At 60.7% G+C, this 57,671-nt stretch carries 57 protein-coding genes and 1 pseudogene (2 of these 58 cut by a window edge); 18 read left to right on the top strand and 40 right to left on the bottom strand.

From position 1 onward, the window contains the following. Together G463_RS17840 and G463_RS0100565 are read right to left on the bottom strand one after the other, a co-directional pair. On the bottom strand, positions 1 to 1,267 hold the 5' portion of the coding sequence (locus G463_RS17840; RefSeq protein ID WP_051321728.1) for a Lon protease family protein. The gene continues 1,169 nt to the left of window position 1, outside the view; the window shows 1,267 of its 2,436 coding nt (coding positions 1–1,267); its start codon is at positions 1,265 to 1,267; the stop codon falls past the left edge of the window. Between the two features lie 286 nt (positions 1,268 to 1,553). Next, the gene (locus G463_RS0100565) at positions 1,554 to 2,540 is read right to left on the bottom strand and encodes an aldo/keto reductase (RefSeq protein WP_026973655.1); all 987 of its coding nucleotides are present in this window, start codon (positions 2,538 to 2,540) and stop codon (positions 1,554 to 1,556) included. Between the two features lie 222 nt (positions 2,541 to 2,762). Between G463_RS0100565 and G463_RS0100560 the strand changes: the two genes are divergently transcribed. Beyond that, on the top strand, positions 2,763 to 3,425 hold the full coding sequence (locus tag G463_RS0100560; protein WP_026973654.1) for a PilZ domain-containing protein: 663 nt from the start codon (positions 2,763 to 2,765) through the stop codon (positions 3,423 to 3,425). Between the two features lie 79 nt (positions 3,426 to 3,504). On the opposite strand, the gene G463_RS0100555 is transcribed toward G463_RS0100560, so the two are convergent. From G463_RS0100555 to acpS, 12 genes and pseudogenes are all read right to left on the bottom strand, one after another. Further along, positions 3,505 to 4,311 (bottom strand): ABC-2 transporter permease, encoded by an 807-nt coding sequence (locus G463_RS0100555; protein ID WP_026973653.1) that lies wholly within the window; start codon positions 4,309 to 4,311, stop codon positions 3,505 to 3,507. A gap of 211 nt (positions 4,312 to 4,522) precedes the next feature. After that, positions 4,523 to 4,784 (bottom strand): annotated as a pseudogene (locus tag G463_RS23395) (AAA family ATPase); the annotation flags it as partial. A 131-nt stretch (positions 4,785 to 4,915) separates the two neighbouring features. Next, the gene (locus G463_RS0100545) at positions 4,916 to 5,134 is read right to left on the bottom strand and encodes a DUF2922 domain-containing protein (RefSeq protein ID WP_026973652.1); all 219 of its coding nucleotides are present in this window, start codon (positions 5,132 to 5,134) and stop codon (positions 4,916 to 4,918) included. Positions 5,135 to 5,206: 72 nt separating this feature from the next. Continuing rightward, positions 5,207 to 5,425 carry a DUF1659 domain-containing protein gene (locus G463_RS0100540; protein ID WP_026973651.1) on the bottom strand — a complete coding sequence of 73 codons (219 nt, stop codon included), beginning with the start codon at positions 5,423 to 5,425 and terminating at the stop codon, positions 5,207 to 5,209. Between the two features lie 110 nt (positions 5,426 to 5,535). After that, positions 5,536 to 6,306: a gamma-glutamyl-gamma-aminobutyrate hydrolase family protein gene (locus G463_RS0100535; protein WP_026973650.1), complete on the bottom strand. Its 771-nt coding sequence runs from the start codon at positions 6,304 to 6,306 to the stop codon at positions 5,536 to 5,538. A gap of 151 nt (positions 6,307 to 6,457) precedes the next feature. After that, positions 6,458 to 7,711, bottom strand: coding sequence for an adenosylhomocysteinase (locus G463_RS0100530; RefSeq protein WP_026973649.1), 1,254 nt, complete (start codon positions 7,709 to 7,711; stop codon positions 6,458 to 6,460). Positions 7,712 to 7,855: 144 nt separating this feature from the next. Beyond that, entirely contained in the window at positions 7,856 to 8,206 is a 351-nt protein-coding gene (locus tag G463_RS0100525; protein WP_026973648.1) for a type II toxin-antitoxin system PemK/MazF family toxin, read from the bottom strand. 4 nt (positions 8,207 to 8,210) lie between these two features. Next, the gene (locus G463_RS0100520; protein ID WP_026973647.1) at positions 8,211 to 8,483 is read right to left on the bottom strand and encodes a CopG family ribbon-helix-helix protein; all 273 of its coding nucleotides are present in this window, start codon (positions 8,481 to 8,483) and stop codon (positions 8,211 to 8,213) included. Between the two features lie 94 nt (positions 8,484 to 8,577). Beyond that, complete coding sequence (gene alr / locus G463_RS0100515; RefSeq protein WP_051321726.1) at positions 8,578 to 9,828, bottom strand: alanine racemase; 1,251 nt, start codon at positions 9,826 to 9,828, stop codon at positions 8,578 to 8,580. A 163-nt stretch (positions 9,829 to 9,991) separates the two neighbouring features. Then, on the bottom strand, positions 9,992 to 10,987 hold the full coding sequence (locus tag G463_RS0100510) for a LolA family protein (protein ID WP_026973645.1): 996 nt from the start codon (positions 10,985 to 10,987) through the stop codon (positions 9,992 to 9,994). A 30-nt stretch (positions 10,988 to 11,017) separates the two neighbouring features. Then, a complete protein-coding gene (locus G463_RS0100505) occupies positions 11,018 to 12,475 on the bottom strand; it encodes an NAD(P)H-hydrate dehydratase (RefSeq protein WP_026973644.1) in 1,458 nt (485 codons plus the stop codon). Between the two features lie 72 nt (positions 12,476 to 12,547). Next, a complete protein-coding gene (gene acpS, locus G463_RS0100500) occupies positions 12,548 to 12,928 on the bottom strand; it encodes a holo-ACP synthase (protein WP_026973643.1) in 381 nt (126 codons plus the stop codon). 120 nt (positions 12,929 to 13,048) lie between these two features. Here acpS and G463_RS0100490 point away from each other — a divergent pair, with 120 nt between their 5' ends. After that, the gene (locus tag G463_RS0100490; RefSeq protein ID WP_156900031.1) at positions 13,049 to 13,804 is read left to right on the top strand and encodes a hypothetical protein; all 756 of its coding nucleotides are present in this window, start codon (positions 13,049 to 13,051) and stop codon (positions 13,802 to 13,804) included. A gap of 72 nt (positions 13,805 to 13,876) precedes the next feature. Here the strand turns inward: G463_RS0100490 and G463_RS0100485 are convergent, their stop codons facing one another. Next, on the bottom strand, positions 13,877 to 14,584 hold the full coding sequence (locus G463_RS0100485) for a DUF190 domain-containing protein (RefSeq protein WP_026973641.1): 708 nt from the start codon (positions 14,582 to 14,584) through the stop codon (positions 13,877 to 13,879). An 81-nt stretch (positions 14,585 to 14,665) separates the two neighbouring features. On the opposite strand from G463_RS0100485, the gene G463_RS0100480 reads away from it, so the two are divergent. The 6 genes from G463_RS0100480 (at position 14,666) to map (ending at position 24,112) form a co-directional block, all read left to right on the top strand. After that, positions 14,666 to 14,860 carry a hypothetical protein gene (locus G463_RS0100480; RefSeq protein WP_026973640.1) on the top strand — a complete coding sequence of 65 codons (195 nt, stop codon included), beginning with the start codon at positions 14,666 to 14,668 and terminating at the stop codon, positions 14,858 to 14,860. A 553-nt stretch (positions 14,861 to 15,413) separates the two neighbouring features. Beyond that, entirely contained in the window at positions 15,414 to 18,461 is a 3,048-nt protein-coding gene (locus tag G463_RS17830; protein WP_169725393.1) for a glycoside hydrolase family 15 protein, read from the top strand. 194 nt (positions 18,462 to 18,655) lie between these two features. After that, on the top strand, positions 18,656 to 19,207 hold the full coding sequence (locus G463_RS23090) for a DUF4912 domain-containing protein (protein ID WP_051321724.1): 552 nt from the start codon (positions 18,656 to 18,658) through the stop codon (positions 19,205 to 19,207). After that, positions 19,207 to 22,029 carry a 1,4-alpha-glucan branching protein domain-containing protein gene (locus G463_RS17820; RefSeq protein ID WP_084171086.1) on the top strand — a complete coding sequence of 941 codons (2,823 nt, stop codon included), beginning with the start codon at positions 19,207 to 19,209 and terminating at the stop codon, positions 22,027 to 22,029. The genes G463_RS23090 and G463_RS17820 overlap by 1 nt, the downstream gene beginning before the upstream one ends. 70 nt (positions 22,030 to 22,099) lie before the next feature. Next, positions 22,100 to 23,182 (top strand): nucleotidyltransferase family protein, encoded by a 1,083-nt coding sequence (locus G463_RS17815; RefSeq protein WP_169725392.1) that lies wholly within the window; start codon positions 22,100 to 22,102, stop codon positions 23,180 to 23,182. A gap of 183 nt (positions 23,183 to 23,365) precedes the next feature. Beyond that, positions 23,366 to 24,112, top strand: coding sequence for a type I methionyl aminopeptidase (gene map / locus G463_RS0100450; RefSeq protein WP_026973638.1), 747 nt, complete (start codon positions 23,366 to 23,368; stop codon positions 24,110 to 24,112). Positions 24,113 to 24,171: 59 nt separating this feature from the next. On the opposite strand, the gene G463_RS23390 is transcribed toward map, so the two are convergent. Beyond that, positions 24,172 to 25,326, bottom strand: coding sequence for a VIT1/CCC1 transporter family protein (locus G463_RS23390; protein WP_245575641.1), 1,155 nt, complete (start codon positions 25,324 to 25,326; stop codon positions 24,172 to 24,174). A 146-nt stretch (positions 25,327 to 25,472) separates the two neighbouring features. Between G463_RS23390 and G463_RS0100440 the strand changes: the two genes are divergently transcribed. Next, positions 25,473 to 25,850, top strand: a complete 378-nt coding sequence (locus tag G463_RS0100440; RefSeq protein ID WP_026973636.1) for a DUF488 domain-containing protein — start codon at positions 25,473 to 25,475, stop codon at positions 25,848 to 25,850. A 36-nt stretch (positions 25,851 to 25,886) separates the two neighbouring features. On the opposite strand, the gene G463_RS17810 is transcribed toward G463_RS0100440, so the two are convergent. The 8 genes from G463_RS17810 to G463_RS23760 all read right to left on the bottom strand — a co-directional run bounded on the left by G463_RS17810 (position 25,887) and on the right by G463_RS23760 (position 33,383). Further along, complete coding sequence (locus G463_RS17810; protein WP_245575640.1) at positions 25,887 to 26,258, bottom strand: toprim domain-containing protein; 372 nt, start codon at positions 26,256 to 26,258, stop codon at positions 25,887 to 25,889. 52 nt (positions 26,259 to 26,310) lie between these two features. Continuing rightward, positions 26,311 to 26,982 carry a GntR family transcriptional regulator gene (locus G463_RS21440; protein WP_051321721.1) on the bottom strand — a complete coding sequence of 224 codons (672 nt, stop codon included), beginning with the start codon at positions 26,980 to 26,982 and terminating at the stop codon, positions 26,311 to 26,313. 118 nt (positions 26,983 to 27,100) lie between these two features. Next, on the bottom strand, positions 27,101 to 28,774 hold the full coding sequence (locus G463_RS0100425) for an ABC transporter substrate-binding protein (protein ID WP_026973635.1): 1,674 nt from the start codon (positions 28,772 to 28,774) through the stop codon (positions 27,101 to 27,103). Positions 28,775 to 28,931: 157 nt separating this feature from the next. Then, on the bottom strand, positions 28,932 to 29,852 hold the full coding sequence (locus G463_RS0100420) for an ABC transporter permease (protein WP_026973634.1): 921 nt from the start codon (positions 29,850 to 29,852) through the stop codon (positions 28,932 to 28,934). A gap of 15 nt (positions 29,853 to 29,867) precedes the next feature. After that, entirely contained in the window at positions 29,868 to 30,773 is a 906-nt protein-coding gene (locus G463_RS0100415) for an ABC transporter permease (protein WP_026973633.1), read from the bottom strand. 26 nt (positions 30,774 to 30,799) lie between these two features. Then, positions 30,800 to 31,768 (bottom strand): ABC transporter ATP-binding protein, encoded by a 969-nt coding sequence (locus G463_RS0100410; protein ID WP_026973632.1) that lies wholly within the window; start codon positions 31,766 to 31,768, stop codon positions 30,800 to 30,802. Then, positions 31,765 to 32,742 carry an ABC transporter ATP-binding protein gene (locus tag G463_RS0100405; RefSeq protein ID WP_026973631.1) on the bottom strand — a complete coding sequence of 326 codons (978 nt, stop codon included), beginning with the start codon at positions 32,740 to 32,742 and terminating at the stop codon, positions 31,765 to 31,767. The genes G463_RS0100410 and G463_RS0100405 overlap by 4 nt, the downstream gene beginning before the upstream one ends. A 509-nt stretch (positions 32,743 to 33,251) precedes the next feature. Further along, positions 33,252 to 33,383, bottom strand: a complete 132-nt coding sequence (locus G463_RS23760) for a hypothetical protein (protein ID WP_281171039.1) — start codon at positions 33,381 to 33,383, stop codon at positions 33,252 to 33,254. A gap of 160 nt (positions 33,384 to 33,543) precedes the next feature. Here G463_RS23760 and G463_RS0100395 point away from each other — a divergent pair, with 160 nt between their 5' ends. The 6 genes from G463_RS0100395 to G463_RS0100370 all read left to right on the top strand — a co-directional run bounded on the left by G463_RS0100395 (position 33,544) and on the right by G463_RS0100370 (position 38,595). Continuing rightward, positions 33,544 to 34,215, top strand: a complete 672-nt coding sequence (locus G463_RS0100395) for an SGNH/GDSL hydrolase family protein (protein WP_035484818.1) — start codon at positions 33,544 to 33,546, stop codon at positions 34,213 to 34,215. Between the two features lie 175 nt (positions 34,216 to 34,390). After that, complete coding sequence (locus G463_RS0100390; protein WP_051321720.1) at positions 34,391 to 35,263, top strand: Rossmann-like and DUF2520 domain-containing protein; 873 nt, start codon at positions 34,391 to 34,393, stop codon at positions 35,261 to 35,263. A 1-nt stretch (position 35,264) separates the two neighbouring features. Beyond that, positions 35,265 to 36,119: a 3-methyl-2-oxobutanoate hydroxymethyltransferase gene (gene panB, locus G463_RS0100385; RefSeq protein ID WP_026973628.1), complete on the top strand. Its 855-nt coding sequence runs from the start codon at positions 35,265 to 35,267 to the stop codon at positions 36,117 to 36,119. An 87-nt stretch (positions 36,120 to 36,206) separates the two neighbouring features. Next, positions 36,207 to 37,076, top strand: a complete 870-nt coding sequence (gene panC / locus G463_RS0100380) for a pantoate--beta-alanine ligase (RefSeq protein WP_026973627.1) — start codon at positions 36,207 to 36,209, stop codon at positions 37,074 to 37,076. A gap of 306 nt (positions 37,077 to 37,382) precedes the next feature. Further along, positions 37,383 to 38,021: a coiled-coil domain-containing protein gene (locus tag G463_RS0100375; protein WP_026973626.1), complete on the top strand. Its 639-nt coding sequence runs from the start codon at positions 37,383 to 37,385 to the stop codon at positions 38,019 to 38,021. A gap of 22 nt (positions 38,022 to 38,043) precedes the next feature. Further along, entirely contained in the window at positions 38,044 to 38,595 is a 552-nt protein-coding gene (locus G463_RS0100370) for a GNAT family N-acetyltransferase (RefSeq protein ID WP_026973625.1), read from the top strand. Here the strand turns inward: G463_RS0100370 and G463_RS0100365 are convergent. The 11 genes from G463_RS0100365 to G463_RS17790 form a co-directional block, all read right to left on the bottom strand. Then, positions 38,580 to 39,689, bottom strand: a complete 1,110-nt coding sequence (locus tag G463_RS0100365; RefSeq protein ID WP_026973624.1) for a sensor histidine kinase — start codon at positions 39,687 to 39,689, stop codon at positions 38,580 to 38,582. The two genes, G463_RS0100370 and G463_RS0100365, sit on opposite strands and share 16 nt — an antisense overlap. Then, positions 39,686 to 40,360 carry a response regulator transcription factor gene (locus G463_RS0100360; protein ID WP_026973623.1) on the bottom strand — a complete coding sequence of 225 codons (675 nt, stop codon included), beginning with the start codon at positions 40,358 to 40,360 and terminating at the stop codon, positions 39,686 to 39,688. Before G463_RS0100360 ends, G463_RS0100365 begins: the two co-directional genes overlap by 4 nt. Before the next feature lie 164 nt (positions 40,361 to 40,524). Next, entirely contained in the window at positions 40,525 to 42,144 is a 1,620-nt protein-coding gene (locus tag G463_RS21435; RefSeq protein ID WP_051321719.1) for a methyl-accepting chemotaxis protein, read from the bottom strand. 97 nt (positions 42,145 to 42,241) lie between these two features. Next, positions 42,242 to 42,820: an acetate uptake transporter gene (locus G463_RS0100350; RefSeq protein ID WP_026973622.1), complete on the bottom strand. Its 579-nt coding sequence runs from the start codon at positions 42,818 to 42,820 to the stop codon at positions 42,242 to 42,244. A 115-nt stretch (positions 42,821 to 42,935) separates the two neighbouring features. Next, positions 42,936 to 44,882, bottom strand: a complete 1,947-nt coding sequence (gene acs / locus G463_RS0100345) for an acetate--CoA ligase (protein ID WP_026973621.1) — start codon at positions 44,880 to 44,882, stop codon at positions 42,936 to 42,938. Positions 44,883 to 44,981: 99 nt separating this feature from the next. After that, positions 44,982 to 45,305, bottom strand: coding sequence for a DUF485 domain-containing protein (locus G463_RS0100340; protein ID WP_026973620.1), 324 nt, complete (start codon positions 45,303 to 45,305; stop codon positions 44,982 to 44,984). A 205-nt stretch (positions 45,306 to 45,510) separates the two neighbouring features. Next, on the bottom strand, positions 45,511 to 46,281 hold the full coding sequence (locus G463_RS0100330; protein ID WP_026973619.1) for a LytR/AlgR family response regulator transcription factor: 771 nt from the start codon (positions 46,279 to 46,281) through the stop codon (positions 45,511 to 45,513). Then, positions 46,278 to 48,044: a histidine kinase gene (locus G463_RS0100325; protein ID WP_245575639.1), complete on the bottom strand. Its 1,767-nt coding sequence runs from the start codon at positions 48,042 to 48,044 to the stop codon at positions 46,278 to 46,280. The genes G463_RS0100330 and G463_RS0100325 overlap by 4 nt, the downstream gene beginning before the upstream one ends. A 5-nt stretch (positions 48,045 to 48,049) precedes the next feature. Beyond that, entirely contained in the window at positions 48,050 to 48,868 is an 819-nt protein-coding gene (locus tag G463_RS23900; RefSeq protein ID WP_342663804.1) for a solute symporter family protein, read from the bottom strand. Beyond that, entirely contained in the window at positions 48,865 to 49,584 is a 720-nt protein-coding gene (locus G463_RS23895) for a solute symporter family protein (RefSeq protein WP_342663803.1), read from the bottom strand. The genes G463_RS23900 and G463_RS23895 overlap by 4 nt, the downstream gene beginning before the upstream one ends. Before the next feature lie 33 nt (positions 49,585 to 49,617). Next, a complete protein-coding gene (locus tag G463_RS17790; protein WP_245575638.1) occupies positions 49,618 to 50,403 on the bottom strand; it encodes a YdcF family protein in 786 nt (261 codons plus the stop codon). 89 nt (positions 50,404 to 50,492) lie between these two features. Here G463_RS17790 and G463_RS21430 point away from each other — a divergent pair, with 89 nt between their 5' ends. Both G463_RS21430 and G463_RS0100305 read left to right on the top strand, forming a co-directional pair. Further along, positions 50,493 to 50,879 carry a thioredoxin family protein gene (locus tag G463_RS21430; protein ID WP_051321718.1) on the top strand — a complete coding sequence of 129 codons (387 nt, stop codon included), beginning with the start codon at positions 50,493 to 50,495 and terminating at the stop codon, positions 50,877 to 50,879. Then, complete coding sequence (locus G463_RS0100305) at positions 50,854 to 51,891, top strand: LacI family DNA-binding transcriptional regulator (RefSeq protein WP_026973617.1); 1,038 nt, start codon at positions 50,854 to 50,856, stop codon at positions 51,889 to 51,891. Before G463_RS21430 ends, G463_RS0100305 begins: the two co-directional genes overlap by 26 nt. On the opposite strand, the gene G463_RS17780 is transcribed toward G463_RS0100305, so the two are convergent. Then, on the bottom strand, positions 51,878 to 53,377 hold the full coding sequence (locus G463_RS17780; RefSeq protein ID WP_051321717.1) for a gluconokinase: 1,500 nt from the start codon (positions 53,375 to 53,377) through the stop codon (positions 51,878 to 51,880). The genes G463_RS0100305 and G463_RS17780 overlap by 14 nt on opposite strands. Before the next feature lie 133 nt (positions 53,378 to 53,510). Next, positions 53,511 to 54,800, bottom strand: a complete 1,290-nt coding sequence (locus G463_RS0100295; protein ID WP_026973616.1) for an MFS transporter — start codon at positions 54,798 to 54,800, stop codon at positions 53,511 to 53,513. A gap of 272 nt (positions 54,801 to 55,072) precedes the next feature. Between G463_RS0100295 and udk the strand changes: the two genes are divergently transcribed. Then, positions 55,073 to 55,690, top strand: coding sequence for a uridine kinase (gene udk, locus G463_RS0100290; protein WP_026973615.1), 618 nt, complete (start codon positions 55,073 to 55,075; stop codon positions 55,688 to 55,690). Here udk and G463_RS21425 read toward each other — a convergent pair. The 3 genes in view from G463_RS21425 to G463_RS17770 are tightly spaced (at most 28 nt apart) and all read right to left on the bottom strand, a layout consistent with a single transcriptional unit that may run on beyond the window. Further along, positions 55,663 to 56,484 (bottom strand): VOC family protein, encoded by an 822-nt coding sequence (locus tag G463_RS21425; protein ID WP_051321716.1) that lies wholly within the window; start codon positions 56,482 to 56,484, stop codon positions 55,663 to 55,665. The genes udk and G463_RS21425 overlap by 28 nt on opposite strands. 28 nt (positions 56,485 to 56,512) lie before the next feature. After that, on the bottom strand, positions 56,513 to 57,397 hold the full coding sequence (locus tag G463_RS0100280) for a phosphotransferase (RefSeq protein ID WP_026973614.1): 885 nt from the start codon (positions 57,395 to 57,397) through the stop codon (positions 56,513 to 56,515). After that, positions 57,394 to 57,671, bottom strand: the final stretch of a protein-coding gene (locus tag G463_RS17770; RefSeq protein ID WP_051321715.1) for an NUDIX hydrolase. The gene runs 403 nt beyond the window's last position; 278 of the gene's 681 nt are visible here — the last part of the coding sequence; its start codon lies beyond the right edge, outside the window — the gene reads right to left on this strand; the stop codon is at positions 57,394 to 57,396. The genes G463_RS0100280 and G463_RS17770 overlap by 4 nt, the downstream gene beginning before the upstream one ends.

Below are 57,671 nucleotides of genomic sequence, written 5' to 3'. Positions count from 1 at the left end.
GCATTGGGATGGGCTCCGGCCTGAGGCCGGTGGGGGTCAGCCCCGCGCCATCGCTCGGTGGTGCATCCACACGAATTTCGGCGGTTTTCAACGCGTTTTTGAGCGCGTACCAGGACGCGGGGTGACTCAGGAGATCCTGCACCTGCAACACCAGGTAACCGCCGTTCGCCTGATGCAGCGCTCCGGGCTTGATAAGGGTGTAGTCGGACACCATCACGCCGTGGCTGCTGCGATACTCCACTTTACCGACCAGGTTGGCGTACGTGGGATTGGTCTCCACGACCACAGGGGCCCCCGTTTGTCCCTGGCGGTCGACGATCACGTTCACCTGGTATCTGCGCCTCGGATCCATACCGTCGTCCGTCGTCCGCAAACCGGCATCGCCATCCGGGTCCCGCCGAAAATACGCGTGGTGCTGGATGACATCCTGCTTCACCTCGTTGAGATACGCCTGCACGCGTTCATCGGGGAACTGCGCCAGGAGGTCTTCAAAGAGATGGTCGACAGCGGAGGATGCTGTTTGTTCATCGAGCTTCCGCTGAGCCTGACGCGCCTCCTTTTGCAGTGTGCGGATCTGTCGCAAAGTATCCTCCAGCATGTCCTGCACCTGCTGCTGTGCAAGGGTGAACTGCGCCTTCTCGGCCTGCGGCAGACCGTCGAACATTTCCGGGCTCATCGGCTGTCCGGTCCGGGTCAGCGGAACCGCCGTAATGCCTGCCGTCGTCCGCTGCAGCCCAATTCCCAACTGCCGGGCGGCAATCTCCAAAAGCTCCCACGTCTTTTGCGCGTTTTCATTGAATTGCTTGACCTGCTGAGCCCTTTGATGGACATATTCGTCGCTTTCAAATTGACGCGTCATTTCTTCTTCCAAATCGCCGACCAACTGTTCCATCGCACGCCGAAGGCGGTGCACCTGCCCCGGAGGAAACCGCAGTGCCATCGGCTGATCCGGGTTTTGAAAATTGTAGACGTAACACCAATCGTCCGGCACGGCATGCGTTTGCGCCACAGCCGTGAGCTTTTCAACGGTGTACGTGGTCTTGCCGGTGCCCGCGGGGCCAACGACAAACACGTTGTACCCTTCCGCGTCGATGCTCAGACCGAAGTCCAGCGCCGCCACCGCCCGCTCCTGCCCGACCATGCGGTGATTCAGCCCGGGAAGTTCAGAGGTGTCATTGAACGAAAACAGATTGTCATTGAAACTGCAGGTAAGCTTGTCCACAGACAGTGCCCGTCTCTGATATTCCTGTTCATCCAACCGCTTCACGGTCCATCTCCCCCATCCCAAATATGGTCATCTACCAAGGGTGGTACTGCGGGATGCCGAGTCACTCCGGTTAAAAAATACAGATAAAAAATTGATGATTCGAATTCATTTCACTATACACGGTGACCGGCTGAGTTGCCACAGTCTGTACATACAGCCCACGCGTCCAATCCGCTGCGCCGGCGACAGTCCAGCAATCCGCGCGGCCACGCAAAATAGGGCGGGGACTTCCCCGCCCTCCGCTGTACGGATGACCTCATGCAAAGCCCGACGCCCGTTGCCCGGTTCAACGATGGACCGTCTGCATCGCGTGCGCAGGGTACCGCTCCCCAGCGGCCACGCCCTTTGGCGCAATCCGTTCAATGCGCGCGATGTCGTCGGCACTGAGCGAGACCTCAAGCGCCTTCAGGTTTTCCTCCAGATAGCCCCTCTGCTTCGTGCCGGGAATCGGCACGATGTCCTCGCCGCGATGAAGCAGCCAGGCCAGAGCCAGCTGCGCCGGCGTGCAGCCTTTTTCCCGCGCCATCGTTTCAATCAACTTGACCAGCTCGAGGTTTTTGATGAAGTTCTCCCCCTGGAAGCGGGGCGAATGGCGGCGGTAGTCGTCCTCGGGCAGATCTTCAAACCGCCTGAAGCGCCCGGTCAGGAATCCCCGTCCGAGGGGACTGTAGGCGACAAAGCCAATGCCGAGTTCCCGCACCGTGGGCAGTACCTCGTCCTCCACGTCGCGGCTCCACAGAGAATATTCGGTCTGCAGGGCAGTGATGGGGTGAACCCGATGCGCTCGGCGAATGGTTTCCGGCGCCGCTTCCGACAAACCGAGATAGCGCACTTTCCCGGCTTTCACCAGATCCGCCATGGCGCCGACCGTTTCTTCGATGGGGGTGTCCGGATCGACCCGATGTTGATAGTACAGGTCAATGTAATCCACACCCAACCGTTTCAGACTCGCGTCACATGCCTGTTTCACGTATTCAGGCCGGCCGTTGACGCCGAGGAACGTGCCGTCCGCCGCGCGCACGTTGCCGAACTTCGTCGCCAAGATCACCTCGTCGCGGCGGCCCTTGAGCGCGCGACCGACCAATTCCTCATTGTGTCCCACGCCGTACATATCGGCGGTATCGAAGAAGGTGATGCCCAGCTCCAGGGCCCGATGAATGGTGCGAATGGACTCTTCCTCGTCGCGGCCGCTGTAAAAATCGGACATGCCCATGCAGCCCAGCCCCAAAGCGCTGACCACAAGCCCCTGTCTACCCAACGCACGTTGCTCCACACTGCTCACCTCGTCAAATCAGAATGTGTTTCATGTCTAACGTGCCTCAATTTGAGCGGACAATCAAGTCAAACACGCCGCATCGAGCATCTGGAATATAGAACACTTTTCTACATTCGAACCTTCTGAGATATTGGATGACTTGCTATAATGGATATATGTTCCTGACAGAGAGGTTGTTTGTCTGTACATGCCCACGACACTCGCAGGGAGGGTCGAATTGTGAACACCACCGTGTATTTGGTTCTTCCTTCCAACGATTATGGAATCGCGGCCAAGGTCCACGCTCAGGTGGCTCATGACACGCTGCTTTTGGAGGTTCCGAAAGACCTCAACGGAGAACCGCTGTATTTGCCGAGAGGCTATGAAATCCTGATTGAAAGCTCCCAGGATGGCTGCGCCTGCCGTCCGGGGTGGTACGTCGTGGAAGAGTACACGCAGAATTATAGCCATCTGGTCATGAAGCAGCAGCCCCAGCGGCCATTCAACAACAAGCGTCGGTTTCATCGCGTGCACGTTCCCATTCAATTGGTGATCTCGGATGGAAGTGTCACAACGCACGAGATGGTGCATGACCTGAGCCCGGGCGGCCTGTCGTTCCAGAGTAAACTTTCATTTCCTGTGGACACCCGTGTCCACGGAAAGATCTCCCTCGTGAATAAATCCAATGCGTTTGACACCGTTTCCTTCGAAGCCGTGGTGAAAAACGTGCGCATCCTGGACCCCATCACGTATCAGTACGGGTGCGCGTTTGTGGACATGCCCGGATGGAAGGACGCCATCATCTCCAGCTTCTTATTCATGTGCCAGATCAAGCAGAGGCACAAGATGTGCCGCGACTGCCTAATGCAACAGCAGGGCGTGTGCCGTGGGCGCGTTCATTGATCTTTGGTTTGACTACGCCCGGGCCGGACGCGGCGTGACTGCGCGCATCACACAAGTTCAGCCACGTCGGCGTCAGGTCCTACAGCGCCATCTCCTTACGGCGAAACCCCGCCACCGCCGCTGCGAAAATCCCCACAGCGGCAACACCAAGGCCGAGCGCCAGGGAAGGCACGTTGGCTGTGCCATGCATCAGCGCCTGCGGATCGAACGCGGTGAAGATGGAGACGTTCCTAAGCCACCCGACCGTATCACTGAGCGATCCCGCCGTATGCAGAGCATAGAAGACGACGGTCAAGAGAGCGGACGCCGACAGCGCCGTGCGTTCATCCCGCGCTGTGCACGAGAAGAAAAAGGAGTAGGCGCCCACCAGAAGAAACAACAGGACACCTATCGCGTTCATTTCGACAAACTTGGCCGTATTCAGAGGACTGTCCGAGATGAACCAATGGACGCCGAGCAACCCGCTCACCGTGCACAACAGTCCAATCCCGACAATCCCCGAAACCAAAACGGCCAACTGCGACACGGCGATTCGTACCCGCGAGACCGGTGTGGCCAAGAGATACGCCAGAAATCCGGAATCCTGCAGGCGGGCCATCAGTTGCGTGGCGGTCATCACGGCGTAGATGGCCATGATGATCACATAAATGAGGCCGTAAAATTCTCCGGCGAGGTAATCCCCCACCTGGGAAACTCCTGCCTCATACCCGATAACCTTCAGGAAACCGGCGGGCATGGTCTTCAGCAGCGCATTGAGCGCGGACGATTTCGCGATGGACGGGTACGTCCAGATGAACAGCCACTGGTACAACATAATGCCGCAGCCGTAACTGAGCATCGCTTTCATCTGCCATTTGAACATGGAACGGTAGAGCGCCGAACTCATTCGCCATCCCCTCCCTACGCCTCGTAGTAGTGCATGAAGAGCTCTTCCAGACCGAGTTCATGCACGCGCAGCTCGTGCACCCGGCATTGCGCCAACCGCCCAATGAACTCGTTGCAATCGCCCCGAACCTCAACCTCCACTTCGGTCCCCCGCCGTTGCAGCAGGCCGCCCAACGCGATGAACCGATTCGCCTCCGATTCGGCCGCGAACAGAACGGTGAACACCTGGCGCCGATTTGCCCGCAGATTGCGGATGTCTTCCACCGCAACGAGCGTTCCGTCTCTCAAGATCCCGACGCGGTCACACACCCGTTCTATCTCCGGAAAGATATGTGACGACATCAGAATGGTCGCGCCCCGCTGCTTCTCTTCCTGAACCAAGTCAAGGAAGCGGTGCTGCATCAGCGGATCGAGCCCGGAGGTGGGTTCGTCCAGAATCAGTACCTGCGGCTCATGCATGCACGCGGCCACAATCCGACGCATTCGGCCATCACAAATACATCCCCATCATACACGATTTCGGCTCGATGAATGACCGCCCATGCCATTCGTCCACAGACAAAACCCCCGGTTCAGACCGGGGGTTTTGTCTGCGACGCTCCCGCTTACAGCAGCGTGGTGCTGTCCGTGGACACCTGCACGGCATCCACCTTCTTCACGATTTTCCCCTGCGGGAACGCGAAGATGCCTTTGCTGACAATGAGGTCCATCACCTGTCCGACCGCGTTCGCGTCGAGTCCGGCCTTCGGGCCCGGTATGTTAATCCGCACCTTCTTATCCTGGTCGGTCATGAACGTCATCTGCAGCGTGGTCTTGGTAGCCATGCACATCACCTCCATTCGTCTGCATTCGGTGTATCCATTCCCGCATTACGCGGGAATGGACAGCCTGCTCAGTTACGGTTCGATGCTGCTCTGGTCCACCTTCGCAATCCCGTACAGGGGTTCCGCGAACAGGCCCGCCAGGGCTTGTCCCACCGCCAGGACATCCGCGTCCGCCGCGGAGGGAGAGACGTTGGGGAAGTTGCGGTTCTGCAGCTTGGGTTGCCCGCTGGTGGTCGTCCCAATCTGGAACTGCAGCTGCAGATGCCGCGATACCGGCGTCACTGTGGCCATGGTTGCCGCCTCCTTTCCTGCGCTGAATCGGTGCGCACGGATATAAATGCAACAAGTCCCCCATTGCGGGGGACACATTCGCACCAGATTCATATGCACGGTTGACGGATTCAGAGAGACTCGCTGGGTTGGCTCACCGTACCCGAACTGTGGATTGCGGCCGCCTCCACCAAGCCGCGAAACAGCGCCAGATGCTCAGGGTGCTTGCGCCACAGGTTTTCCGGATGCCACTGCACGCCCACCACAAACGGCAACGTCTCGTGTTCCACAGCCTCCACCAAGCCCTCGTCATCCCATCCGACGGCAACCAGATGTTCACCCAATTCCCGGACCGCCTGGTGATGAAACGTATTGCACCGGATGGCCGTGCCACCCACCAGGCGAGCGAGCCGGCTGTGTTCGGCCAACTGCACGCCGTGACTCAGGAAATCCCGTCGAGCTCGCTGCCGATGCTGGATTTTACCGCGCCACTCCCGAGGCAGGTCCTGATACAAGGAACCGCCAAGGGCGACGTTCAGGATTTGGATGCCGCGGCAGATGCCGAGGATGGGTTTTTGCAGTGCCAGCATGCGCCGAATCAGGGCCATCTCCAAGTCGTCCCGCTCGGGTACCACCGAGCCGAGGCCGTGGCGCGGCTGGTCCCCCCAGAGGCCGGGATGAACATCCTCGCCACCGGCCAAAATCAAGCCGTCCATCAAATTGGCGAGGGTCTGCACCGTGGCGTCGTCGGTGAGGTACGGAACAATCACCGGGCAGCCGCCGGCCGCCTCCACGCCCTGCGCGTAATCGTCGCTCGACACCACCGCCAACAGCGAGGGGGCGGCGGCGTGAGTCTCCATCACGTGTCTGGAACCTGTGATGCCAATCAACGGTTTGTTCACAACACACGCCTCCCAGTCCTCACACCTGCTGCATGCGTGTGTGAGACGATTTTTCAACCTCGTTGACTCCTGAACCGTCCTCTCAATCCTCACAACTGCTCTGCATACATATGTGAGGACAGAGAGACGCGTGCGCCCAACCGACAGCCGCTCAGTCCGTCCAGCTGTTTAAATACCGCTGCTGCGCCTCGGTGAGCGTGTCAATGGAAAGGTTCCACGCCTCCAGGCGCATGCGCGCAATCTGCTCATCCAACGCCTCCGGTACGCGGTGCACGCCGGGACGGTACTGTCCCGTCACGACCTCGCGCAGTCCGAGCGCCTGCAGGGCGAACGTCATGTCCATCACTTCCGCCGGATGGCCGTCGCCGGCCACCAGGTTGACCAGCCTGCCTTCCGCCAACAGGTACATCTTTCGACCGTCGTGAAAATGGTACTCTTCAATGTTGCTGCGAACCATTCGAACCGACTTGGACATCGCGCGCAGGTCGGGCTTGGAGATCTCCACGTCAAAGTGGCCCGCGTTCGCCAGCACCGCGCCATCCTTCATCACCTCAAACGCAGGACGGGCGATGCAATCCCGGTTACCCGTGGCGGTGACGAAGAAGTCGCCGTACCTGGCCGCTTCCACAATGGGCATGACCTCAAACCCATCCATGACCGCCTCCAGGGCGCGAATGGGATTGACCTCTGTGACAATGACGCGCGCGCCCAGTCCTTTGGCACGCATGGCCAGACCGCGGCCCACCCATCCGTATCCGACAATCACCGCCGTGCGGCCCGCCACCAGCAGGTTGGTGGTCCGCATAATGCCGTCCCACGCGGACTGGCCGGTTCCATAGCGGTTGTCGAACAGGTGCTTGCAGTACGCGTCGTTCACCGCCATCATGGGAAATTGCAGAATCCCCTCGGCGTCCATCGCCTGAAGCCGAATGATGCCGGTGGTCGTTTCCTCGCACCCGCCGATGATCTCCTTGGCTTGCTCCGGCCTCTCCCGATAAATGGTGGAAACCAAATCGGCGCCGTCGTCAATCAGGGCATCCGGGTGGAAATCCAACAGCTTGTTCAGAAACGTGCGATACTCGTCCGCCGTGGCCCCGTGCCAAGCGTACGTGATAATCCCTCTGTCCACCAACGCCGCCGCGACGTCGTCCTGCGTGGACAGCGGGTTGCTGGCACAGATGGCCACCTCTGCTCCGCCGGCCTGCACCGCCAGCGCCAGGTATGCGGTTTTGGCCTCGAGATGCAGGCAGATGCCGATTTTTTTGCCCGCGAACGGCCGCTCGGTCTGGAACTGCTCTCGGATCCGCCGCAGCAGCGGCATATGTGCCTCCACCCAGTCAATTTTCAGGTTCCCGGCGGAAGCCAGTCCAATGTCTCGAATGAGGGATTGTTCCAATACGGTCATATCTGATGTACGCTCCTTTGGGCGACGTGGCCTGCGAGGCGCGGCACATTCAGCCGCACCCCAACCGCTGTCGTCGTAATCCGGGTGGGCTTTGAAGACGAGCGGATCAAAATCGGGGCGGGAATCCGCCGCTATTTCGATGATTCAGAACTCCACGAGACCGAGGCTGATCTGCAGAGCGTCGTTGACGCGCCGCATGGTGGTCTCGTCAAGATGCGTGATTTTATCCGTTAGTCGCTGTTTATCGATGGTTCGGATTTGTTCCAACAAAATGACAGAATCCCGCTCCAACCCGTTTGGGTTGGCGGGAATTTCGACATGGGTCGGCAATTTTGCCTTCTGGATTTGTGCGGTAATGGCAGCAACAATCACGGTGGGGCTAAAACGGTTGCCGATATCGTTCTGAATGATGAGCACCGGTCGAAATCCGCCCTGTTCTGATCCAACGACCGGCGAAAGATCGGCAAAAAAAATGTCCCCACGCTTGACGTTCAAATTGTCACACCCCGCTTACCAGACGTTCAACCGTGCCGCCCGCCTCCTGCTCCAATGGGAAGGCCTCCGATGCAATCCGCAGGTTGATCCGTGCCATTTCCTGGTAACCCTGCTGCATCGCTTCGCGGATGTCAAGCCTCCGCCGCTCCGTCACATACTGCCTCATCGCTTCGCGGATCACTTCGCTGCGATTCGTGTGTTGCTGATGCGCAATGCCATCCACCTGGTGTAACAAGGCTTCCGGGATGTTCACTACAATGCGCCTTTGATTGGACACACGCGGCACCTCCACTGCACACTACCTACCTCTCGACTCCATGGTTATTATATCGGTGCCGCAAAAGGGATGTCAAAAGCTTTCGGGCGCAGTTCTACTCCACATAGATACGCGGTACGCGTTCAGCCAGCGCGCACATCAGTTCGTACGAAATGGTGCCCGCCAGATCGCCGAGCTCATCCAGGGAGATCACCGGCTGCATAGGTGTACCCCCCGTCATCCGGACGGCCCGTTCGTATCCGTTGCGCAGCCAGGTTTGCACGCCCTCCTCCGTTCCGCCGCCCTCCGTCCACGCGGCTCCACTTCGCCATTCCGACGGCGCCTCATACCCGTACAGCGTGACACAGTCGCCCACCGCCACATCCAGGATGTCGGTGACATCCACCATCAGCTGATCCATGCAGACGTTGCCCACCACCGGCGCCCGACGTCCGTGCAACCAAACCCAACTGCGGTTGGACAGGATCCGCGGATATCCGTCCGCATATCCCACCGGCACGGTGGCAATTCGACACGGCCTGTCTGCCTGAAACGTCGCACCGTACCCCACTGTTTCTCCCGGAGCCAGTGCCTCCACCCGCGTCACGAAGCTGTACAGGCTGAGCGCTGGCCGCAGCGCCACAGGCAAAGCAAACGCGCGGCTCGGCGCGTATCCGTAGGCGCTGATGCCAATCCGCACCATATCCTCATGCCAATCCGGCCGGCGCAGGGCCGCAGCGCTGTTCGCCGCGTGGGCCCGCAACGGCCGAACCCCTGCTTCCGCCAACGCATTCCGCAAGCTGCGGAATTGCTCCATCTGGCGTTCGGCGTGCGTGAGGTCCGCCGCGTCCGCGCACGCCAGATGCGTGAATACCCCGACGCACTTGACGTCCGGCCGCGTCTTCAACCACTGGGCAAACGCGCGGCAACCGTCCACGGTTTTCAGGCCGAGTCGAGACATGCCGGTGTCCAGTTTCAGATGGCCGCGGATGATCATATCCGCCGACACCTGCGGCCACGCCAGACAGGATTCGGTCAGCGCCACCTCCACGTCGTGCCGGGCGGCCACGACAGCTCCCTCGTAGTTCGTGGCGCCAAGCACCAATATCGGCGTCTGAATTCCGGCGGCTCTCAGTTTAAGTGCCTCTTCGACGCTCGCCACGCCGAGGTACGATGCGCCGGCGGCAGCCGCCGCGCGCGCCACCTGCGGCGCGCCGTGCCCATATCCGTTCGCCTTCACCGCGACCAAGGTGTCCGTGCCCGGCGACAGTCGAGACATGATATTTTGAAGATTCCATCGAATCGCCCGCAAGTCTACAACGGCAAACGTTCCCCGGTACACGTCCTCACCCCAGCACTGGTCCATTGTTTGCCTCTCAGTGTACCCCTTTGTTTTGGACGTGACAAACCTCCCTTCACCCCATTCTCGGATGTGGCACGGCCACGAATGGCGTCCTGCCCGTGAAAATGGCGTGCGCACCTCGGGAGAGGCGCGCACGCCGGAATGCATCCGATGATACCGCGGAATCTCACTTGCCGACTTGATTGAAGGTTGAAATCGCCAGCGACTTCATCTGCTCCAGCGTAAGATTGCCGCTGGCCAGCGAAAACTCGTACCCGTTGTTGAGCCAAACCAGTTGGTGAACACTGTCCGTTCCCGCGTACAGGGCGGGCACGCCGTAGAGGTCCACCAATTGTCCCTCGGGCAGACCCGCCACCCCCGGACTGGGGATGGATTCCGCGAGCGTGAACGTGTGGTCTCCTGTGTACCGCAGCAACGCGGACGTCGCCGAGTCCATCTGCGTCACATCCAGTTGGTCGCCCAGCGATTCCACGTCAGGCTCAATGTAGACAAATTTGTCGCTCACCGGCGCCATCGTCGCCTTGGTGGAGCTGGAGGCTATCTTATGCGGATCGAAATCGGCGTCCTGGTACTTGACGTTGGTCGTGAACGACGTGAACTGCAGGGTCACCACCGCAGTGTCGTCCTTGTCGTACAGCACCACCTTCTTCGGGGTGAACGTTTTGGCGTCCATCGTCACCTCCTGGCGGGAGACGATGTCACCGTCCTGACTGGACGGCAATGCAAACAAGTAGTCGGAACCCTGCTTCGTCAATTTCACGTTCTTGTCGGTGGCGAGCTGCTGCAGCAACTGGTCGTACAGATAGAGATGCCCTTGGTTCTGCGCCCAGTTTCCGTTGAACCGGAACACCTTTTGCAGAGACGGACTGACGACAAACATGCCGTTGGCGTTGCGGACAATCACCTGGTTGATGTTTTTGTTCGCGTCCCCCAACTCAATCTTATAGACGTCCGGCGATTCGTAGCTGGTGTGGACGTAGTAGGTCTGTGCGCCGTTGTCCATCTGCACAGTCATTTTCGCTTCACTCTGGTAATTTACAGACTCCAGCTTTTCCGCCTGCGTCTGGAGGCTGGAGGCAACCTCCGACTTCGAGGGTGAACCGCATCCAGCGACCATCCCGACCACGAGCCCCATCGCCAAAACCCAGCCGAATTTTCGCATACTCCACCTCGCCTTTCGTCGACAAACGACTCAATCACGGCGTTGCTCGGAAACGCTGTCGATCCGGCACTTTATTGCGCGGGAAATGTTGTCGACAACATCCGAGGCCATCACGCTGGCTTGCCCCAGTCGCTCACCGGCCAATTCACCGGCAACGCCGTGCACATACGCACCTGCGCAAGCCGCGTCAAAGGGCGTGGCGCCTTGGGCGAGCAGTCCTCCAATCATGCCCGCCAACACATCGCCGGTGCCTGCCGTGGCGAGCGATGCGTCGCCGGTGGGAATGACGCGCAGACGGCCGTCGGCAGCGGCCACAATCGACCGATACCCTTTCAGCACCACCACCGCCCCCGTGACCTGTGCGCACTGACGCGCTGCCTGCAGGCGGTTTTCCTGGACCTGCGCGGTGTCCCAGCCGAGCAGCCGGGCACATTCCTTGGGATGGGGCGTCAACACCCATTGCGACCAAGTGCGCAGTCCCGTCACACTCCACGGCAGGGCGTCGGCGTCCAGCACCCCAGGTCCAGCGTGATGTTCCACCACCGTCATCCAGGCAGGAGCATCCGCGCCGAGTCCGGGGCCGACCACCAGACTGGTGCAGTCCTCGAACATCGCGGGCGTTGGCGGCTGTTCGCGGCGGACAAAGTCGATAGGCACATGGCCTGGCAACCTGGCTGCGCCGAGCGCCACCCATCCTGCTCCAACGCGCGCGGCACCGAGCCCCGCCAAGACCGCCGCTCCGGGCATCGCGCCCACCGCCACACCCACGCGGCCAAAGCTGCCCTTGTGGGTTGCGGGATGGCGAGGACGTATGACCCGGCGCACATCCTCGGCGGTGACGAACGCCGCGCAGTCGCCCGGGATGTCGCGCACAATCCCGATGTCCGCAACCACCACATCCCCGGCGTACAGACAGCCCGGCGTCACGGCGGTGCCCAGTTTCTGATACGCCATCGCCACGGTTTCGTGCGCCCGTATGGCACTCCCCTGCACGCGCCCCGTGCTGGCATCCACACCGGTCGGAACGTCGACGGCAATCGTCCAAGGCGACGCCTGATTCACCGCGTCGACCAGTTCGGCCAACGGACCGGCCAGCGGCCGGGAGACGCCCGTGCCGAGCAGCGCGTCGACATACACGTCCGCTGTCGGCAGGTCCATGCCTTCCCGGTACGCGTGCCACGGCACCCCCGCCGCCTCCGCCATTTCCGCCGCCCGGCGGGCGTCGCCGCCGAGGTCCGAAGGTGAGACGAGACTGAGCACCGTGACGTCCGCCACACCAAAGTGATGCAGCCAGCGAGCGGCGGTCCAGCCATCGCCGCCATTGTTGCCCTTGCCGCAGAGCACCACCACGCGCTGCGGCCGCCGCAGAAGCACCCGTTCCGCCACATGCCTTCCCGCGTGATCCATCAACAGCAGTCCCGGTACGCGTCCCCGCGCCATGGTGCGTTTGTCGAGCGTTTGCATCTGCTCACTCGTTACAAGATACACTCGGTACCCTCCCCGAGGATTGGTAATAGATATATTCGGCCCGTCCGACGAATAGTACAATCCTGGCTCGTCTCACACGCCTTCGTCCAGTTCCCGGACCGCGGTGGCGAACGCCAGCTGCGCCGTGTGAGTGATGGAAACCCACCACCGACCGCGAAGCACGTCGGGCACGCGCGGGTGGTGGAATTGCACCAGGAGGCCCGACGTCCCAGTTCGCAATTCCACATATCGCATCCCCAGCCGCGCAATGCCGCATCCCGCCGCCTTGGCCATGGCCTCTTTGGCCGCGAAGCGCCCGGCCACGAATTCCACCTGTCTCTCTTTCCCCATCTCCGCGCACAGCGCTCGCTCGGCCGGCGCCAGCACGCGCTCCAAGAAGGCCTCCCGCCGCCGTTCGAGCGCTGCGGCCACGCGGGAAAGCTCCACCACGTCCGTTCCCAGCCCCGCAATCATGAAAATCCCCCGCTTTCGATGTCCGCAATCGCGCAACCTTGCATTACAATGAAATTGAACGAAGATTCTAACCGAATCGCCTGCATCGGTCCATTTTCCATATGGAAGGGAGCGAAGCCCTTGGTTCGCCGCTTCTGGCGCACAATGTTCGCGCTCACAGTGTTGTCCATCGCGTTCACCACCGCTTCCTGGGCGTATCTGTTCGCCAGCGGTGTGGCCATCCACCCACCGGCGCTGCGCAGTCAGCTGCTGTCTCTCCCCACCGGCATTCCGTCCCTGTGGTCGGTAGTTCAACCGGATACCGACACGGTTTGGTGGGCACCTATCATTGTACTGCTTGTCCAATCGTTTCTCACCGGCGGCTTCTACGGATCGCTGGTGCGTGCCAACACCGGCCGACCCGGATCACCGGCGGCGTTTGTGATGGACGGCATGCGCAGCTTCTGGCGATTGTTGTTGTGGAATCTGCTCTGGGTGGGAATGAACCTGCTGTTGGCCGGCGTGGTCCAGGTGTTCCCACAGGCCAACGCGCCACTGGCCGCCATCGTTCTGGCGGCGCGATATCTGTGCCTGTTCGTGGACGTCGCCCTGGTGGCGGAGCGTCACGTCCACGCCGCCTTCAAGTCCGCTTTTGTCTCGTTGCTGCGCGGTCTCGTCAGCCTCATCCCCCTGTCCGTCACCATCGTGTTTCTCACCGGCCTGGCTCTCTCCCTTGCCGCGGAGGTGAGCTGGATTGATCTGCTGGCGATAGGCTGGCTGTACAGCGCCGCGATGACCTGGCTCCTCCATATGGTCACGGCCCGCTATCTGTGGTTGGCCAATTGGCACACGGGGCCGAGCGCCGCTTCATCGCCGCCGCTGCCAACCCATCGCTGACCTTCCCTGGGCGGAGACGACTCATCGCGCCACGGCCCGGTGAATCTGCCGGCCCCCGGGAGGGAAGCTCTGTCAGGGGGGCGGCGGATGATGCCAGATGACCGGCTTGCAGACAATCAGCGCATCGTCTCCCGCCAGGTGGGTCAGCTGCGGCAAACAGGATTCGAAGCACTCGGCACGGTCCAGCGCCGTAATGACCACGGGCACGTCGCGACGCTTCAACCAAGTGCGGTGTGCGGGCCGCCAATCCCGCCCGCCGCCGTCCATCCCCCGCGCGGTGGACACCCAGAGGATGCCCGCTGCACGCAATTGCTCGGCCACCGCTTGGTACAAGGGCTTGCCGTCACGCTGCGTTTGTTCCATGGTGAACACCTGCACCTGCAATCCATCCGCACCAGAAGTCATCAAGCGCTCTACTTCCATCCGCGCCTTCACGTCCGTTCCCCTTTCTGGCGAACTGGCCAGGATAGCCGCTTCCACCACCACAATGCCGCGTTTGCTCGCGCGGTGACAACAGGCTGCCACGAGGTGCTCCAGTTTATCCCATTCCACGATAAACTCCAACATCACCGGCAGCGCATTGGAAGCCACCTCGCTCTCGACCGTTCGAAAGGACCGGCGGGACCGGCTGCCTTCCACGTGTCCCCACACGCAGCTGCTGCGCGTGCCCAAACGATATGCCTCTTCCAACAGCGCCCTGTACACCAGCTGCCCCCGCCAATTGGTGTCAAATCCGTTCCACAGGCCCACTTTCACAACACCGCACGACGACCACTCCATCCCGTCACCCCCCAGGTGCAAGCGGACACCGTTTGTGGCACAATGTCACGTGTATGGATTGCGTCAGAGAGGAGCCTGATTGTGCATACGATTCTGCACCTCGCGCTGGATGTGGTGTTCCTGGCGGCGATTGCCGTTCTCTTCACCGTATTCGTGGTTGTGCGGCCAAATGCGCCCCGCCCGGTGTCCCGCCGGCGATTGTTTGGCATTGCCTGTGTGGGCCTGTTGATGGGGCTGGTCTTCCTCAGCACATCATCCTTGTATGCCCAGTCCTGATTCGGATTGGGCGTCCCCCTCGAGGGCGGATCTAGGCGGGCACATACAGCAAAAAACGGACTGCACACAGCAGTCCGCTCATTCTCCGGCCTCACCGGTCGTTTTCCACCGCGGTCCAAAACCGGCTGTAATAGTCCACCACCGGATCTCTGCCGGTGCTCCGTGGAGAATTTCCTCCGTTTGGAAACACCGCCTTCCCGCAGTACGGGCAATCCCAAATTCTATCAAATGCCGCGCCCGAATACGCGGCCTGACCACAATGGGGACACACCGCCGAAGGCATCCGACCCACCCTTTCCACTGCTGGCCGATGCTCTACCTGTTAAGACCCGGCCAGTTTTCTCCCATACCGACCATTATAGTATGTTTCAACGATTCCCGAAACGCTTTCCGATGGCCCGCCCGCGTTCGGCATTCGGCGAAACGGCCCAGTTCCGTCACACCGGCGGCTTGGTTTGAATATGGGTACAGCAGAACGCAGAGCCTGCGCGAAAAGGAGGAATCGCAACGCCGACAGCCAATGTACGTCAATTCCCATTGCGGGGTGAAACGGATGCGGTACAAAGGTGAACGGCATCGACAAGCTGTGCGGCCCAGCCATGAAGTGATTTCCACCTGGACGACCGGCGCCAAATCAGGGATCGGCACGTCGTTTTACAATCCGGCATCCGGCCCGAGCCGGTCCAACGTTTGGTATACGCTCGCCCAGGGAATGTTGACCGAAGTCTATTACCCGGACGTGGCGCACCCTCAATTGCAACGGCTCGAATTCCTGGTGAGCGATGGCAAAACGTTCACTGACCGCGAATCCCTGGATACGAAACACCGCGTTCGGTTGTTGTGTGAAGACGCGCTGGTGTATGAGCAGATCAACACCGCGAACAACGGCGCCTACGAGATTCGCAAAACGTGGATCACCGACCCGGCTCGCCACGTGGTGCTGGCCGACGTAACGTTCCGCGCCTTGAGGGGGCGGGTGCAGGATTACGACGTATGGCTGTACGTCAAACCGGTGCTTGGCGGAACCTGCAGGGACGACTCGGCAGCCATTCTCGAGGCGGATAGCCGGACTTACCTGACGGCGTACGACGAGACGACAGCGCTGGCGCTCTCCGCTTCCATCCCCTTTGCCGAGGCGACCGCGGATTTTGTCGGCCCCGCGGATGCTTGGACAGTACTCCATCGCGACCATCAACTGATCTCAACATCCACCGAGGCTCGCCAGGGCAACGTGGCCCTGCTCGGCCGACTGCACCTGGAGAACGAACGGTGCGCATCTGTGCGATTCACCGTGGCGCTGGGTCTCGGCAAGGAGGGCAACAGCGCGGTGAAAGCGGTTGCCGAGGCCCTGTCCCAGCCCTTCGACGACATCCGCAGCGTGTACGAGTCGGGCTGGAAGACCTACGTAGCAACACTGCGCCGACCGAACCTCGCGTGCAAAGCGCAGTATTACGCAGCCGCCATGACCATCCGAGCCCACGAGGACAAGTTGACCCCTGGGGCCATCGTGGCGTCGCTGAGCATTCCCTGGGGAGACCACGTTGCCGCGGACACGCCGGATGTGGGCGGATACCACCTGGTGTGGGCGCGTGATCTCTGCCAGATTGCGTCGGCACTGGCCGCCATTGGCGACGTGGACACCGCGCACCGCGTCCTTCAATATTTGGATGATGTGCAACAAAAGCCGGACGGATCGTTCCCGCAAAATACCTGGCCGGACGGCCGCGTTTACTGGAACGGCATCCAACTGGACGAGGCGGCGTTCCCCATCCTGCTCGCGTACCAGTTGCGGACGGGCCACCGGTATCGTTCGCTCGTCAAACCGGCGGCCGATTTCCTGCTGGCGCTCGGACCACGGACGGATCAGGATCGCTGGGAAGAGAACGCTGGCTACTCCCCCTCCACGCTGGCGACACAGATTGCCGCACTGGTGGTGGCTGCGGAGATGGCCCGCGACGCGGGTGACCATGCGTCCGCGGCCCGCTATTTGCGCACTGCGGACGACTGGTTCGCCAAGCTCCCGGCGTGGACCGTGGCGAATGCGGGGCCCTGGTCGCCACACCCCTACTTTATTCGGGTGAACGACACGGATTCCACCGATGATGGGCATTGGATTGAGCTCAAGAACGGTGGCGGCTGGCACGACAAGACGGAGATTGTGGACGCCGGATTTCTCGAACTGGTCCGACTCGGATTGATGGCCGCGGACCACCCACTCATTGTGCAGTCGTTGAATGTGGTGGACGACGCGCTGCGGTACGACAGCGTGCACGGCCCCATCTGGCGCCGCTACAATTTCGACGGGTACGGAGAGTACGAGGACGGGCGGCCCTACAATGGCTCCGGCGTGGGCAGACCGTGGCCCCTGCTCAGCGGGGAGCGCGGAGAATACGAGGTCGCGTGGTGGTTGTCCGAGCGCCGCCGCCGCCCCCGCCACGTGTACGGCCCCTTGAAGCTGTTGCAGACGCTGGGGGCCTGCGCCAACGAAGGACGAATGATCCCGGAACAGATTTGGGACGGGGCGCCCCTGTTGGACAAACATCTGGTCCCGGACCGCGGCACCGGGTGCGCGACACCGTTGGTATGGGCCCTCGCGCAATACCTGCGTCTGGCCATGTGCATTGAGCAGGCGGCGGTGGTGGAACAGCCGGCGGTGGTCCATGACCGATACGTCCGAAACGGCTGGCCATCGCGCCTCCCGCTGGAAGCCGCTCCGGGCCCTGCGCGCAGTACCGCGTCCGGTCCCGTCCTCTGCATCCAGGGTAGAACGGTGCCAAGAGCAACGGTGGTGGTGACGCACGCCCAACAGCAGGTGTGTGGCCTCGCCGACGACGCCGGTTTGTTCACCGTGGATCTACCGGTACGTTTCGCAGGCCGGCACCACGTGGAAGTGATTGCGTATGACAATCAACGGACCATTGGCACCGCATCCCTCACCGCGGTCTACGACCCCCCCGCGCTGCTGCATCGCACCAATGAGATGGATGGGCAACCGGTGCAGTACCCGTCGAGCGGCGCGTTCTCTCCGGGCGACTTTGAACTGCGACAACTGCGGATGAGTGCGGATGATGCGCGCGTTTACTTCGACCTGACGCTGGGGCATCTCGACAATCCGTGGGGCGGACCGAGCGGCATTTCCAAACAGGTGATTGACATCTACATCGACAGGGATGGACGCCCCCACTCCGGCCAGGCGTGGACCAAAGACTTGAACGCCCGGTTCGCGCCCCATTGCTGGTGGGAGAAACTGATTCGGATCACCGGCAACTGGCATGGCGACTGCGGCGTGTACAACAGCGACTGGTCTTGCTGCGGAGCGGTGGACGTCTGGGCGGATTACGCCGCCAACACCATTCACGTGTCGGTGCCGAGAAGATACCTGGGTTCCCCCAAACCGGGTTGGGGGGTGATGGCGTTGCTCGCTGGAGAACAGTTTGGCCGCATTCGCCCGGTTCGTCCTGCCTCGGACGAATGGAGTTTCGGAAACCGGGCGCTCGGCAGCGCCGCGCCGCAGTTTGTCGACCTTCTGCTGCCGGACCAGATGTCCAGAACCTCCGCCTTCCAAGCCGCTTTGGGACTGCCCATGCTGCGCATCGGATGAGATGCATGACCCAACGCCACAGAGCCTCACTCCCACCTGCCACAGCGTGGGAGTTTCTTTTGTCTGGGATTCTACCAATCGGTTGGTATGTGGTCCACGATGTCAAAAAAACATCGCGGATTAGGCATGGGCGGACCGTCCGCGCATATATAGTCTATGAGCCATTTGCTAACGAACAAGAGGGTGGTCATGACGTGCTGAACGACGGAATTTCCAGAGAAGAGGCGACATGGAAACGACATTGGAACATGGATCGTCTGCGCCTCATGGTGCGGGAACCCACCTCATTGTTCCTGTACTGGGAGGTCAGCGCGCTGAAACGGCAAATGGTTTGCGAGCATTTTCAATGCAACTGGGATCATCTCCCCCTGCATCTCCAACTTCACGATGTCACCGATGTGTTCTTTCCCATCCAGCCTGCGCATTCCACCGTGACCCTTCCGGTTCACCCATCGTCGGACAACTGGTACTTCCACGATGTGGCACCTGCACGCAGGTACCTTGCCCAACTCTGCACCACCACTCGGAACGGGCGATTTTTCGCATTGCTTCAGTCCAACGTGGTGGCAACCCCGCGCCTTGCCGCGTCCAGCGCGGAACCGTCGGTTGGCTTTCGAGCCGTGCCTTCGACCGCTTCACCAATCGTGGACGATTCGTCGCCGGCGGCGTCCGTGCAGCCATTCACCAGTTACTCCACCGTGTTTGACGGCTACAGTGTGATCCGAGATGCGGAGGCGTCCAATTGATGGAAAAGGGTTATCTCGCATTGGTTTTGCACGCACACCTCCCGTTTGTGCGTCACCCGGAAAGCGAATGGTATCTGGAAGAGCGCTGGCTGTTTGAGGCCATCACGGAATCCTACATTCCGCTCCTGCAAGTGTTTGAAGGGTTGGTCAACGATGGCGTGGATTTCCGCGTGACCCTTTCCATCACGCCCACGCTCATCGCCATGTTGAAAGACGCGTTGCTGCAACAGCGGTATCTTTCGTACCTCCACAAGCTGTTGGAACTGGCGAGCAAGGAGATGGAGCGGACGCAGGGCGATGCGGATTTTCATCCCTTGGCCTGCGAGTACCGCCGCCGGCTCGAAGGCGTTCACGCGTTTTACCAGGCCTGCCACCACGATTTGTTGGCGGTGTTTCGATCATTGCAGGACATGGGCTATCTGGAGATCATGACGTCCGCCGCCACCCATGCGTTCTTGCCGCTCATGGAGACGCCGGAAGCGATGCGGGCCCAAATCATGACCGGCATGGACGTGTACCGCCAAACCTTCGGACGGAATCCGCGCGGCATCTGGCTGCCGGAGTGCGGCTTTGCGCCAGGGGTGGATTCCATCCTGCGCGAATGCGGTTTGGAGTACTTCATCGCCGACACGCACGCACTCACAACGGCGCAGCCGGCACCTGTGTTCGGCACCCTGTCCCCCGTGCTGACACCCGCTGGCGTCGCCGCCTTCGCCAGGGATGAATCGTCCTCCAAGCAGGTGTGGAGTTCCAAAGAAGGCTATCCTGGAGACGGGGACTACCGCGAGTACTACCGGGACATCGGGTTTGATCTCGATTTGGAGACGATTGCCCCCTACATCCACCCGGCCGGCATTCGCGTGAATACGGGCATCAAATACTTTCGGATCACCGGCGAGGGCATGGAGAAGCAGCCGTACAACTTTCTGCGCGCCCGGGAAAAAGCGGCGATTCACGCAGGGAATTTCTGGTTCAATCGACAGAAACAAGTGGAGCACTGGAACTACCACATGGGCCGCAAGCCGATTGTGGTGGCGCCGTACGATGCGGAACTGTTTGGCCACTGGTGGTACGAAGGCCCCGTTTGGATTGACATGCTGCTGCGCAAAATCCATTTTGACCAGGACTCGCTGAAGACCATCACGCCCTCCGAGTACCTTCGGCGCTATAGCGACTTTCAGGTGTGCGACCTGACCATGTCCTCCTGGGGGCGAAGAGGATACGCGGACGTGTGGCTGCGCGGCGAAAACGATTGGATCTACCCGGCGCTCCATCTGGGTGAACAGCGCATGATTCAACTGGCCCATCGCTTCCCCACGCCGACCCCCTTGGAACGCCGTGCGCTCAACCAAGCGGCGAGAGAGTTGATGCTGGCGCAGAGCAGCGACTGGGCGTTCATTATGGATAACCGCACCATGGTGGACTACGCGGTGAACCGCGTAAAGCAGCACGTGGCACGATTCACCAAACTGTATGACATGCTGATGCAGGGCGCCGTCGATGCCGCGTGGCTGGAACAGGTGGAAACGTTCCATCCGATTTTCCCCGAGATTCGCTATGAATACTATCAAACCCCGAATGCAGCAAATCACCTGCCGACTCCCTCCACTCGCCCAAAGGTGCTCGTGCTGTCCTGGGAGTTCCCGCCCATGACGGTGGGCGGCCTGGCCCGCCACGTGTACGATCTCACGCGACACCTCGTCCACCTCGGCTGGGAGGTTCACGTTGTCACCACGGAAATTGGCGAGTACCCGGCGTACGAACAAGTGGAAGGGGTCCATGTGCATCGCGTCCACGTGCTGCAGCCGGACGGCGGCGAGTTCATCCATTGGGTGTTTCAGCTGAACCTGGCGATGGTGGAGGCGTGTCAGCGGCTCGTGGCGTCCGGCCTGCAGTTCGACCTGATGCACGCCCACGATTGGCTGGTGTGCCACACCGCCAAAGCTCTCAAGGCACTGTACCGATGGCCGCTGGTGGCCACCATTCACGCCACGGAGCACGGCCGCAACCAAGGCATTCACACCGACGTCCAACGGTACATTCACCATTTGGAATGGACCCTGACCTACGAAGCCGCCCGCGTCATTGTTTGCAGTGCAGCCATGCAACGCGAGGTGGAACAAGTCTTCCGTCTGCCCGGTGACAAAATCCACGTTCTGCCGAACGGGGTCGATCCGCGCATGTTGCGCCCGCCGTCCGTCCGGGCGGCCTCGGCTGCCGAGCATCCGCGAACCATCCTGTACGTCGGCCGGCTGGTGCGCGAAAAGGGGGTTCATCTGCTGATTCAAGCAGCCCCACTCATCGTGTCGGCATATCCGGATGTCCAGTTCCGCATTGCCGGTCAGGGGCCCATGATGGACGAACTGAAGCAACTGGCGCAACAACTGCAGGTACAGGACCACGTCCAATTTCTCGGATACGTGTCCGACGAGGTGCGCAACGACCTGCTCGCCAAGGCGTACGCGGCGGTGTTTCCGAGTCTGTACGAACCGTTCGGCATCGTCGCGCTGGAAGCGATGGCTGCCGGAACACCGGTGGTGGTGTCGGACGTGGGAGGCCTCGGCGACGTGGTGGACCACGGGCGGACCGGGTTGACAGTGCTGCCAGGAAATCCACAGTCCATCGCGGATCAGGTGATGCAACTGCTCCGGAATCCCGCGTGGGCACAGGCGTTGGCCGAAGCAGCCAGGGAACGGGTCAAGCAGTACGACTGGGAGGTGATTGCGCAAGAGACGGCGGACATCTATCGACAACTGTGCGGTGAAGAAAACGGTCCACAAAGCCACCAGACAATGGTTCAGCCTGCGCCGACTCCGGCGTGATGTTCTTGTTGGTCCTTCGATATTGCGACATCTCCGGAAAGGTAGCGTGATGTGCATGAAGGCGGTCATTATGGCTGGTGGCAAAGGGACGCGCCTGCTTCCCCTGACGTCTCGAGTACCGAAACCCATGGTCGAGCTGGTGGGGCGCCCGTGTATTGAGTATGCGATTGAGTTGCTCTGTCGCCACGGCATTCGGGACATTGCCGTCACCGTGCAATACCTGCCCGAGGTTCTGGTGAACCACCTCGGCGACGGCTCCCGGTTCGGCGTTCGGCTGCACTTCTTTGAGGAGCGGGAGCCGCTCGGTACCGCGGGCAGCGTGAAGAACGCGGCATCGTTTCTGGACGACACATTCCTGGTCATCAGCGGCGACGCGGTGACCGACGCCGATTTAACCCAGGTCATCTCCCACCACCGGCAGCGGCAGGCACTCGCCACTCTGGTGTTGTCGGAAGTGGCCTGCCCATCGGAGTTCGGCATCGTCCTGACGGACGGGAGCGGGCGCATTCAGCGTTTTCTGGAAAAGCCGAAACCCCACGAGGCGTTCAGCAACACCGTGAACACCGGCATCTACGTGTTTGAGCGGGAGATTCTGGACGTGATTCCCAAAGGGACGCCCTGTGACTTTGGCAAAGAACTGTTTCCACAACTGGTGAATGCCGAACTGCCCATCTACGGTTGGACGGCGGCCGGCTACTGGTCAGACATCGGAAATTGGGAGCAGTACCTCTCCACGCAGTTCGATATGCTGTCCCGCCGCGTGGCGGTGCGGATTCATGGCGCGGAAGCCCGTCCGGGGCTTTGGTTGGGCCGAGGTGTGCACATTCACAAACAGGCACACATCCAGGGGCCCGCGTACATCGGCGACGGCACAGTCATTGAAGCGGGCGCGACGGTTGGTCCCTACGCAGCGCTGGGCCCGAACACGTATGTGGAAGCGGGGGCAACCCTGTCACACAGCATCGTCTGGAACGGGGCGCGCATCGGGAAGCAGGCCATCCTGCAGCACGCGGTGGTGTGCCGCGACGCTTGCGTGGAACCCTGCGCCACGGTGATGGGCGAATCCGTCGGAACGGGCGACGAGACGCTCCAGCCTGCGCCGCTGCACACGACGGCAGATCCGCTTCCGCCCACCATCCCATCCTTGACCTGAGGTGTCATTTTCAGAGCACCTGTTCTATTCTGACCTTTCGTCCGGTTGGAGCGGGCCGTGTCTCCAACCGGACTCTGGTCTTCCCCTCCTTCCCCCTCACGCGACCGCATCCATCAACATCCGGGAGATTTCACATCCACGGACGATTTCCGGTATGATGGACTGAGAATGGAGGTCTCCCCCTTGATAGTCACGAAAAGCAGACACGAGATTCAATTGATGCGGGAAGCGGGCATCGTGGTCGCGGAATGCCACGCGGCTCTGAAAGACTTTATCCGCCCCGGCATCACGACTTTGCAAATCGATCAGTTTGTAGAGGACTTTATTACAAAACACAAAATGATCCCGGCCCAGAAAGGGTACCGCGGCTATCCATTCGCCGCCTGCACCTCGGTCAACGATGTGATTTGCCACGGGTTTCCGAGCGAGTACGTCCTCCAGGAGGGCGACATCATCACGGTTGACATGGTGGCCCTGCACAAGGGCATGCACGCCGATTCGGCGTGGAGCTACGCGGTGGGCCACATCAGCCCCGAGGCGCAGCACCTGTTGGACGTGACGCATACGGCGCTGTTCAAAGGCATCGAACAGGCGGTGATTGGAAACCACATTTCCGACATCGGCCACGCCATTCAAACCTACGTGGAATCGGAAGGGCTGTCGGTGGTGCGCGACTACATCGGGCACGGCATTGGCCGAAAGATGCACGAACCGCCCGAGGTACTCCACTTCGGGCCACCTCACCGCGGGCCGAAGATTAGGAAGGGCATGGCCTTCACCATTGAGCCTATGGTCAACATCGGCACGTATGAAACGATTCTGGATGACGATGGGTGGACCGCCCGCACGGCCGACGGCAGTCTGACGACCCAATACGAACACACACTGGTGATTACGGACAACGGTCCGGAAATCATCACCGCGCTCTGACCGTATGCAAGCAGGGACGCACAACGTGCGCCCCTGCTTCATTGACCGCTCGCCAGGTTCTACCCGGCGCTGACGCCAAACACCGCAGACCCCAGGGCGCCCAGCGCATAGGCCACCACGCCGACGAGAATGCCGACAAACGTCATCTCGAGTCCGCTCGCCCACCAACTTCGGACGGTGATCAAACTCTTCGCCGCGCCAACGGCAAAGTGGGCCAGCAGGCTGACGATGGCCGCCGCAATCATCGCCGGTAAACCGGACATGAAGAAGAACGGAATCAGCGGAATCACACCGCCGACCAACGTGGACACGCCGCCGAACAGAGCGGAGCGCCACGGATTGCCTCGGGTCTCCTCCTGGAAGCCGAATTCCTCCTGCACCATGGTCTTCAGGAACTGATCCTTGTCCTTGGCGATGGTCTCGGCAATCCGGGCCGCTTCATCCGGGGCAAAACCTTTCAGTTGATAGAGCAGCCCGAGCTCCTCCACCTCGTGTTCCGGATCTTCCTCAATCTCGCGCCGTTCTTGCGCCAGCGTCGTCTCCATCACTTCGTTCTCCGACTTGGTGGCGAGCCACGCACCGGCTCCCATCGAGAGCGTGCTGGCCAGCGCTCCGAAGAATCCGCTGATGAGCACGGTGTGCGTGTTGTCCGTGAACCCCGCAACCCCGGAGATGATACCGAAGATGGCGCCGAGGCCGTCATTGACCCCGTAGATAGCGTCGCCCACCCAATCGTTGGCGCCGTGGCGGTGCCGCTCCCGACTCCACATCGTCCGCAGCCGCTTCTCCGGCGGCGGGTCGGTTTGCAGCAGCGCGTCCAATTCTCCGTGCGCCTGCTCATCCGCATCAATCTGGTCAATCATGCGAACGATGTCCGGATCGTCAATCACGTTGCGAAGCGACTGATACCAGGCGGCGTTGCCATCCTCAATCGCTTCAATTCGTTGAACAATCCCGACGGGACTTAAGCCGTCAATCGACACGTTCGGACGCGGGAGCTCCGCGACATCAAACCCCTGCTCAGCCAGTTTGTTCTCCCACATCCGCGCATGTTTGTATTCCACGTCGGCCAGTTGTTGAAATATGGCGCGCCGCCGCGGATCCGACTCGCGCGCTGCGGACAGTTCATAGAGCCGGGCCGCTTCCATTTCCCGGCGCCAGTTTTCCACCAGCGTTTTTTGCAAGTAGTCCAGACTTTGCCCTCTGTTCCGCATTCCCGGCCTCCTTCTGGTCAATGGACATGGATTCCGCTAAGATCAGATAAGTAAGATCCGGACAATATACAATATAGTACCAGAGCGAACCGTGGAATGTGTGCATGGAGCGTGAACATTCCACGAACGGAAAGGAGCCGCCAACGTTGCGGCAACTACGGATCAAACGGATTTACGAACCCCGGTCGAGCGACGATGGAATGCGCCTGCTCGTGGACCGGATGTGGCCGCGCGGCGTGTCCAAAGCGAAGGCGGAGCTCGACGAGTGGCTGCGCAGTATCGCGCCTTCTCCTGATCTCTGCAAGTGGTTCGGACATCGCCCGGATCGATTCGAAGAATTTCGCGCGCGCTACCGCGCCGAACTGACGGAATCTCCCGAGCAGCGGTCCGCCGTCGAACGGGTGCTCAGGGAACTCGAGCAACACGACGTCACCCTCCTTTACGCCGCGCGCGATCCGGTGCACAACCACGCCCAGGTTCTGCTGCAATATCTGGAGGAACATCGGCCCGAGAGGGAGGGCTAACACAGGGCCCCGGCGTGAAAAAACCACCCGCGTTCGTCACTGCGGGTGGTTTCCGTCAGGATTCAGACAATGCGGATGCACTTCAAAATGCGCGTCGGCCAACACCTTGGCCAGATGTTCCAACGGCGTCCGCGCAACTTCTCGGTACATGCGGCGCGTGTACAGGTGCTTCGCGTTCGGCAATTCCTGCTTCAACTGCCTGCGCAGCTTCATCCCCGACGTGTCGGCGTCCACCAGTACGTACACCTCGTCCGCGTCCTGCAGCCGCTGCACCAGCGACTCCAGCTTTTCGTAACTGAGCGTGCCGAATGTGCACACAATCTTCACCGGTTCCGCCAGAACCGCTTCCAAGCGCTCCTTGTCGGTCCGGCCCTCGACGACGATGACTTTCTGCCACTGGTCTGCCACTTCGGCCACTCCCGTCACCCTTTCCGGTGCCCGCTGGCAACTTGGTGTACCGTTAGTGTATCGTACGCCGACCGGATAATCGCGACATAAACAAATTGGCCTGTTCTTCATAGTGAGACATCACCATCGCCTCCGCCAACCCCGCGTCGCCGCTCAACAATGCGGCCAACAGTCGGCGCTGCCGGTGACTGCTGGTGATGAGCGCCTCCCCCGGGCTGAGGCCGAAGTTGCATGCCACGCCATGCAAGGGATTGAGGGCGTGAAAGGCTAAGCTCAGACGGTGATGATCCGCAAAATCGACAATGCTCCCGTGGAACGCCACGTCCGCTTCCACGAACGCCGCCACGTCGCCCGCTTCGGCCGCGGACATGAGCGTCTGCAGCTGACGGCGCAGCGCGTCGGCCCGCTGCTCCGACAGCCGGTCTGCGCAAAGACGAGCCGCGAAGCCCTCCAGTACACCGCGCAAGGTCTGCACTTCGTAGGCGGTCTTAGCGTCCAGCCCCCGAACCACGGCGCCGCGGCGAGGATGGATTTCGAGCAAGCCCTCCCCGGCCAACTGTTGGATGGCTTCCCGCACGGGACCGCGGCTGATCCCCATTTCATCGGCAATCGCCGATTCCACCAACCGACTACCGGGTTTCAGATGTCCGCTCTGAATGGCTTGGCGCAGCGACCGCGCCGTGTGTTCCACCAAACTGAGCCCACACGGTTTTTCCAGTCTCATCTCCCGGTCTCCTGTTCCTCCAATGCTTGCATTCAATAACGTGGTAGTATGCTAAAGCGTCGTTGGCCAGGATGGGGAGCAAAGGACGAATCCTCTGCCCCCAGTTCACGGGTTCACATCAGTGCTTGGAAACCCACAGATCGGCGAGCGGATCTTCCATCACCGGACTGGTGTAGTAGTTGTTCACCCAGGACTGGTGGATGGTGGTGTTCACCGGATTATAGAGCGGCACCCAAGCCGCGTCGTCGAGGATCTGGTCTTGGATTTTGTCGTACAGCTTGTACCGTTCCGGACCGTCCGGCATCGTGGCCGCCTGTTGCAATTCCTTGTCGACGGTCGGATTCTTGTAGTTCGCCCAGTTGTTGATGGGCGCCTGGTTGCTGTTGAACAGGACGTCCAGGAAATCGTACGGATCCGGGAAGTCAGCGAACCAGCCGTAGAGACCGAACTGCGCCTTACCCGATTCTGCCTGGCTGAGATAATCGCTCTCACCGACCTGTTTGAGCGTGACGTGGAAACCGACTGCGTTGAGGTCTGCCTGAATCGACTGAGCAATCTGCGTCAACGGCGCGCGGTTTCGCACAATCATGGTCACATTCAGGTTGGTGACGCCTGACTCTTTCAACAACTGCTTCGCTTTGTTGGGATCGTATTTATAGTTCACATCGTCCTGGCCACCCAACTGCTGGACGTATCCCTGAATGCCCGGCGGCAAAATTTCGTTCGTCACCTGGCCGCGGCCGTTCGCCAGCTTGACGGCGTTGTCCTTGTTGATGGCATATTCCACCGCCTGCCGCACCAGTTTGTTGTTGAACGGCGCCACTTGCGTGTTCAGGCCCACGTACTCAATTCCCATGTACGGCTGCTTCTTCAGCAGTGAAGAATACTGCGATTGCGCGCTCCACTTGAGATAATACTGCGCCGGTATCTGCTGCGTGTAGTCGTCCATCAGCGCCGTGTTGCCCTGTTCGAAGCTGAGCGCCGTGGATTCCTGGTTGCTGTTGACGTGTACGTCGATTTCATCCAGGTACGGCTTGCTCGAATCGTAGTAGTTGGGGTTGCGCACGAGCACAAAGCCCTTACCTGGGGTGTACGACTGCATCATGAACGGACCGGTGCCCATGGGCTTGTGGTCAAACGCCTTGTCGCCGCCGATGGACTGGATGTACTTTTCGTCCACCGGAGAGAAGAACGGCATCGCCAAGACCTTGGTGAAGAACGTCTGCGGCTTCGTCAACTTGATGACGAGCGTATAGTCGTCCTTGGCCACCACGCCAGTCAGTTCTTTGGTCTTGCCTTTGTAGAAGTCGTCTGCGCCCTGGATGGCCGGATCAATGAAGCCAACCGCCGGCGACTGGACGCTCGGTGTCAGGATGCGCTTGAATTCATCCACGAAGCTCTGCGCCGTCACAGGGTCTCCGTTGGAGAACTTGATGCCTTTCTTGATGTGGAACGTATAGGTCAACCCGTCCGACGAAATTTCCGGCATGGACGTGGCCAGATCCGGTTCCAAGTCCGTCGTTTGGGGCTTGTACTTGAGCAATTGGTTGTAGATGTTGCCCCAGACAAATTCCCAGGACCCTTGGTCGTACGCGACCGCCGGGTCAAAGTGCGCGACGTCGTCGTTGATGTCAATGTTGATGGTGCCGCCTTTCTGCGGCGTACCAGCGTTGGTTCCAGTGGAATTGCTCGTTGCGTTGTTAGTGCTGCCACCACCGCAACCGGCGAGCAGTGCGACCGCGACTGCGGTGCTGCTCAGCGCGGCCAGGCCCTTTTTCCAGAGTCCTTCCATCACATATCCTCCCCTTGTCTCTTGAAGTCTGTGAATCATCTATCAATTTTGCGGAGAAATGGCTGTGGCAGGACGTGCGTCCGCCGGGCATCGCCCCTTTCTCGCCGCGGCTCCCGGGCTTGTCTCCCCCGGGAGCACCGGCCTTGTTTCGACGCGCTCAGCTGAGGCTGATGCGCGGATCAATCAGCGAGTAGACAATATCCACGATGAAGTTCATGACCACCACGAACACCGCAGCAATCAGGACCGTGGCCATAATCACCGGGAAGTCCAGGTTCTCAATGGACTGCCAGGCCAACTGGCCGACCCCCTGGTAATTGAACACCGTCTCGGTCAGCACCACGCCGCCGCACAACTGGGCGATGTCCATCCCGGCGTAGGTGACCGCGGGGATAAGCCCATTCTTCAGCGCATGGCGGGTGACCACCCGGTGCGCGGGCACTCCATTGGCGCGCGCCGTCCGAATGTAGTCCTGGCTCATGACGTCCACCATCGAGCTCTTAACGAGCCGCTGATAGAACGCCATGTTGGTGACGCCAAGCGTGATGGCCGGCAGAATGAGGTGGGAGATACCGCCCACGCCGCCGAGCGGCAGAATGCCAAGGCCATAGGCCACGTTCTGAATCAGCCACATGCCAAACCAGAATACCGGCATGGACATGCCGACCAGGGTCAGGAACGACAGGATGTAGTCGGCCGTACGGCGGTGGTACAGAGCGCCGAAAATCCCGAGCGGCAGTCCGAGAATCACTTCCACAATCCAGCTGGCGAGCGCCAACTGCACCGTGTTGCCAATGCGTTGGCCAATCAACTCAGCCACCGGGAGGTTGTTGTGGTACGAGAATCCCAGGTCCCCGTGCAACAGCCGCCCGATGTAGTGAATGTACTGGATGGGCAGCGGCTGGTCCAGTCCGAGGTTGTGGCGCACCGCGTCCACCACCGTCTGCGGCGCCTTCGCACCGACAATCAGGCGGGCCGGATCCCCCGGGGCCGCATATGCGATGATGAAGGTGATGACAGAGATGCCGAACAGAACCACGAGGGCTCCGATGAAGCGGCGCAGGATGTATGATGCCATGGCGGAACTTCCCTCCTACCGTCCAACCTTCGGATCGAGCCAGTCGCGCAGGCCGTCACCAAGCAGGTTGAATCCAATGGTTGTAATCAGCAGCATCAGACCGGGCGCGTAAATCAGCCAAGGCGCCAATTGGAAATAGGCCATGCCTTCCTGAATCATATTGCCCCAACTGGGCTCGGGCGGTTGAACGCCGAAGCCGAGGAAACTGAGCGATGCTTCCAGCAGAATGTTCTGCCCGATGGCCAAGGTAAGATAGATGACGACCGGTGTGATAACGTTGGGCAGCACTTCTTTGAAGATGATGTTCCAGGCGGACGCGCCCAGGGACCGCGCGGCCTGGACGTACTCGAGTTCCTTGACCGCCAGAACCTGGCCGCGAATGATGCGCGCCATCTGTGCCCAGCCAAATACGCCGATGGCGATGAACACGTTGGTGACACTGGGCTTCATCACGGCCACCAGAGCGACGACGAAGAGCAGGAACGGGAACGCCAACACCATGTCGGTCAGCCGCATGATGACCATATCCACCCAGCCTCCGAAGTAACCGGAGATAATGCCGAGCAGCGCGCCGATAAAGAGACTGATGAGACCGGCGAAGAAACCGACTTCGAGCGACACCCGCGCGCCGTAGAGCACGCGCGAGAACACGTCGCGCCCTTCGGTGTCCGTACCGAGCCAATACTTATGATTGGGCGGCAGCGGCGCCCCCATCTGCGACAGACCGTCGCTGAGCGGCCTTGTTGGGTCGTAGTGCGCCAACACCGGAGCAAACAAAGCAATCAATACCATGATGAGCACAATCAAACCGCCGACGACCACGGACGGGTAACGCCTCGCGAACCTCCAAAACGACATGCGGCGTTTGACAGCCGTGCCTGCCGCCGGTGACAGGGACGGCTCCAGTACTGCGTTGTTCATGAAGTGTACCTCCCCACGCACACGGTTTACGAATACAGGTGGCAAGCCACGTGATGTCCCGGCCGAACTTCCTTCCAAACCGGCTTTTTCGTTTTGCAGATGTCCTTCGCGTCCTTGCAGCGCGTATGGAACGGACAGCCGGCGGGCGGATTGGCCGGACTTGGCAAATCGCCGCGCAGCAGAATGCGTTCGCGTTTCACGTCCGGATCTGGCACCGGGATGGCGGACAACAGCGCCTGCGTATACGGGTGCAGAGGCGCCTCGAACAGCTCCAGACTCTCCGCCAATTCCATCGTTTGCCCCAGGTACATCACCGCAATCCGGTCACTGATGTGCCGAACCACGCTGAGGTCGTGCGCAATGAACAGATAGGTCAGCGAGAACGCCTCCTGCAGGTCTTCCAGCAGGTTGATGATCTGGGATTGCACTGACACGTCCAACGCGGACACCGGTTCATCGAGGACAATCAGGCTCGGGTTCAACGTCAACGCCCGAGCGATGCCGATGCGCTGGCGCTGCCCGCCGGAAAACTCGTTTGGATATTTCTCTGCGGCGGATGGGTCGAGCCCGCAGCGCTCCAGCAGGCTGGCTACGCGCTTGCGCCGTTCCGCCGGCGTGTACAGCCCGTGAATCTGCATCGGCCGTTCAAGAATGGTTCCAATTTTGAACTTGGGATTGAGCGACGCGTACGGATCTTGAAAGACAATCTGCATCTTTTGCCGCAGCGTGCGCAGGCTGCCTTTGGACAGCTTGGTCAGATTGGTATTTTCAAATTTGACCTCGCCGCCGGTGGGCTCAATCAACCGAAGGATGGACCGGCCCATGGTGGACTTGCCACATCCGGACTCACCGACAATCCCCAGCGTTTCGCCCTTCTGCACCGTGAAGGAAACGTCGTCGACCGCTTTGACGTGACCGACCGTTCGGCGAAGAACGCCCTTTCGAATGGGAAAGTATTTTTTCAAGTTGGAAACCGTCAACAATGCGTCGCTCATCTTGCCGCAACCTCCTCAGCCATCCAGCAACTCACCTTGTGCCCCGCCTCGACATCCAGTAACGAAGGATGATTGGTATGGCAGATGTCTTTGGCATGCGGACAACGCGGCGCAAACCGGCACCCCGGCGGCATATTCGCCAGCGACGGCACGTTGCCTCGAATCGGCTGAAGGCGCTCCCGCTCCCCGATCAACTTGGGTATGGAGTTGAGCAGGCCCGACGTGTACGGATGCTGGGGATTACGGAAGACACTCCGCACATCTCCCTCCTCGACCACTTTTCCGGCATACATCACAATCACGCGTTCGCACATCTCGGCCACCACGCCGAGATCATGGGTGATGAGCAGCAGCGCCATGTTGTTCCTGGCCTGCAACTCGCGCAGCAGATCGAGAATCTGAGCCTGGACCGTCACATCCAGGGCCGTGGTCGGTTCATCGGCAATCAACAGCTTTGGCTCACACGCCATCGCCATCGCAATCATCACACGCTGACGCATTCCCCCGGACAACTGGTGCGGATATTCCTTCACAATCTGTTCCGGGCGCGGAATGCCGACCTGCTTGAGCAATTCAATCACGCGGTCATGCAACTCTCGCTTGGACAGCTTCTTGTGCATCCGCAGCGGTTCCGCAATTTGGTCTCCGATGCGCAACACGGGATTGAGCGCGGTCATCGGCTCCTGAAAAATCATAGAAATTTCGTTGCCGCGAAATTTTCGCACATCCGGCTCCTTCATGGCCAGCAGGTCCTTCCCCTGAAACCGAATGGAGCCCTCCACCTTTGCTGTTTTCGGCAACAGCTGCATGATGGACAGTGATGTGACGCTTTTTCCGCACCCCGATTCACCAACCAGCCCGACGGTTTCCCCAGCCCGCAACGACAGGCTGACACCGGCGACCGCATTCATGTACCCGGATTCCGACTTGAACGACGTACGCAAGTCGGAAATCTCCAGCAGCGCGTCACTCATTCCAAAACTCAGTCCTCTCTGTGTATACGGTTGAAAGTATCAGACAGGAAATGACCCCGTTGTCCTCCATGCACGACCAACCACGGGGCATACGTGAAGTTTTGTAACAAAAAATATTCTTAAGACTTGTGCCAGACTCTATTATTTGCAGTTAATAGTCAACTGTCAACAATTTTATTTTGGATAATCTGTTGGTTTTCTGAATAAGAAACACTTTTCAGATAAATTCACATTTGCGGCCGTCGTCTCCGGGCCCCGTTGCTCAGCGGTGCGGAAATCAACACAAATGGCCATGCAATGAACCCTGGCTGGATTCACCGCATGGCTCCGTTCACCTTCGCGGGCCGCGGATTTCATGGTACTTGCCAGTGACCAATCCGCGGCTGAGTGCATAGGATGAGAAAACCTGTTCTACCCGCTTCATACACCTGGCGTGTCATTTCCGGCACCGATGTCCGGTTCGGCGGGAAGCGTTGCACGCGTCCGGCCACTGCGCATCAGAACACCGGTCAGACCACCGAGGTGGTTGTGGTACAGGTGGTGGTAGTGGCACCGTAACCCGGAACCAACAAGAAGAACAGCACAAAGATGATCAGGAACACAACAGCCCAACGCGTATAACCGCCAAACACACCGTACATGCAGGCTCACTCCTTGTGGTGATGATGTTGTGTTCAGAAACACACTGTTAGTCAATGCAATTTAGGAAATAGGAGTTAGGGATAAACGTCCAGATTGGGCGCATTTGGGCTGCTAGGCGCCGGTGAGCCCTCGCAGCTGTCCAGCGAAGGGGAGTTTGGTGTGCCGCGGACACTCTATCTGGCACTGGGCGACTCCATCACCAAGGGAGTCGGTGCAACCGTTCCGAGCAACGGATTCGCGGCCTGTACGGCCAACGTGCTGAAATCTCAGTCCATCTGCACGGAATGGTTACCGGTGGCCGGTCCCTATTGGACAACCGCAAATCTGCTTCGCGCATGCCGCGAGATGACACCAGAGACATGGCGCAACGTGCGCGTGGCGACCGTGTTGATTGGCGGAAACGATTTGCGCCGGCGCTACTACGGATTGCTTACCCACCGCGCGCCCATGCAGGCGTTGGCACGCGCCGTCGACGCTTCTGCGTGCGCGCTTGCCGCCGTATTCGAGGTGTTGCGAGAGCGGCGCGTGCCGTACGTGGTCGTGGGTTCCCTGTACAACCCTCTGCCGAATGCATCTCTGGCGGAAGCTGCCATCACGCGCTTCAATCAACACCTGGCGAAATCCGCCGCCGCATTTCACTTTCCTGTGGTGAACCTGTACACACTGTTCCGCGGTCATGAACCGAACTGGATTGCGCGGTATCGGACCGGGCAAATACAGGACCTGGCCACCCCGTATTGCCGTCCCATTCACCCAAACGATGACGGGCATGGGGTCATTGCCCAGGCGATGCAGCAGGCCATCTTCGACGCGTTGGGGCAGGCTCCCTAGCTCCTTGCGATTGGTTCCCCACCCGCGTTTTGCTACAATGGAGCCGTGCACTCACATCTCTGAACGAACCGGATCTCCGGGTTCAGCCTGTTCGCGCAGACAGCGGACAGGCACCCGCATCCGACGCGGAGAGTGAGAGGCACGGCTGTTCGCAGTTCCTACGGAGGTGTCCATATTGAACTTTGCTGTGCTCGGACCCGGAAAAATGGGAACTGCACTGACACTTGCGCTGATGGAATTGGGGCACACCGCCATCGCCGCGTGCGCTCGCACCGGTGGAACGCCCGCTAGTCAACGGTTTATGGAAGCGACCGGTGTGCCGGTGGTTCCTCTGGAAGCGTTTTCCGACGCAGTGCGACGCGCCGAGATGATCCTGCTCACGGTGCCCGACAAGGCTGTGACACCCATGGCACAGACTTTGGCGGACACGGGGTGGATTCGCGGCGGACAACTGGTGGTGCACACCGCCGGATCGCTTTCTGCAAACGCCCTTGGGCCCGTCATGTCGCTGGGTGCCGCGGCGCTGTGCATGCATCCGCTGCAGACCATCGCTCGCCCGGAGTTGGGCGCAGCGCTGTTCCGCGGTATCCATTTCACGTTGGATGGCCATCCCAACGCTGTCGCGATGGCCAGCGACTGGATTCACGCCTGGGGTGGAACCCCGCTTCCGATGGATCCGGAGCAGCGGCCGGCGTATCACGCCGCGGCTGTACTGGCATCCAACGCGTTGGTCGCACTGGCCGCCGTGGCTGCGGAAGTATCCGGCCTGCCGGATGGACTGCGCGCGCTGTTGCCACTCCTGCGGGGCGCTGTGGACAATTTGTCGGCGCTGGGTCTGCCGGACGCGTTGACCGGCCCCATTGAACGCGGAGACACCGCGACCATCGAAGCGCATCTTCGTGCTTTGCAGAACAACCCCACCGCACTCTCTGTGTACGCTGCCCTGGGGAAGGCCACGGCAGACGTGGCCTTCAGCAAGGGAAGTCTCACGCCAACCGCGCGAGAGACACTCCGCCATCGTTTTGAAAACATTCTGGGGGGTATGTGATGTGGCGAAATCCGTCACGGTACGAACGTTTCTCAACATGAAACAGGCCGGCGAGAAAATTGCCATGGTGACGGCCTACGATTATCCGACCGCCAAGCTGCTGGAGGAAGCGGGCGTGCACGCACTGCTCGTGGGCGACTCGTTGGGCATGGTGGTTCAGGGCCAGTCCACCACGGTGCCGGTCACCTTGGACGACATCCTTTATCACACGAGAATGGTCACCCGCGCGGTCACACGCCCATTGGTTGTGGCCGACATGCCGTTTCTGTCCAATCAGATTTCCATCGAAACCACCCTGCGGAACGCCGGCCGACTGATGCAGGAAGGCGGCGCCCACGCTGTGAAAATGGAGGGCGGCGCTGAATTGGCGGACACCGTGCACCGCCTGGTTCAGGCCGGCATCCCCGTCATGGCGCATGTGGGTTTGACGCCGCAGAGTGTGCATGCGTTGGGCGGTTTTGCAGTCCAAGGCCGCAAGCTGCCGGAGGTGGAACGCATGCTGGACGCGGTGACCGCGCTGGAACAGTCGGGCGCCTTCGCGGTGGTGCTCGAGGCGGTTCCCGCCGAAGTCGCGGAAGCCATCACTAAGCGGCTCACCATTCCCACCATCGGCATTGGCGCCGGCGCGGGATGCGACGGACAGGTTCTCGTGTTTCACGATATGATGGGTTACACTTCGGGCTACATTCCCAAGCACAATAAACAGTACGCAACCTTGGCCAGCACCATTGTGCAGGCGGCAAAATCCTACGTGCAAGACGTGGCCACAGGCCAATTCCCCGGTCCGGATCAGACGGTGTATCTGAAGCCTGCGGAACGCGCTGAACTGGAGCCGTTATTGCAGCCGAACCACTGAACGAAGCCACCATCTCCCGGCGTCTGCCGCCATCAATACGTCGGTGGACCCGAACAACAAGATTTTGTTAGAGAAAAGAGGACGCCAATGATTCAAGTCACACGGATTGAAGACCTGCGCAACCATCTCTTGCCTTTGCGTAAATCTGGCCGCCGCATCGCCCTGGTGCCGACCATGGGCTATCTGCACGAAGGGCACATGGCCCTGGTGGACGCCGCTAGAGCCGCCAACGACGTGGTGGTTGCCAGTGTTTTTGTGAATCCCTTGCAGTTTGGACCAAACGAAGACTACGCCAAATACCCGCGCGATTTGCAGCGAGATGCAGCATTGCTGGAACAACACGGATGTGATGTGTTGTTTGCACCGAGCGTGGAAGAAATGTACCCGAAGCCGATGGCGACGTACGTGGAAGTGCCGTCGCTCAGCACGCCACTGTGTGGACGGACTCGTCCCGGCCACTTCCGCGGCGTGGCGACGGTGGTCACCAAGTTGTTCCACATCGTGCAACCGGACACTGCGTACTTCGGTCAAAAAGACGGTCAGCAGGTGGCGGTCATCCGGCGGATGGTGGAAGACCTGAACATGCCGATTGACATCGTCGCAGTTCCTATCGTGCGGGAACCGGACGGTTTGGCGAAAAGCTCTCGCAACATCTACCTGACACCCGAGGAGCGCCCGCACGCCACCGTACTCTATCGCGCCTTGCAGCGCGGGCTGGAACTGCTGCAATCCGGCGAACGCCGCCCCGATGTGGTGAGGGCCGCCATGGCGGATTTGGTCTCGTCCGAGCCCGGTGTACGCCTCGATTACGCGGAAGCCGTATCGATGGACACGCTGACCCCCCCCGAGCGGCTGCATGGCGCCACCATGTTGGCCATTGCCGCCTACGTTGGCGGCGCTCGCCTGATTGACAACGTTCAGGTGGACGTTCAGGACAACCAGGTTCATCTTTTGTAACAACGATTGTCAATTCTACCTGTGAAGCATGGGGCTGCCCCCGGCGGCAATTCACGTCGGGCACGCAGCCCCAATATTGTCTTCGCGCCCACATCGCCGCGTTGAATGCGGCACCTCACCGTCCCCCCCCGGCATGTCATGCGCCCGAAACCAGCTTCGTCCAATCCATCGAGTCTCTGAACTCCCGGCACCGAAGGAAATTTGGGTGACGTGCTCGAATTGTGTGAATTCGGACCCCTTGGGAGAGGCGCTCGGAAGATAGGGATGCTATGATGAGTCTAACAGACGCGCATCGGAGGAATTCCCATGGACGAGCTGAGGTTTGCCGAGCTGGTTCGGTCGGTTGTCCGCGATGAGATATCGGACGTGAAGCTGGACCTGTCCGCGCTCCGAGGGGAGGTTGGGGATCTGCGACATCAGGTGTCCTCCGTTCAGGCGGAGGTCGGCGACCTGCGGAAGCAAGTGTCCTGCGTTCAGGCGGAGGTCGGCGACCTGCGGAAGCAAGTGTCCTGCGTTCAGGCGGAAGTCGGGGACCTGCGGAAACAGGTGTCTTCCGTTCAGTCGGAAGTCGGGGACCTGCAGAAACAGGTGTCTTCCGTTCAGTTGGAAGTCGCGGATTTGCGTGAACGAATGTCGTCCATTGAAACCGAGGTGGCTGACCAGCGAGGACAGCTGTCCTCCCTTCGGTCGGACGTTGCAGAACTCCGTGGACAGGTTTCCTCTCTGCAGACGGAAGTGGTCAACCTCCGTGCCGAATGGAAGAGTGACCTGCGACAGATGAAGGAACAGACTCACGCGATGTTAACGGAATTCGCAGGCCAAATCATCGAACAAATTCATGGACTCCAGCACGAAATCTCGGCTCTGCATGTTTCGGACAGCCAATTGGCCCAGATGTTTGGAGCTCATGAACTGGAGATCAAACGATTGAAATCGCGTATCTAAAAAGACAGCGGAGATGTGGCCGGTGTTTCGTCAAAGGGTGGATGAGAATACGAGCCTGAAGATGTTGGAACTTCGTGATGCAGACGAGCTGTTTGCGTTGCTCGACGCTTCGCGGAGCCATCTTCGGACATGGCTCCCCTTCGTGGATGGAACCCGCACTGTTCAAGATATCCAGGATTTTATTCAATCCGGGTTGCAGCAATTCGCGAACAGCAACGGTGTGCAACTGGGAATATGGCATCATGGGCAGCTGGCAGGCGTCCTCGGCCTGCACTACATTCAGTGGACGCATCGAATGACGAGCCTCGGATATTGGTTGGGTGAAGGATTTCAGGGCAAGGGCATCATGACCAACGCTTGTCGTGCGCTGATTGACTTCCTCTTCCAGGAATATGGATTGAATCGCGTTGAAATCCGAGTCGCTCCGGACAATTTGAAAAGCCGCGCCATTCCGGAACGGTTGGGATTTCAACAGGAGGGATGCAGGCGTCAGGCGGAGTGGCTTTATGACCATTACGTGGATCATGTCCTGTATGGCATGCTCGCGCAGGATTGGGTTCATGCATCGCGGTGAACACGGGAAGGGGTCGACGGACCGTGCGGACGCATCCGCACCGTGAATGTGGTCCCCTCGCCGAGTGCGCTCTCCACGGCGATGGTGCCGCCATGCATATCGACAATTTTCTTCGCGATGGCCAATCCCAGTCCGCTTCCCCCCGCAGCGCGATTGCGGGAGGCGTCCGCTTTGTAAAACCGTTCGAAGATGCGCACTCTGTCTTCTTCCGCCAAGCCGATACCGGTGTCTGAGAAGCGAACTTCCACCAGATCTCCGCTGCGTACTGCGGACACGGCGATGCGGCCCCCGTCCGGTGTGAATTTGATGGCATTGTGCAGGATGTTCATCCACACCTGATTCATCAGATCCTCATCCGCGTGAATGCTGATCTCGGAGAGCGACACGTCCATGTCCAAATGCTTGTTCAGCCACAGTGGCTCACAGGACAACACGATGCGCCGAAGCTGTCTGTCGAGGCGGTACGTGGTCGGGGAGAAGGCGGGATGCTCCGATTCCAGGGCTGTGAGCTTGAGCAGATTGTCGCTCAGCCTGGATAACCGGGTGCTCTCTGTCTCAATGATATCCACATAATGGCTGCGCTCTTCCGACGACAGGTCTTCTTCCCGAAGAATTTTCGCAAATCCGCTGATGGCGGTGAGCGGAGACTGAATCTCATGGGACACGTTGGAAATGAACTCCTGGCGCATGCGTTCCAGTTCCTGCAGTGCGGACGCCATGTGGTTCACGGTCTGCACGAACTCATGAAACGGATTTGGATGATGCTCATTCGCTGGAACATGCGATTGCACCCTGATGTTAAAGTTTCCCTGGGCGATTTGCCGCAGCGTATCCATCACGTCATTCCACCATGATTCTTGCCTTTTCCTGACCACAGAGCCAAACGTACTCGCGCCTGCAGCCATGAGGAACACACCGAGAAACGAGTTCACAAGCTGCTCCGTATATCCGTTCGGCCGATGCCCCCACCATCGATATAACCAGTCCGTTGCGAAGTAAGCCAGCGTCCACGCTGCGGCCAAACACAACAACACCAGAAGAATGCCGCGAAGTACGAGCAAGGTGGTCCACAGCAGAGACCGCTGTCGGTTCATGAGATGTCCTCCAATCGATAACCCAGGCCGCGCACCGTGGTGATGCGGAATCCGCTTTTTTCCTCTGAAAACTTGTCCCGCAGCCGCTTGACGTGCACGTCCACCGTACGCTCATCCCCCATGTAGTCGTAGCCCCAGATGTCCTCAATCAACTGTTCACGAGAAAAGGTCTTCCCCGGTCGTCTCGCAAGCGTGAACAACAGTTCAAACTCCTTTTTCGGCAGGAGAATCCCTGCACCGTCCACCGCAACCTGGTACGTCGACTTGTCCAACCGCACCCGCCCCACCTCCACCACCTGTGAGGTGGCGATACGATAGCGACGAAGCAGCGCCTTTACCCGTACCACCAGTTCCAGCGGATCGAACGGCTTGACCAAATAGTCATCCGCCCCCAGTTGAAATCCTTTCAATTTTTGCGGCGTCTCTCCCTTGGCGGTCAACATCAGCACCGGGATGTCCGAGTCGCTCCGCAGCGCCTGAACGAAGGTCCAACCGTCCATGTTCGGCATCATCACATCGAGCACCACCAGGTCCACCTTCGTCTCCGCCAGCACGCGGAGCGCCGCCTCGCCGTCGCAAGCCTCGTACGTTTCCATGCCTTCTTTCCGCAGATAGACGCGAACCAACTCGCGCAGGTGCGGATCGTCGTCGACAATCAAAATCCTCGCCATTCCCAGATCACCCGCCTTCCGCTGTCTCCCACGCGTGAGAACATAGCATGCCTGTGTGAACAGCATGTGAACACAGCGTGAGCCCGTCTGTCGCCATCATACCAAACGCCAACCGGCCGCCGGGGGCTCCGGCGACCGGTTGGCAGCAAACCTTGTGTGTCCTATCAAATTTGGAATCTCGCCATCAATTCATGGAGTTGGCCCGACATGGTGGACAGCACCGACGCGGAGGAGGACACTTCCTCCATGGCAGCCAACTGTTCCTCCGTGGCGGCGGAAACCTCTTCTGCTTCCGAGTGCGTCCGTTCCACAATATCAGAAATATTCTCCATAGCGGCCACAATCTCTGCGGATCCTGCGGAGAGCTGCTGGATGGCCTGTGAAATCTCTTGCATTTGGGCCTCCGCCTCAGTCACCGCCTGGCGAATCTCCGCGAACGCATCCCCCGCCGATTGCATCTCGCGGATGCCGGCGGCGGTCTCCTGCGTCGTCTCCTCCATCGCCCGCTCCATCGCGTCGGCGTCCGCCTGCATGGCCTGCACCAACGTGGCGATTTGGCGGGTCGCTTGCGCGGATTGCTCGGCCAGACTGCGCACCTCGTGGGCAATGACCGTAAATCCCCGGCCCGCTTCCCCCGCCCTCGCGGATTCAATCGCCGCGTTCAGCGCCAAGAGATTTGTCCGTCCCGCGATGTGCGCCACCACGTCCACAATTTGCCCAATTTCCTCCGAACGTTGGCCCAGCGCTGTCACCGCCTGCGACAGCTGTACGGTCGAGCCGTGAATCGCGGTCATCTGCTCCATCGCGCGGTGGATCCGCTCGTGGCCGCGCGCAGCCAATGCCGATCCGGTGTTGGATTGATTCACCACAATCTGGGCGTGTTCCGCCATCCTCCGGATGTCTCCGGACATTTGCTGCACCGCCCTGGTACTGACGTCAATCTCCGCAGCCTGCGCTTCCGATCCGGACGAGACATGCTGCATGGCGAGCGCAATCTGCTCCGTCGTGTGCGCCGTCTCCTCGGCGTGGGTGTTCAGTTCTTCGGCTGCTGCCGCGACCTGCTGTGCGCTGCGCCCCACCTGGTGGAGAATATCCGCTACGCCGAGGCTCATTTTATTGAGTTCAAACTGCATCTGCCCAAACTCATCCCGTGACTTGGGACGAAGTTGATGTTTGAGATCCCCTTGCCCAATTTTGCGCAGAAAGCCAATCCATGTGCCATACGCCCGCTGGAACGCCAGCCTGTCCCAAATCACGACGCACGCGGCGCCGAGCAGACAAACGGCGAACACGTACGCCAGCCAACCACGGCCGTCGAGCAGGACGCCGAGCAACCCGGCCAGTTGCAGACAGGCAAACGTCCCCCCTACTTTGACGTGGCGGCTCACGCCGTGCAGGATGCTGCCGGACCGGAGCGCGTACACCTTCTTCCCGTTCAGATGAACGGGCGTGGAGACGTCAATCAGCTGCTCTCCCGTATTTCGGGGATAGAAGAAAGCGGTGGTCTCCGTCACCTGCGCACACTTCATTCCCACCGGATCCTTGAAATAAATGCCTTCCCGCAACCGGTTGGTGTGGATTTCCCCGTAGCTGTCCTCCCGCACCAACACAAAGTACTCCAGATTTCCGAGGTGGCTGTCCATCACTTCGCGAATTTCTTGCCTGGCTTCGCGAGTCAACCCCTGATGCTTGGCGAGAATGGACTCCACCTGGCGCGCGGCCGCCTCCACGATGGCGGTCTGCGCTCTCACAACGCGCTGTGGCAGTTTTCTGTCTCCGCTCATCGCTGGCTCCCTCTCACCTAGCGGTACGCGCCCGCGGCTGCGGGCGCGTACCAACGACAGTATCCGTTTGCATGTTCCAGACCCTTAAATCCGCCGACTACGCCGAGAGACCGGTGCTTGGCGCGGCCTCGACCAGCGGTTTGCCGAGCGGCAACACCGTTTTGCCAGCCACGCTGTTGAGGACCGTCGCCGCCGACGTGTACAGAGCCAACAAACCACAGACCAGGCCAACCCAGCCGCCCGCCTGGGAACCGATGAGGCCAAACCCGTTCAGGCAGAGCAGTGCGAAGGCAATCCACAGCGGCAAAAATACGAAGAACAGCGCACGGTTCAAGTAAAAAGTCCCAATCCAGAGATAGAAAGTGAGAATGCCGAAGAACAGCAGAAACACGCCGATCCCGGCACCGGGTTTCGCGTGGATGATCAAGTAGAAGGCAATCCAAAACGCACCGTACGAAGTGAACGCCGTAGCGCCGAATGTGTTGCCCTTGCGGAACTCCCACATTCCCGCCAACAGTTGCGCACCACCCCCGTACGCCAGTGCCAGACCGAGCACCACGCCCATCGCTTCGGCGCTGGTCACTCCCGCATTGATCAGACTCAGAATGCAGGTGGTGATGCCAAATCCCGCCAGCCCCAGCGGTCCTGGATCCGCGATTTTCACCGAATCGGCCATCATATCCCCTCCCAAAATCCACATGTGAACCACTGCAAAACCACCTTGTCGTGCGTCTGCCATGTTCTCTGAGGGCATCCCCCCTTCGTTGGACGACCCGAAGTACGCGCTCCGCTCACTCCTTGTACAGCTGCTTCAGTTCCTCCACCACGCTCGGATCCGCCAGCGTGGTGGTGTCGCCCAACACGCGGCCCTCCGCAATGTCCCTCAGGAGACGCCGCATGATTTTCGCGCTGCGCGTCTTCGGCAGTTCGGCTGTGAAGATGATCTCCTCCGGCCGCGCCATGGCGCCGATGGTCGCAGTCACGTGCTGCTTGAGTTCGGCGGCCAGTTCATCGCTGGGCGAAATGCCTTCCTTCAGCGTGACGAAGGCCGTGATGGCCTGCCCCTTCACCTCGTGCGACCTGCCAATCACCGCCGCCTCCGCAACGGCGGAGTGACCCACCAAGGCACTCTCCACCTCCATCGTCCCGATGCGATGGCCCGAAACGTTGATCACGTCATCGATGCGGCCGAGGATCCAGAAATACTGGTCTTCGTCCAGATGCGCGCCGTCGCCCGGGAAGTAGATGCCCTCAAACTTCCCAAAATACGTCTGGCGGAACCGCTCATCATCTCCCCAGATTGTGCGCAGCATGGACGGCCACGGCTTTTTAATCACGAGGTAGCCCCCGTTGCCCGGCGCCACCGAGTTGCCCTGCTCATCCACCACATCGGCTTCAATACCGGGCACCGGGTGGGTCGCGGCGCCGGGTTTCGTCTCCACAATTCCGGGCAGCGGCGCAATCATCGCGCAGCCCGTTTCCGTCTGCCACCACGTGTCGACAATCGGACAGCGGCCCTTGCCGATGTGCGTGTGGTACCACATCCACGCCTCCGGGTTGATGGGTTCCCCCACCGATCCCAGCAACCGCAGGCTGGACAGATCGTGTTTCTCCACGTACTGCGGTCCCCATTTCATGAACGTCCGAATGGACGTCGGAGCCGTGTACAGTATGGTGACACCGTATTTTTCGCAAATGGCCCAGAACCGGTCTCGATCCGGATAGTCCGGCGCACCCTCGTAGAGAACCACCGTCGCTCCGGCGGTCAACGGGCCATACACGATGTACGTGTGCCCGGTGACCCAGCCGATGTCGGCTGTGCAGAAGTGCACATCTTCGTCCTTGAGATCGAACACCGTCCGCATCGACGTGTTGCAGCCCACGAGATAGCCGCCCGTACTGTGCACAATTCCCTTGGGCTTGCCGGTGGTGCCGGACGTGTAGAGGAGAAACAGCACGTCCTCCGCGTCCATTTCCTCTGCCGGAAACGGCGTGGTCGGCGATTCGGCCATCAGTTCATGCCAATAGTGGTCCCGGCCCGGCTGCATGGTGATGCCTGCCGCGTCTCCCACCCGCCGCACCACAACCACCGTGTCCACCGGAGTGCCTTCCACCGCCGCGTCGGCATTTTGCTTGAGCGGGATGAGTCCGCCGCGCCGCCACCCCGCATCTGCGGTGATGAGCACGCGTGCGTCCGCGTCCATGATTCGATCCCGCAGCGCGGATGCAGAGAATCCACCAAACACCACGGAGTGAATGGCGCCGATTTTCGCGCAGGCCAGCAGCGTGATGGGGAGCTCGGGAATCATCGGCAGATAAACGGTGACCCTGTCCCCCTTCTTCACGCCGAGGCGCCGCAGCATGTGGGCCGCTTTATCCACCTCGCGCCCCAACATGTCGTACGTGAACACCTTGCTGTCGCCCGGCTCCCCCTCCCAGATGATGGCCGCCTTGTTCTTGCGGGCGCTCAGACGATGCCGATCCACCGCGTTGTACGCGGCATTCAGCTTGCCCCCGATGAACCATTTGGCGTGCGGCGGATTCCATTCGAGCACTTGGTCAAACGGCTTGAACCACGTGAGGTGCTTGGCCTCCTCAGCCCAGTAGGCTTCGGGATGGGCCAGCGCCCGCTCGTAGATGCCCGGATCATTGTAGTTCGCCTGCGCCGCGAACGACTCCGGCGGCGCGAATCGGCGCGTCTCCGTCAACAACGTGTCGAGTTGATTCGCGTAGGACATACTGCTTTCACGCTCCCATTCCCCTGGTTTTCGGTCCCCCTCGCGGACGCCTTCTGCGGGAGATTTGACGCAGAATGTATTCGCTTTCAAAAACCAAAATCAACTTCCTTCGAGCGGCCATGCGCCCCGTGCTGGCTGGATGCCAGCCCCCCGGCAGATCTGATCCACCATGTCGTCGAATCTCCTCGACTTCCGCAGATAGGCCGCGCACACCAACCAGGTCGTCGGAAACTGCACGAGCGCAGCAGCCCAAGCCGGGACTGCGGTTCCAAATGCGTGGACGACCGGTGCGCTGGCTGCGAGCAGCGGCAGCCCAAAGTAACTGATCAGCAGCACCGACGCCAGCCGCCAGGCAAACCTTCGCTTCATCTTCAGCAAATCCCGAAACGCGTGTGTGTTTGAGATTTCTGAACAATCCGCCATTTCTACCTCCTTCACGATCACGCGGCGTTGGATGAGGTCCCAGTGTCGATGTTTGGCATCATCATACCGAATTTATGGCAACATCGGATCAATCTGTGCGCAGAATGTAGAAATGCGCGCCTGACATGTCGGCGCGCCAGACTGATATGCAAACATTTTCGACATCTCCACCTTTGCGCCGGGACGCCGCAACGGCGGGCTTCCTTCAGGGCGCAAACTGCTGAAACAGGGTTTTGACCGCCAGTCGGCTCACCGGGATTTTGGTCTCCGCCGCGTTGTTCAGCACGATGGTGTACGCGCCGTTCACCCACGGCACAATTTCCTTCACGTAATCCAGATTCACCAGGTAACTGCGGTGAACTCGGCAGAACGGATATCCGGACAGACGTTGTTCCAGTTCCTGCAACGACCACTTGCTGTGCACCGTCTGTCGCTCGGTGTGAATTTCAATGAACCGATCCGTTCTGACCGCGTATTGAATGGCGTCGCAGGCAAGGACCACCGCCTTCTCGCCGTCTTCCACCAAGAGCTTGGCGGAGCGATGGAAGGGCGCCGCTGCGAGTGGGGGAACGGCCCATCCCTGACGCGAGGCGCGTTCGGCCAACCGCTTGCGCACGCGGGCCACCGCTCGTTGAAACCGCTCCGCGTCGTACGGTTTCAGGAGGTAGTCCACCGCTTCCACCGCAAAGGCCTCCACCGCATAATCATCGTACGCCGTGGTGAACACCACCAGCGGACGATGCCCGCGCTCCGGATCGCCAAGCAGCCATTGGCGGGCCACGTCCATGCCGGAGATGCCAGGCATGTGGATGTCGAGAAACAGCACATCCGGCTGATATTCCCGATACAGCTCAAGCAACTGCACACCGTTCTCCGCATTCGGACAAAGCACGAAGTCCTCTTCCTGCGCAATCATGTACGCGAGTTCCTCACGCGCCAGCCACTCGTCTTCGGCAATCATCGCACGAATTTTCACGAAACCTCCACTGCTCCTTCCTCGGCCGCCGGAATGACAAACGAGACCGTGCAGCCTTCTTCCGTGTTGGCGAAGCGAAGCGCGCTGCCCGGGCCCAGCAGGTGAATCAACCGCTGGTTGACGTTGTACAGACCGCGTCCCCCTCCGTCCGCTCCGGTCATGGGCCGTTTCCCCAGCTGTTCCAACAGGGCCGGTGGTATGCCCCGACCGTTGTCCCGGATTTGGATTTCCACACCTTCCGAACGCCGGGACACCCGAATGGAGATGTGACCGCCCGCCGTGACGTTCGCCAGGCCGTGCTTGATGCTGTTTTCCACCAGCGGCTGAAGCGTCCCAGGCGGAATTCGAACACCGTCCAAGGGACCGTCCACGTGGCACGACACGCTCAGTTGGTCGGAAAAGCGCAGCTTGACAATTTCCACATAGATGGACAGGTGTTCCAGTTCCTCTCGAAGATCGATGAGCAGATGGTCCGAGGCGCGTAGGTTCAGTCGCATGAATCGCCCCAACTGCACCACCAGGTGCCTGGCCGCATCCGGATTGATCCGAATGAGTGATGAAATCATGTGGAGCGTGTTGAACAGAAAGTGCGGCTGAACCTGTGCCTGCAAATTCCGCAGGGACGCATCACGCACCAGTTCTTTCAGGCGCGTGGCGGCCACCGCATCCAGTTGGTTGGACAGGAGTTGCCCCAAACCGTACGCCAGGCTGACCTCCACAGTCCGTACATGCTGGGCGCGCTGGAAGTACAGCTGAATCATGCCCACCACTTCCCCCGACTGCCGCATGGGCACGAGGATGGCGGCGCGGAGCGGACAGCGCGGATGGGGGCAGGCCATCTGGCGTGCGTCCACGCAAATCTGCATGTCTCCCGTCGCCAGCAGCGCCCGGGCCAGCGGCGTTTCGAGCGGATCGCCGCGGTGGTGATGGTCGTCGCCCATCCCCACGTGAGCCAGCACCTGCGTCGCATCGGTGATGGACACGGCCGCCAGTTTCAGTTCGTCGTGCAGCAGACGCGCCAGCTCGACAGCGGTCCCCTCGGTCAATCCACGGCGCAGATGCGGCAGCGCTTTCTCGGTGATTCGCAGCGCCCTCTGCAGTTCCTTCGCAGCGCTCTGCTCCTGTTCCGTCAGAACCACGCGAACCATGACCGTGAAGACGGCCACCGACAAACTGTCAATCACCACCAGAGGCAAGCCGATGGTATTGACCAATTGGGACGTCGCCATCGGATGGGAGGTGAACACCAACAGCAGCGCCATGTGCAGAATCGGCGCCATCATCCCGATGAACACAGCCTTCTGCGGAGAAATCACCCGCTCGGCGGAGAAGAACCAGGCCAACCCTCCCGATACGAGGCCTGCGAGCGGCTGAACCAGAACGTTTGCCGCCACATGGTCTCCTCCCAGCATCCCCATCCACACGCCGCACAGCGCTCCGGATGCCACGCCCACCAGCGGACCGCCCAGGAGGCCGGCAATGACAATGGACACGAGCGTCGGACCCACGAGAAACTGCCCCGGGGCTAACTTCAGCACCAGGCCGTGCGGAACCATCCGACCGTTCTCGAGCAGCACGCTGGCCTGTGCCTCCATGATGCCGAATCCGCCAAAGATGAGCGCGTACGACAGCACCGTGCGAACATTGACCTTCCGATCCAGCAGGTGGCGAAACGCCCGGACCCTGGTCAACAGAAAGGCCGCGACCAGCAGCAGACCCGTGCGCTGCAGCAGGAGTGCGGTGAGCGCCGTCAACGCATTCACCTCCTTCACCATCCATCGGGCGAGATGCCGGTATGCGATTGCAGCAGCACGCGGGTGAACCGCTCACCGTCATCCGGGTGCGGCCTGCCGAGCCACGTGCCAAGGACAGCGCCGAGGAAGCCGCAGGGAATGGCGAACAGGCCCGGATCTTGCAGGTGCAATGCCAGGAACGACGCCGCTTTGCCTGCGCTGAAATGGACAACCTGCAGGTTCCACAGGACGAACACCATGGACGACGCGAGCCCGCAGATGACCCCCGCGATGGCACCCACCCGGTTGAAACGACGCCAGTACAGCGTGAACAACAGCAGCGGCAGGTTGGTTGAAGCGGCCACCACAAACGCGAGCGACACCACCGACGCCACGTTCATATGCCGCATCTCCAGTGACAGTCCGATGGCCAGGGCGCCAATCACCGCCGCCGTCCACCGCGCCGTCCGCAGTTGCGGACGTTCCGCGGCCAACCCGCGATTCAACCCATGATTGAAGACGTCGTGGACGAACGTGGACGTGGCGGCCAGCAGCAAGCCGGTCACCACCGCCAACACGGTCGCGAACGCACAGGCCGCCACAAAGGCTGTGAAAAAGTCGCCGCCGACCGCGCCCGCGAGCAGCAGAATGGTCATGTTTCCGGTCGGATCGACCGTTTGAAAGGCATGCCAGCCGACCAGCGCTATGGCCCCCATGCCAAGTATCGGAACCATCAGATAAAACAGCCCAACCATCCAGGTGGAGGTGAGAACCGTGGTGCGAACGGCCCACCGGTCGCGCACGGTGAAGAAGCGAATGAGAATGTGCGGAAGGCCGGCCGTGCCAAGCATCAATGACAGATGCAGGGAAAATTGCTGCAGTGGTTGTTGGAACAGATTCCCAGGCTGAAAAAACGGGCGCCGAGCGGACTCTGCCGGGCTGCTGCGCGCAAGAGATCATGGATGTTCCAGCCGAAACGGGCCAGCACCATCAGCATCAGCAGAAACGTTCCCGCCATCAGCAGAACGGTCTTGGTGATTTGGATCCACGACGTCGAAACCATGCCGCCAAAGATGACGTAGACGGTCATCAGCACACCGGTGACCAGCACCGCCCAAAGGTAGTTCAGGCCGAGCAGCAGATGGATCAGCATACCCGCCGCCACGAGTTGCGGAACCATGTAGAGAATGCAGATGACAATGCTGGTGCCCGCCACCACGATGCGGATGCAGTGCGAAGGGAAGCGCAGGTGCACGACGTCGCCGATGGTGAATTGACCGAGATTGCGGATGGGCTCCGCGACAAACAGCAACAGGACGTAGGACACCAGGAACCCGACGGCGTACAGCAGTCCGTCGTAGCCCTGCAGCGCAATGGCACCGGTAATCCCGAGAAACGATGCGGCGCTCACGTAATCTCCGGCCATCGCCAGCCCGTTCTGGAACCCGGTCAGGTTTCCGGAGGCGGTGTAAAACCGATGTGTGGACATCCCCCGCTTCGCCGCCCAGTAACTGATCAGCAGCGTTCCAATGACAATCGCCATAAAGAAGAAAAAGTAGCTGGGATTCATGGCCTCCCCCTCAACGCCCTTCGCCGTGATCCATCACTGCGTCGGCACCGCATCCCCGTGCACATGCGTGTCGCGCAACCACGCCTCCAGCGTTCCCAACTGCTCGTGCAGCGCGGTCCACGTGAGCGACAGGGCCGCTGCGCTCGGAACAAACTGATTCGCGTACCACGCCGGTCGGCGACTCACCAGGTAATCGCACGGGTACGGCTGCACGTGCACGCCGTATTGTTGAAAATCCAGCACCGCGCGCCGCATGTGGAAGGCCGAGGTCACCAACACCGGATGGCGCCAGTGGTGCAGCGCCAGCAGTCGACTGGTGTACTTGGCGTTCTCCTCCGTCGTACGGCTCTGATCTTCGACGAACACTGCGGTGGCCGGAACGCCGAGCGACAGCAGCTGTCTGCGCGCAATCTCCGCCTCCACGCCATCGTCCGGGAATACCTGACCGCCCGACAGAACGATGGGCAGCTTGGTGAGACGATAGAGTCGATACGTGGTCAGCAAACGGCTCTCCCCATCGCCGGACAACATGCCCGCACCATCCACATCCGGCGTATCCGGCGTGGCCCCCGCCCCCAGCATGACCAGGACATCCCCATCGATGCGCGCCGGAGGAGATGCATACGCCTCCACATGCCGCACCCAGGCATCCGCTACCGCTGGAATCGACCAGAGATACGTGAGGGCCGCCATCGCCAGCGCTGCCAAGGACAACCGTCGCTGCCCTTTGCGGCGAGCCCAGAAGGCGAACAGCAACAGCAGCAAAACCAACAGGCCGGGTGGCAGCAACCAGCCGACCAGCGCCTTCGTCAACGACACCCCGTCCACCCCCGCATTTGCTTCCATCATATCAAACTGGCGACAGATTCTGAGATGTGCCATGATGATCTGGAGGTGAATCTGTCGCGATGTTTCAGGACTTGACGCAGGATGCGTGGCACCGGGCGGTGGCGGACGACACGGTGGTGCGGGCATACTTCTTTCATACGCCGCTGTGCGGGACCTGCGCGCTGGCGCTTCGCCGGTGCACCGTGGCGATGGCAGCCGCAGGCGATCCCACGGTGTACCGCTGCAACGTCAACCACATGCCCGACGCGGTGGCGTTGTGGGAGATACAGAGTGTCCCCTGCCTCGTGTTTGCGGCAGGGACGCGGATTCTCCACCGCCAGTACGCCTTTCCGGGCGTGGATGACCTGTTCCGCCTGTTCAATACCCACCCGTCGCAGCGAACCACTGCGGCGAAAAGCCATCGGGAGGAGGCACCGGAGTTTGGCCAAGGGAAAAATCACGATTGAAGATGTGGCGCGCGAAGCGGGCGTCTCCATCACCACCGTGTCCCGGTACCTGAACCAGGACTACGGTGCCATGCGCGCGGAAACGCGCCAGCGCATCCAGGCGGTCATTGAGCAGCTCGGGTACCAACCGAACAAGTTTGCTCAGGGGCTCAAACGCAACCGCAGCCGGACGGTTGCGGTGGTGGTGGTGAATATGGGGTATCCGTTCTGCGTGGGCGTCATTCGCTCCCTGTCGGACGCGCTGCACCACGCGGGCTACAGCCTGCTCGTGGCGGAAACCGGCGGCGACAAGAATCGCGAGGCGCACATCCTGCAGAATCTGCGGGCGCAATCGGTGGACGGCCTGGTGATACAGACCAACGGAGAGAATCAGTCGCTGCTCACAGAGCTGGCTGCGGCCATTCCCGTGGTGTTGATTGACCGGCAGTTCGACATGCCGGGGGTCGTCAACATCGTCACAAACAATGCCGAGGCATCGGAACAACTGACCCGCCATCTGTTTGCAGCAGGGTACACGCGCGTGTTGTACGTCACCGAAACCCTGCGGCAGGTCAGTACGCGCATTGATCGCCTGCGCGGTTACGAGGCCGCCTGCGTGGCCGCTCACCGCACGCCGTGGGTGGTTTGGATGGACAAAGCCAATCCCGACAGTCTCCGCGGCGTGGTGGATGAGATCCTCTCCGCCCGTGCACAGCAGCCGCTCGCCGTCTACACAGCCAACGGCCTGATTATGCTCGAACTGTACCCTCGGCTGCGATCCCTGCCGCTGTCGGTGCCGGACGAACTCGGCATCGCCACCTTCGATCAACCGGACTGGGCCCAGGTGGCGACGCCGCCGCTCACCTGCGTTCGCCAGCCGACGGAGCAAATCGGCCAGTCGGCGGCGGAGACTCTCCTCAAGCTGCTCCGCAAGAAATCGGACACCAGAAGTCTCCGGGAAAAGCGCGTGGTTCTGCCGTCGCAGCTGATACCGGGCGGATCGACCGAGCGCAACGTCGTCAGCGGTGCGTGAGCCCGAGTTGATGAACCGCCTGGCGGAACGACGCAGCCTTGCGGAGATACCGTGTATGTTGGGTGGCGTTGGGGGCCGTTTGAACCGCGGCGTTCGTGGGATGGAATCGATCCGGTTGCGCGGATGACGACTGTCCATCGCTGCCGAGAGCGGCCATCTCCGCCAGCAGTGCCGCCCCCACCACGGATGCGTCGGCACTGGTTGTGGCCACGGCGGGCAGCCCAAAGATATCTGCGGCCAGCTGGCGAATCCAGGGCACATCCAGCAGCTTTCCGGAGGTCAGCACCCGCCGCGCCGGCCCGGTCAACGCCTGCACCGCGGAAGAGATCCACGCGGCGTTGAAGAGAATTCCCTCCACAGCGGCGCGGAACAAATGCGCCCGGGTGTGCCTGGGACGCAGTCCGAGAACGTGGGCGGCGGCTTCCGGATTCCACAGCGGCGCTCGTTCTCCGGTCAGATACGGCAACACCAGCAGATCATCCGTTTCTACAGCGGCGGCTTCCGCCAGCATCTGTTCAAACGCCTCCGACTCCGGAGGCACACCGAGCACCTGCCTGCACAGCCAATCCACCACCACACCCCCGCTGTTGCTCGGCCCGCCGACCACGAACCGACGGTCGTCGAGCACGTAGCAAAACAGTCGCGTCGCCGCGTCCGTCGCCGGATGTTCTGTGGTGGCTCGCACCGCGCAACTGGTGCCGATGGTCAGCACCAAATCTCCGGCTGACGCCGCGCCCACGCCGAGATTGGCCAGCACACCGTCGGAAGCGCCGATGTTGAACACCGCATTCGCCAGACTTCTCGCCGTCTGCAGGCCCGGCGCAGTCAGGCCCACGCGGCAGTGGGTCGTTGGAACCAGCGCGGACAATTGATCTTCCCGAATCCCCGCCGTCTCCAACGCCGCATCCAGCCAGCTTCCCCGCATTAGGTCGTACAGCCCCGTCGCGCTGGCCATGGAGGCGTCAACCTCCCACACGCCGAACCAGCGAAACCACACATACTCTTTGAGAGATACCCACTTCGCCGCCGCAGGTCGTTCCGTCGACCGTTGTTCCGACCACCACATCAACTTGACCAAAGGCGTCATCGGATGCACCGGCGTGCCGGTCGCGGCGTACAACGCGGAGCCCTGTGGACTTCGCCAGAGGGCGTCCGCCTGCCGGGCCGCGCGCGTGTCCATCCAGGTGATGGCCGGTGTCAGCGGTCGATGGTTCGCATCGACGGCGAGCAGGCTGTGCATTGCCGCACTGAATCCGACTTGGCCCACCTGCCAGCCGCCCACCTGCAGCGCCGCGTCCACGCGAAGCAAAGCCTGTTCCACGGCCGCGTACACCGCATCCGGGTCTTGCTCCGCCCATCCAGGCTGCGACTGCACCATGGTCAAGCGAGCGCTGGCGCGGGCCAGTTCCTCCCCCGACGGTGCAAAGGCCACCACCTTGACCGATGTTGTTCCAATGTCCACTCCCAGGGTGCATGTCCGCGTCATCTCTCCATGTCTCCTCACTCGCACACGCGGAAAGGTACGGTCACGGCACCCCTGCCGCCCGTACCTCCCGCGAATGGTTGGTATGTTGTCTTCAACCGGCGCAAAATCTTCGCACCGCTCGCTCTATGCGCCGTCAGGCGTTCGTCGACTCAAACGGCGAATGCATCTGTTCGATGGGACCGAGCAGGAACAGGTACGACAGAATCCCCACCACCAACACAATGGCAGCCACCAGAAATCCTACCGCAAACGATCCGGTCCCCCCCACAATATACCCGGTGACAATGGGGGCCGCGATGCCCATGATATTGTTCGAGAAGTTCATGATGCTGCCGACGGTGCCCACCGCGCCTTTCGGGGCAATCAGAGCCGGAATGCTCCAGCCGATGGGCGCCGAAAACGCCAGTCCCCCGAGCGCAATGGAAATGAACACAATCGCCACATTCGGATTGCTCGTGAACGCGGCGCCGCCGACCGCCAGACCGAGCAGCATGCCAATCACCAACAGGGTCTTCCGCACCTTGGAGGGGTTGTATCCTTTCCGAATGAGTGCATCCACCAGCATGCCGCCGATGAGAAAATCGGTCAACGTGGCCACGAGCCAAGGGATCATGGTGTAGAATCCGCTCTTCAAAATGCTCATGTGCATCTGCTTTTCCAGGTAGCCCGGCAGCCACGTGAGGAACAGGTAGAACGAATACCCGTACGCAGCGAACCCGATGGTCAACCCCCACACTTTGCGGGTGGTGAGCAGGTACAACAAGGTCGCCAGGGTCCCGCCGGCTGCTTCTCCCTCTTCCTGCGCGCCGCCCGCCTCGATGTAGGCGCGCTCCTCTTCGGTCAACCGCGGGTGCTCCTTCGGGTCACGATACCAGATCCAATAAATCACGGAAAACAGCAGGGTCAAAATCCCGGTCATCCAGAATCCGCCGCGCCAGCCCCACTGGGTGACGGCCCATGCCACAATCGGCGCGCCAATCACATTGGAGAACTTCGCGGCCGCGTCGAAGGTGGAACTGGCCACGCCCCGCTCTTGCAGCGGAAACCAGTAACCGGTGGCCTTGGATGCACTGGGGAACGCGGGCGCCTCCGCCGCCCCAAGCAGAATTCTCGAGAGAATGACGAGGCCCAGTCCGCTGACCACGGCCGTCATGATGGTCGCGCATCCCCAGATGATGGACCCCACGCGCATCAGCCATTTGATGCCGATTTTGTCGAGCAGGACGCCAATGGGAATCTGCAACAGTGCATACGACCAGGCGAATGACGAAAGAACAATACCCATTTGGCCGGAGGTCAGGTGATATTCCTGAGACAACGGCTTGGTCGCAATCGACATGTTCGTACGGTCAAGGTAGTTGATCACAATGCCAATAAAGAGGATGAGCGCAATCCCCCAACGCACTCTTCCGCGCGGTTTCACAATGTCCCCTCCTTCATGATGCCGGTGTTCCGTCGTATTGCGGGCACCGAAGACCCAATCTTGAAATCGTTTCCAGAAATCGTTTTACGAAAACGTTTTCGTTCACATTGGCATTGTAGTCGAGCAAAATTACTTTGGCAATGGCAAAATCTAGATTCCGCCGCAGGGAAAGGACCGGAACGGACAGCGAAGGACGCACGGCAACCGTTGCAAGCCGCCGCGCGGAAGGTGTATACTTCGACGGGTTATGACAAGGAGGATGGGACACGCGTATGCTGATGGTTGGCATAGCAGGCGGAACCGGATCGGGCAAGACAACGGTGGCCAATGCCATTGTGGAGTCGCTCGGTGCGGACCGCGTGACACTGATATCCCAGGACGCCTATTACAAAGATCTGTCCGACCTCACGTTCGAGGAGCGGCAGCACTTGAATTATGATCATCCGGATGCGTTCGACAACGATTTGCTGCTCGAACACTTGCATCAACTGCGAAAAGGGCAGCCGATTCAGCTGCCCATCTACGATTTTGCGCTGCACGCGCGCGTGCCGGACACGGTGCGGGTGGAACACCGGCCGGTGGTGGTGCTGGAGGGAATCCACGTGTTGGTGGACGAGCGCATCCGCCGGGCGCTGGACATCAAAGTCTTTGTCCACACCGATCCAGACGTCCGAGTGCTGCGGCGCATGATGCGCGACATCAAGGACCGGGGACGCACGCTGGACTCGGTGTACGAACAATATTTGACAACCGTCAAACCGATGCACGACGCGTTCATTGAACCGTCCAAGCGGTATGCGGACCTCATCATTCCAGAGGGTGGAGAAAATAAAATCGCCATCAGTCTGTTGACCACACGTATTCAACACTTCTTGGAAGCGAACGATTGAACCACAGTGACACCGTGAAAGTCGCCGATGATATGTGATTCGGAAGCGGCGGGAGCAGCTACCCTCAGTATGGCTGGTCGATCCCCACGCCGCCGGTGCACCTCGGCCTCCGCCGCGGTGGCCGGTGCGCGAAATACGAGCAGCGGCCCCGCGCTTTCCACCACCGCTTGACCGACCTCCGATTGCCACTTCATCTCTGCGCCTGCACGACCGAACCACCGATTCCAGACCTGCGTCAGCGCGGCCGGATCGGCCACCAACGATTCCACAGCGACCCATTGCGGCCGCTCCGCTCTGGCTTCGGCCAACGCACCGCTGGCCACCAGGGCGGCCTCTCGCGCCGCATCGTCATCCTCCCATTCAATCAGAAACGGGAGCGGGAAATCGTCCAGACGGCTCCGCACCGGGAACAGCAGACGCCAGCGCAGCCAGGAGCCGTCCGGCCGCTGACGACGGCCCGGGATGGGGCCGACGAAGGGCAGGCCGTCCGTGCGCCAGGCAGCCACCAGTTCGTCCATCCGCCGTGTCCGGAGCGCCATTTGTTGTATCCCTTCGCCGCGTTCCAGGTCCGCGGCCACCCATTTTCCGAACTCGGTGGTGTGAGCGAGCTTTGCGTCGAACACGCTCACCCACTCCAGATAGCATCCATCGAAATACGACAGGTGATTGAACGTCCCCCAGTCGACGTGGCGCCCACCGGGCACGGTTCGCCACCCGAAGCGGCGCGCCGCTTCCGCGGCGGCCTTTTCCGGTTCAACCACGCCGTGGACCAGGTGATCCAATTGCAGGGTCATCGACTCTCCTCCTATCTGGACATTGTGCTCAAAAACGAGTCGGGTGTGTCATCCAGGTGTTCCAATCCACCCGGCCCTGGACCTCCAACAGCCGCAGCAGGCAGCGGTACGGCAACCGGACCGGGGACAGATCCGGCAATGGGAGCACCCGTTCGTAGCCGTCGCGAAACGCATCGGCGGCGGGCCCGTCCAACAGATATTCGAGCGCTGCCAACTCCAACGCCGACGGGCCAAGGGCGAACAGCTCCGCGTCCACGAGCGCCGTCAGCGCGCCGTCCTGGTGAAGAAACTGGGTCGGATCGAGATCGAGCATGATGAGCTGCATCTCGCTCAGCGCGGGCAACTCGCGGAGCGCCGCCAACGCCCGCTGAATCCATGGTCGCGCCGCATCCCGCTCCCCGCCCAGTGCGTCGGCCAACTGCCGGATGACAGCAGCCGCGTGCGGATGAAACTGTTGCGCCGGCTGTCCGGATGGTGCCGATAACGCTCCGTACCACGGACTCGAAAAGCTGTGCCAACAAGCCATCGCTTCGCCGAGCCAGCGCAGAGACCGCGTGTCCAGGTCGGCAAAGCAGAGCAGCGTTTGCCCCGGCATGCGCTCGACCACGACAAACGGCCCAGCCTCCGCGCACCGAACGTCCAGAACGCGCGGAATCGGCAGCGTCGCTAACGCGGATAGCAGTCGGTGCGTCGCCCCGAGAGCGGAGACCGACCCCGGTCGGGTGCCGAACAGCGCTTGACAGCCCATCCAGAACGGGCCGGTCAACACCCCGCCGTGGATGCGAGGACGGCGCACCACCACCGCCGAATCCGCCGTGTCCACCAACCACACGTCGCTGGCCTGCCCGACGTGGACGTCCGGCACCTGCTGTTGTCGAAGGACGGGGACCGCGAACAAAAACTGCAGGTTCAACGGGTTCCCTCCCCTCCATCGCATGGGCCGACGGAGTGGTGCGCGCGGAGGATCTGGAGAAAGTGCGTGAGAATGCGCGCGGTCAATCCCCACACCACGTGTTTGTCCAGCGGATAAAACCACTGTTCAACCCGCCCCTCCCGCCAAGGATAGCGCCTGCCGCCCGACACCCACTGATACGGAAAATCGTCGGGGGGCACGGGGACCAACTTCACCTCGTACACGTGCGGCTGCATGGCCAACAGGTGCCGCAGCGGCACGGTGAACACTTCCT

It is taken from the genome of Alicyclobacillus contaminans DSM 17975, assembly GCF_000429525.1.
GTDB lineage: Bacteria > Bacillota > Bacilli > Alicyclobacillales > Alicyclobacillaceae > Alicyclobacillus_A > Alicyclobacillus_A contaminans.
The sequence above is the reverse complement of the archived record's forward strand: the minus strand, read 5'-3'. Positions and strand labels throughout refer to the sequence as shown.

Excerpts from the sequence above, each read along its gene's own strand:
- G463_RS0100555 (WP_026973653.1), bottom strand. The coding sequence starts at position 4,311 with ATGAGTTCGGCGCTCTACCGTTCCATGTTCAAATGGCAGATGAAAGCG.
- G463_RS0100545 (WP_026973652.1), bottom strand. The coding sequence starts at position 5,134 with ATGGCTACCAAGACCACGCTGCAGATGACGTTCATGACCGACCAGGAT.
- G463_RS0100540 (WP_026973651.1), bottom strand. The coding sequence starts at position 5,425 with ATGGCCACAGTGACGCCGGTATCGCGGCATCTGCAGCTGCAGTTCCAG.
- G463_RS0100530 (WP_026973649.1), bottom strand. The coding sequence starts at position 7,711 with ATGACCGTATTGGAACAATCCCTCATTCGAGACATTGGACTGGCTTCC.
- alr (WP_051321726.1), bottom strand. The coding sequence starts at position 9,828 with ATGGACCAGTGCTGGGGTGAGGACGTGTACCGGGGAACGTTTGCCGTT.
- G463_RS0100510 (WP_026973645.1), bottom strand. The coding sequence starts at position 10,987 with ATGCGAAAATTCGGCTGGGTTTTGGCGATGGGGCTCGTGGTCGGGATG.
- acpS (WP_026973643.1), bottom strand. The coding sequence starts at position 12,928 with ATGATTGCGGGGCTGGGAACGGACGTGGTGGAGCTTTCCCGCGTGGCC.
- G463_RS0100485 (WP_026973641.1), bottom strand. The coding sequence starts at position 14,584 with ATGGAGTGGTCGTCGTGCGGTGTTGTGAAAGTGGGCCTGTGGAACGGA.
- G463_RS17830 (WP_169725393.1), top strand. The coding sequence starts at position 15,414 with ATGCGGTACAAAGGTGAACGGCATCGACAAGCTGTGCGGCCCAGCCAT.
- G463_RS17820 (WP_084171086.1), top strand. The coding sequence starts at position 19,207 with ATGGAAAAGGGTTATCTCGCATTGGTTTTGCACGCACACCTCCCGTTT.
- G463_RS17815 (WP_169725392.1), top strand. The coding sequence starts at position 22,100 with ATGGCTGGTGGCAAAGGGACGCGCCTGCTTCCCCTGACGTCTCGAGTA.
- G463_RS23390 (WP_245575641.1), bottom strand. The coding sequence starts at position 25,326 with ATGCGGAACAGAGGGCAAAGTCTGGACTACTTGCAAAAAACGCTGGTG.
- G463_RS21440 (WP_051321721.1), bottom strand. The coding sequence starts at position 26,982 with ATGAGACTGGAAAAACCGTGTGGGCTCAGTTTGGTGGAACACACGGCG.
- G463_RS0100425 (WP_026973635.1), bottom strand. The coding sequence starts at position 28,774 with ATGGAAGGACTCTGGAAAAAGGGCCTGGCCGCGCTGAGCAGCACCGCA.
- G463_RS0100420 (WP_026973634.1), bottom strand. The coding sequence starts at position 29,852 with ATGGCATCATACATCCTGCGCCGCTTCATCGGAGCCCTCGTGGTTCTG.
- G463_RS0100415 (WP_026973633.1), bottom strand. The coding sequence starts at position 30,773 with ATGAACAACGCAGTACTGGAGCCGTCCCTGTCACCGGCGGCAGGCACG.
- G463_RS0100410 (WP_026973632.1), bottom strand. The coding sequence starts at position 31,768 with ATGAGCGACGCATTGTTGACGGTTTCCAACTTGAAAAAATACTTTCCC.
- G463_RS0100405 (WP_026973631.1), bottom strand. The coding sequence starts at position 32,742 with ATGAGTGACGCGCTGCTGGAGATTTCCGACTTGCGTACGTCGTTCAAG.
- G463_RS23760 (WP_281171039.1), bottom strand. The coding sequence starts at position 33,383 with ATGTACGGTGTGTTTGGCGGTTATACGCGTTGGGCTGTTGTGTTCCTG.
- panC (WP_026973627.1), top strand. The coding sequence starts at position 36,207 with ATGATTCAAGTCACACGGATTGAAGACCTGCGCAACCATCTCTTGCCT.
- G463_RS0100375 (WP_026973626.1), top strand. The coding sequence starts at position 37,383 with ATGGACGAGCTGAGGTTTGCCGAGCTGGTTCGGTCGGTTGTCCGCGAT.
- G463_RS0100365 (WP_026973624.1), bottom strand. The coding sequence starts at position 39,689 with ATGAACCGACAGCGGTCTCTGCTGTGGACCACCTTGCTCGTACTTCGC.
- G463_RS0100360 (WP_026973623.1), bottom strand. The coding sequence starts at position 40,360 with ATGGCGAGGATTTTGATTGTCGACGACGATCCGCACCTGCGCGAGTTG.
- G463_RS21435 (WP_051321719.1), bottom strand. The coding sequence starts at position 42,144 with ATGAGCGGAGACAGAAAACTGCCACAGCGCGTTGTGAGAGCGCAGACC.
- G463_RS0100350 (WP_026973622.1), bottom strand. The coding sequence starts at position 42,820 with ATGGCCGATTCGGTGAAAATCGCGGATCCAGGACCGCTGGGGCTGGCG.
- acs (WP_026973621.1), bottom strand. The coding sequence starts at position 44,882 with ATGTCCTACGCGAATCAACTCGACACGTTGTTGACGGAGACGCGCCGA.
- G463_RS0100340 (WP_026973620.1), bottom strand. The coding sequence starts at position 45,305 with ATGGCGGATTGTTCAGAAATCTCAAACACACACGCGTTTCGGGATTTG.
- G463_RS23895 (WP_342663803.1), bottom strand. The coding sequence starts at position 49,584 with ATGAATCCCAGCTACTTTTTCTTCTTTATGGCGATTGTCATTGGAACG.
- G463_RS21430 (WP_051321718.1), top strand. The coding sequence starts at position 50,493 with ATGTTTCAGGACTTGACGCAGGATGCGTGGCACCGGGCGGTGGCGGAC.
- G463_RS17780 (WP_051321717.1), bottom strand. The coding sequence starts at position 53,377 with ATGACGCGGACATGCACCCTGGGAGTGGACATTGGAACAACATCGGTC.
- udk (WP_026973615.1), top strand. The coding sequence starts at position 55,073 with ATGCTGATGGTTGGCATAGCAGGCGGAACCGGATCGGGCAAGACAACG.
- G463_RS21425 (WP_051321716.1), bottom strand. The coding sequence starts at position 56,484 with ATGACCCTGCAATTGGATCACCTGGTCCACGGCGTGGTTGAACCGGAA.